57 protein-coding genes and 3 tRNA genes (2 of these 60 running past the window's edge) are annotated in these 55,008 nt (G+C 58.1%); 23 read left to right on the top strand and 37 right to left on the bottom strand.

Features of this window, described 5'->3' with window-relative positions; genetic code table 11:
- Positions 1-1,819 carry the 5' portion of a GcvT family protein gene (locus tag ACR1XU_RS05685; RefSeq protein WP_480909151.1) on the bottom strand. The gene continues 650 nt to the left of window position 1, outside the view, so the window shows 1,819 of its 2,469 coding nt (coding positions 1-1,819); the start codon lies at positions 1,817-1,819; the stop codon falls past the left edge of the window.
- Positions 1,820-1,953: 134 nt separating this feature from the next.
- Positions 1,954-3,474: a trimethylamine methyltransferase family protein gene (locus ACR1XU_RS05680; RefSeq protein ID WP_480909148.1), complete on the bottom strand. Its 1,521-nt coding sequence runs from the start codon at positions 3,472-3,474 to the stop codon at positions 1,954-1,956.
- Between the two features lie 94 nt (positions 3,475-3,568).
- On the opposite strand from ACR1XU_RS05680, the gene ACR1XU_RS05675 reads away from it, so the two are divergent.
- Both ACR1XU_RS05675 and ACR1XU_RS05670 read left to right on the top strand, forming a co-directional pair.
- Complete coding sequence (locus ACR1XU_RS05675; protein WP_480909145.1) at positions 3,569-4,477, top strand: LysR substrate-binding domain-containing protein; 909 nt, start codon at positions 3,569-3,571, stop codon at positions 4,475-4,477.
- 184 nt (positions 4,478-4,661) lie between these two features.
- Positions 4,662-6,065 (top strand): MATE family efflux transporter, encoded by a 1,404-nt coding sequence (locus ACR1XU_RS05670; protein WP_480909142.1) that lies wholly within the window; start codon positions 4,662-4,664, stop codon positions 6,063-6,065.
- Between the two features lie 9 nt (positions 6,066-6,074).
- On the opposite strand, the gene ACR1XU_RS05665 is transcribed toward ACR1XU_RS05670, so the two are convergent.
- From ACR1XU_RS05665 to ACR1XU_RS05600, 14 genes are all read right to left on the bottom strand, one after another.
- Positions 6,075-7,172 (bottom strand): M56 family metallopeptidase, encoded by a 1,098-nt coding sequence (locus ACR1XU_RS05665; protein ID WP_170806070.1) that lies wholly within the window; start codon positions 7,170-7,172, stop codon positions 6,075-6,077.
- The gene (locus tag ACR1XU_RS05660) at positions 7,159-7,554 is read right to left on the bottom strand and encodes a BlaI/MecI/CopY family transcriptional regulator (protein ID WP_480909138.1); all 396 of its coding nucleotides are present in this window, start codon (positions 7,552-7,554) and stop codon (positions 7,159-7,161) included. The genes ACR1XU_RS05665 and ACR1XU_RS05660 overlap by 14 nt, the downstream gene beginning before the upstream one ends.
- A 66-nt stretch (positions 7,555-7,620) precedes the next feature.
- Positions 7,621-7,890, bottom strand: a complete 270-nt coding sequence (locus tag ACR1XU_RS05655) for a DUF2160 domain-containing protein (protein WP_480491731.1) — start codon at positions 7,888-7,890, stop codon at positions 7,621-7,623.
- 143 nt (positions 7,891-8,033) lie between these two features.
- Positions 8,034-8,831 (bottom strand): carbohydrate ABC transporter permease, encoded by a 798-nt coding sequence (locus ACR1XU_RS05650; RefSeq protein WP_170616650.1) that lies wholly within the window; start codon positions 8,829-8,831, stop codon positions 8,034-8,036.
- Entirely contained in the window at positions 8,828-9,691 is an 864-nt protein-coding gene (locus tag ACR1XU_RS05645; RefSeq protein WP_170677640.1) for a carbohydrate ABC transporter permease, read from the bottom strand. The genes ACR1XU_RS05650 and ACR1XU_RS05645 overlap by 4 nt, the downstream gene beginning before the upstream one ends.
- The gene (locus tag ACR1XU_RS05640; RefSeq protein ID WP_480909136.1) at positions 9,688-10,764 is read right to left on the bottom strand and encodes an ABC transporter ATP-binding protein; all 1,077 of its coding nucleotides are present in this window, start codon (positions 10,762-10,764) and stop codon (positions 9,688-9,690) included. Before ACR1XU_RS05640 ends, ACR1XU_RS05645 begins: the two co-directional genes overlap by 4 nt.
- Position 10,765: 1 nt before the next feature.
- Positions 10,766-11,815 (bottom strand): ABC transporter ATP-binding protein, encoded by a 1,050-nt coding sequence (locus ACR1XU_RS05635; protein WP_480909133.1) that lies wholly within the window; start codon positions 11,813-11,815, stop codon positions 10,766-10,768.
- 62 nt (positions 11,816-11,877) lie between these two features.
- A complete protein-coding gene (locus ACR1XU_RS05630) occupies positions 11,878-13,617 on the bottom strand; it encodes an ABC transporter substrate-binding protein (RefSeq protein WP_480811331.1) in 1,740 nt (579 codons plus the stop codon).
- 296 nt (positions 13,618-13,913) lie between these two features.
- Positions 13,914-13,988: transfer RNA gene (locus tag ACR1XU_RS05625), tRNA-Glu, on the bottom strand.
- Positions 13,989-14,010: 22 nt separating this feature from the next.
- Positions 14,011-14,085: transfer RNA gene (locus ACR1XU_RS05620), tRNA-Glu, on the bottom strand.
- A 109-nt stretch (positions 14,086-14,194) separates the two neighbouring features.
- Entirely contained in the window at positions 14,195-15,937 is a 1,743-nt protein-coding gene (recJ, locus tag ACR1XU_RS05615; RefSeq protein ID WP_480909130.1) for a single-stranded-DNA-specific exonuclease RecJ, read from the bottom strand.
- Between the two features lie 93 nt (positions 15,938-16,030).
- Positions 16,031-17,014, bottom strand: coding sequence for a class II fructose-bisphosphatase (glpX, locus tag ACR1XU_RS05610; RefSeq protein ID WP_170616638.1), 984 nt, complete (start codon positions 17,012-17,014; stop codon positions 16,031-16,033).
- A gap of 70 nt (positions 17,015-17,084) precedes the next feature.
- Positions 17,085-18,371 carry a homoserine dehydrogenase gene (locus ACR1XU_RS05605; RefSeq protein ID WP_480907237.1) on the bottom strand — a complete coding sequence of 429 codons (1,287 nt, stop codon included), beginning with the start codon at positions 18,369-18,371 and terminating at the stop codon, positions 17,085-17,087.
- A gap of 124 nt (positions 18,372-18,495) precedes the next feature.
- Positions 18,496-18,744, bottom strand: coding sequence for a hypothetical protein (locus ACR1XU_RS05600; protein ID WP_170677628.1), 249 nt, complete (start codon positions 18,742-18,744; stop codon positions 18,496-18,498).
- A 100-nt stretch (positions 18,745-18,844) separates the two neighbouring features.
- Here ACR1XU_RS05600 and ACR1XU_RS05595 point away from each other — a divergent pair, with 100 nt between their 5' ends.
- Positions 18,845-19,432 carry a TetR/AcrR family transcriptional regulator gene (locus ACR1XU_RS05595; RefSeq protein ID WP_480907235.1) on the top strand — a complete coding sequence of 196 codons (588 nt, stop codon included), beginning with the start codon at positions 18,845-18,847 and terminating at the stop codon, positions 19,430-19,432.
- Positions 19,433-19,447: 15 nt separating this feature from the next.
- Here the strand turns inward: ACR1XU_RS05595 and ACR1XU_RS05590 are convergent, their stop codons facing one another.
- Positions 19,448-20,359 (bottom strand): pirin family protein, encoded by a 912-nt coding sequence (locus tag ACR1XU_RS05590; RefSeq protein ID WP_480907233.1) that lies wholly within the window; start codon positions 20,357-20,359, stop codon positions 19,448-19,450.
- A gap of 159 nt (positions 20,360-20,518) precedes the next feature.
- Here ACR1XU_RS05590 and ACR1XU_RS05585 point away from each other — a divergent pair, with 159 nt between their 5' ends.
- Positions 20,519-20,995, top strand: a complete 477-nt coding sequence (locus ACR1XU_RS05585; protein ID WP_480907232.1) for a hypothetical protein — start codon at positions 20,519-20,521, stop codon at positions 20,993-20,995.
- Here the strand turns inward: ACR1XU_RS05585 and ACR1XU_RS05580 are convergent.
- From ACR1XU_RS05580 to ACR1XU_RS05570, 3 genes are all read right to left on the bottom strand, one after another.
- Entirely contained in the window at positions 20,992-21,543 is a 552-nt protein-coding gene (locus ACR1XU_RS05580) for a hypothetical protein (RefSeq protein ID WP_170806080.1), read from the bottom strand. The two genes, ACR1XU_RS05585 and ACR1XU_RS05580, sit on opposite strands and share 4 nt — an antisense overlap.
- 82 nt (positions 21,544-21,625) lie before the next feature.
- Positions 21,626-22,204, bottom strand: coding sequence for a TadE family protein (locus ACR1XU_RS05575; protein ID WP_170806081.1), 579 nt, complete (start codon positions 22,202-22,204; stop codon positions 21,626-21,628).
- Positions 22,201-23,868: a pilus assembly protein TadG-related protein gene (locus tag ACR1XU_RS05570; protein ID WP_170806082.1), complete on the bottom strand. Its 1,668-nt coding sequence runs from the start codon at positions 23,866-23,868 to the stop codon at positions 22,201-22,203. Before ACR1XU_RS05570 ends, ACR1XU_RS05575 begins: the two co-directional genes overlap by 4 nt.
- A gap of 425 nt (positions 23,869-24,293) precedes the next feature.
- On the opposite strand from ACR1XU_RS05570, the gene ACR1XU_RS05565 reads away from it, so the two are divergent.
- The 4 genes from ACR1XU_RS05565 (at position 24,294) to rpoD (ending at position 30,288) form a co-directional block, all read left to right on the top strand.
- Positions 24,294-25,724 carry a Glu/Leu/Phe/Val family dehydrogenase gene (locus ACR1XU_RS05565; protein ID WP_170806083.1) on the top strand — a complete coding sequence of 477 codons (1,431 nt, stop codon included), beginning with the start codon at positions 24,294-24,296 and terminating at the stop codon, positions 25,722-25,724.
- Between the two features lie 136 nt (positions 25,725-25,860).
- The gene (locus tag ACR1XU_RS05560; protein WP_170616618.1) at positions 25,861-26,157 is read left to right on the top strand and encodes a hypothetical protein; all 297 of its coding nucleotides are present in this window, start codon (positions 25,861-25,863) and stop codon (positions 26,155-26,157) included.
- Between the two features lie 78 nt (positions 26,158-26,235).
- On the top strand, positions 26,236-28,185 hold the full coding sequence (gene dnaG, locus ACR1XU_RS05555) for a DNA primase (protein WP_480907229.1): 1,950 nt from the start codon (positions 26,236-26,238) through the stop codon (positions 28,183-28,185).
- A gap of 114 nt (positions 28,186-28,299) precedes the next feature.
- Positions 28,300-30,288, top strand: coding sequence for an RNA polymerase sigma factor RpoD (gene rpoD, locus ACR1XU_RS05550; protein ID WP_170616614.1), 1,989 nt, complete (start codon positions 28,300-28,302; stop codon positions 30,286-30,288).
- Between the two features lie 185 nt (positions 30,289-30,473).
- On the opposite strand, the gene ACR1XU_RS05545 is transcribed toward rpoD, so the two are convergent.
- Positions 30,474-31,496: a helix-turn-helix domain-containing protein gene (locus ACR1XU_RS05545; protein ID WP_480811337.1), complete on the bottom strand. Its 1,023-nt coding sequence runs from the start codon at positions 31,494-31,496 to the stop codon at positions 30,474-30,476.
- Positions 31,497-32,360: 864 nt separating this feature from the next.
- Here ACR1XU_RS05545 and ACR1XU_RS05540 point away from each other — a divergent pair.
- The 3 genes from ACR1XU_RS05540 to ribD all read left to right on the top strand — a co-directional run bounded on the left by ACR1XU_RS05540 (position 32,361) and on the right by ribD (position 34,463).
- Positions 32,361-32,774 (top strand): secondary thiamine-phosphate synthase enzyme YjbQ, encoded by a 414-nt coding sequence (locus tag ACR1XU_RS05540; protein ID WP_170806381.1) that lies wholly within the window; start codon positions 32,361-32,363, stop codon positions 32,772-32,774.
- Positions 32,775-32,895: 121 nt separating this feature from the next.
- Positions 32,896-33,366, top strand: a complete 471-nt coding sequence (gene nrdR, locus ACR1XU_RS05535; RefSeq protein WP_039525240.1) for a transcriptional regulator NrdR — start codon at positions 32,896-32,898, stop codon at positions 33,364-33,366.
- Positions 33,363-34,463, top strand: coding sequence for a bifunctional diaminohydroxyphosphoribosylaminopyrimidine deaminase/5-amino-6-(5-phosphoribosylamino)uracil reductase RibD (gene ribD / locus ACR1XU_RS05530; RefSeq protein WP_480907226.1), 1,101 nt, complete (start codon positions 33,363-33,365; stop codon positions 34,461-34,463). The genes nrdR and ribD overlap by 4 nt, the downstream gene beginning before the upstream one ends.
- Here ribD and ACR1XU_RS05525 read toward each other — a convergent pair.
- From ACR1XU_RS05525 to ACR1XU_RS05515, 3 genes are all read right to left on the bottom strand, one after another.
- A complete protein-coding gene (locus ACR1XU_RS05525; protein WP_480907224.1) occupies positions 34,460-36,466 on the bottom strand; it encodes a capsular polysaccharide biosynthesis protein in 2,007 nt (668 codons plus the stop codon). The two genes, ribD and ACR1XU_RS05525, sit on opposite strands and share 4 nt — an antisense overlap.
- A gap of 3 nt (positions 36,467-36,469) precedes the next feature.
- On the bottom strand, positions 36,470-37,603 hold the full coding sequence (locus ACR1XU_RS05520) for a polysaccharide biosynthesis/export family protein (RefSeq protein WP_170616605.1): 1,134 nt from the start codon (positions 37,601-37,603) through the stop codon (positions 36,470-36,472).
- An 80-nt stretch (positions 37,604-37,683) separates the two neighbouring features.
- Positions 37,684-38,979, bottom strand: coding sequence for a capsule biosynthesis protein (locus tag ACR1XU_RS05515; RefSeq protein WP_480907223.1), 1,296 nt, complete (start codon positions 38,977-38,979; stop codon positions 37,684-37,686).
- 141 nt (positions 38,980-39,120) lie between these two features.
- Here ACR1XU_RS05515 and ACR1XU_RS05510 point away from each other — a divergent pair, with 141 nt between their 5' ends.
- From ACR1XU_RS05510 to ACR1XU_RS05490, 5 genes are all read left to right on the top strand, one after another.
- Positions 39,121-39,708, top strand: coding sequence for a riboflavin synthase (locus ACR1XU_RS05510; protein WP_480907221.1), 588 nt, complete (start codon positions 39,121-39,123; stop codon positions 39,706-39,708).
- A 115-nt stretch (positions 39,709-39,823) separates the two neighbouring features.
- On the top strand, positions 39,824-40,945 hold the full coding sequence (gene ribB / locus ACR1XU_RS05505; RefSeq protein WP_480907220.1) for a 3,4-dihydroxy-2-butanone-4-phosphate synthase: 1,122 nt from the start codon (positions 39,824-39,826) through the stop codon (positions 40,943-40,945).
- Positions 40,946-40,947: 2 nt separating this feature from the next.
- Entirely contained in the window at positions 40,948-41,499 is a 552-nt protein-coding gene (locus tag ACR1XU_RS05500; protein WP_480907218.1) for a 6,7-dimethyl-8-ribityllumazine synthase, read from the top strand.
- Positions 41,496-41,978, top strand: a complete 483-nt coding sequence (gene nusB, locus ACR1XU_RS05495; RefSeq protein WP_480907216.1) for a transcription antitermination factor NusB — start codon at positions 41,496-41,498, stop codon at positions 41,976-41,978. Before ACR1XU_RS05500 ends, nusB begins: the two co-directional genes overlap by 4 nt.
- 59 nt (positions 41,979-42,037) lie before the next feature.
- Positions 42,038-42,343 carry a hypothetical protein gene (locus ACR1XU_RS05490; protein WP_480907214.1) on the top strand — a complete coding sequence of 102 codons (306 nt, stop codon included), beginning with the start codon at positions 42,038-42,040 and terminating at the stop codon, positions 42,341-42,343.
- Positions 42,344-42,558: 215 nt separating this feature from the next.
- On the opposite strand, the gene ACR1XU_RS05485 is transcribed toward ACR1XU_RS05490, so the two are convergent.
- Together ACR1XU_RS05485 and ACR1XU_RS05480 are read right to left on the bottom strand one after the other, a co-directional pair.
- Positions 42,559-42,984 carry an SRPBCC family protein gene (locus ACR1XU_RS05485; RefSeq protein ID WP_480907212.1) on the bottom strand — a complete coding sequence of 142 codons (426 nt, stop codon included), beginning with the start codon at positions 42,982-42,984 and terminating at the stop codon, positions 42,559-42,561.
- Positions 42,981-43,301: a metalloregulator ArsR/SmtB family transcription factor gene (locus tag ACR1XU_RS05480; protein WP_170616585.1), complete on the bottom strand. Its 321-nt coding sequence runs from the start codon at positions 43,299-43,301 to the stop codon at positions 42,981-42,983. The genes ACR1XU_RS05485 and ACR1XU_RS05480 overlap by 4 nt, the downstream gene beginning before the upstream one ends.
- 113 nt (positions 43,302-43,414) lie before the next feature.
- Here ACR1XU_RS05480 and ACR1XU_RS05475 point away from each other — a divergent pair, with 113 nt between their 5' ends.
- The gene (locus ACR1XU_RS05475) at positions 43,415-43,846 is read left to right on the top strand and encodes an MmcB family DNA repair protein (RefSeq protein WP_170619748.1); all 432 of its coding nucleotides are present in this window, start codon (positions 43,415-43,417) and stop codon (positions 43,844-43,846) included.
- A gap of 4 nt (positions 43,847-43,850) precedes the next feature.
- Here the strand turns inward: ACR1XU_RS05475 and ACR1XU_RS05470 are convergent, their stop codons facing one another.
- A complete protein-coding gene (locus tag ACR1XU_RS05470; protein ID WP_170616580.1) occupies positions 43,851-44,039 on the bottom strand; it encodes a DUF6324 family protein in 189 nt (62 codons plus the stop codon).
- A gap of 77 nt (positions 44,040-44,116) precedes the next feature.
- On the opposite strand from ACR1XU_RS05470, the gene ACR1XU_RS05465 reads away from it, so the two are divergent.
- Positions 44,117-44,599, top strand: coding sequence for an N-acetyltransferase family protein (locus ACR1XU_RS05465; protein WP_480907210.1), 483 nt, complete (start codon positions 44,117-44,119; stop codon positions 44,597-44,599).
- A 47-nt stretch (positions 44,600-44,646) separates the two neighbouring features.
- Positions 44,647-44,723 (top strand) — tRNA-His (locus ACR1XU_RS05460).
- Positions 44,724-44,836: 113 nt separating this feature from the next.
- Here ACR1XU_RS05460 and ACR1XU_RS05455 read toward each other — a convergent pair.
- The 8 genes from ACR1XU_RS05455 to ACR1XU_RS05420 form a co-directional block, all read right to left on the bottom strand.
- Positions 44,837-45,643 (bottom strand): ABC transporter permease subunit, encoded by an 807-nt coding sequence (locus ACR1XU_RS05455; RefSeq protein WP_170616575.1) that lies wholly within the window; start codon positions 45,641-45,643, stop codon positions 44,837-44,839.
- On the bottom strand, positions 45,640-46,527 hold the full coding sequence (locus ACR1XU_RS05450) for an ABC transporter permease (RefSeq protein ID WP_170677586.1): 888 nt from the start codon (positions 46,525-46,527) through the stop codon (positions 45,640-45,642). Before ACR1XU_RS05450 ends, ACR1XU_RS05455 begins: the two co-directional genes overlap by 4 nt.
- Positions 46,528-46,609: 82 nt before the next feature.
- Positions 46,610-47,359: a transporter substrate-binding domain-containing protein gene (locus ACR1XU_RS05445; protein ID WP_170616571.1), complete on the bottom strand. Its 750-nt coding sequence runs from the start codon at positions 47,357-47,359 to the stop codon at positions 46,610-46,612.
- 33 nt (positions 47,360-47,392) lie between these two features.
- Entirely contained in the window at positions 47,393-48,169 is a 777-nt protein-coding gene (locus ACR1XU_RS05440) for an ABC transporter ATP-binding protein (RefSeq protein WP_170677584.1), read from the bottom strand.
- A 125-nt stretch (positions 48,170-48,294) separates the two neighbouring features.
- Complete coding sequence (locus ACR1XU_RS05435) at positions 48,295-49,047, bottom strand: phosphate/phosphite/phosphonate ABC transporter substrate-binding protein (protein ID WP_480907208.1); 753 nt, start codon at positions 49,045-49,047, stop codon at positions 48,295-48,297.
- Entirely contained in the window at positions 49,044-49,481 is a 438-nt protein-coding gene (locus ACR1XU_RS05430; RefSeq protein WP_170616564.1) for a tellurite resistance TerB family protein, read from the bottom strand. Before ACR1XU_RS05430 ends, ACR1XU_RS05435 begins: the two co-directional genes overlap by 4 nt.
- A gap of 20 nt (positions 49,482-49,501) precedes the next feature.
- Positions 49,502-49,951 (bottom strand): tellurite resistance TerB family protein, encoded by a 450-nt coding sequence (locus tag ACR1XU_RS05425; protein WP_170616560.1) that lies wholly within the window; start codon positions 49,949-49,951, stop codon positions 49,502-49,504.
- Between the two features lie 42 nt (positions 49,952-49,993).
- Complete coding sequence (locus tag ACR1XU_RS05420) at positions 49,994-50,287, bottom strand: DUF1330 domain-containing protein (protein ID WP_170677578.1); 294 nt, start codon at positions 50,285-50,287, stop codon at positions 49,994-49,996.
- A gap of 264 nt (positions 50,288-50,551) precedes the next feature.
- On the opposite strand from ACR1XU_RS05420, the gene ACR1XU_RS05415 reads away from it, so the two are divergent.
- Positions 50,552-51,349, top strand: coding sequence for a peptidoglycan-binding protein (locus tag ACR1XU_RS05415; RefSeq protein WP_170616555.1), 798 nt, complete (start codon positions 50,552-50,554; stop codon positions 51,347-51,349).
- Between the two features lie 47 nt (positions 51,350-51,396).
- Here the strand turns inward: ACR1XU_RS05415 and ACR1XU_RS05410 are convergent, their stop codons facing one another.
- Together ACR1XU_RS05410 and secG are read right to left on the bottom strand one after the other, a co-directional pair.
- A complete protein-coding gene (locus tag ACR1XU_RS05410; protein WP_170616552.1) occupies positions 51,397-53,040 on the bottom strand; it encodes a CTP synthase in 1,644 nt (547 codons plus the stop codon).
- 160 nt (positions 53,041-53,200) lie between these two features.
- Complete coding sequence (secG, locus tag ACR1XU_RS05405) at positions 53,201-53,566, bottom strand: preprotein translocase subunit SecG (protein WP_170616550.1); 366 nt, start codon at positions 53,564-53,566, stop codon at positions 53,201-53,203.
- A gap of 150 nt (positions 53,567-53,716) precedes the next feature.
- Between secG and nthA the strand changes: the two genes are divergently transcribed.
- The 3 genes in view from nthA to ACR1XU_RS05390 are tightly spaced (each overlapping or abutting the next) and all read left to right on the top strand, a layout consistent with a single transcriptional unit that may run on beyond the window.
- Complete coding sequence (gene nthA, locus ACR1XU_RS05400) at positions 53,717-54,331, top strand: nitrile hydratase subunit alpha (RefSeq protein WP_480907205.1); 615 nt, start codon at positions 53,717-53,719, stop codon at positions 54,329-54,331.
- Complete coding sequence (nthB, locus tag ACR1XU_RS05395; protein ID WP_480907204.1) at positions 54,328-55,005, top strand: nitrile hydratase subunit beta; 678 nt, start codon at positions 54,328-54,330, stop codon at positions 55,003-55,005. Before nthA ends, nthB begins: the two co-directional genes overlap by 4 nt.
- Positions 55,002-55,008, top strand: partial view of a nitrile hydratase accessory protein gene (locus ACR1XU_RS05390; RefSeq protein ID WP_170616543.1) — the start only. 323 nt of this gene lie beyond the right edge of the window; only the first 7 of its 330 coding nucleotides appear in the window; its start codon is at positions 55,002-55,004; its stop codon lies beyond the right edge, outside the window. Before nthB ends, ACR1XU_RS05390 begins: the two co-directional genes overlap by 4 nt.

Raw genomic sequence — 55,008 nt, 5'->3', positions numbered from 1 at the left:
GCTCTCGTGACTTGGGACCGGACAGCGCTATCCCGTGCCAGTCGTCTGAAACATTGGCATAAGCGACATCGTCCGGCAGATCCTTCTCGAACCAGCGGCGGTGCGCTTCCTGCATCGCGCCCGACCCAAACAGCATAAAGTGATCCTCGGCCAGGCAGGCAACGGTCAGGTCACCGTACAGCTTGCCTTTTGGGGTCAGCATCGGTGTCAGGGTCAGGCGGCCGGGTTTTGGAACATAGCCTGCGAGAATACGGTCCAAATATGCGCGCACGCCTTTGCCCTTGAACTCGTGCTTGGCGAAGTTGGCAATCTCGATGCCGCCGACGGCATTCTGCACGGCGTTCACCTCGCGTTTGACATAATCGAACGAGCGGTTGCGCTCGAAAGTCGGATCCTCGTGGGCGTCCTCGGGACCGTCCGCAAACCACTGGGCGTTTTCAAGTCCAAAGCCCTGATCCATCAAGGCACCCTTCGCGACCAAACGATCGTAAAGCGCGGTGGTTTTCTGCATCCGGCCCTTGGGAAGGGTCTCGTTGGGGAAGGTCATGACAAAGCGGCGTTCGTAGTTTTCAGCCGATTTGACGGTTCCCCAATCCGGCGTCGCAAACTCGCCAAACCGCGCGACGTCCATGGCCCAGACATCGATCGAGGGTTCTCCGTCGATCATCCATTCCGCCATGGTCAGACCAACGCCGCCGCCCTGACAGAACCCCGCCATGACACCCACCGCGACCCAATAGTTCTTCATCCCCGGAACCGGGCCGATCATCGGGTTGCCGTCCGGGCCGAAAGTGAATGGCCCGTTAATCATGTCCTTGATGCCAGCCTCGCCGATTGCCGGTATCCGTTCGAACGACATTTCGAGTCGTTCGGCGATGCGGTCGAGATCGGGCTGCAGCAACTCGTGGCCGAAATCCCACGGGGTCCCGTCGACTTTCCAGGGGGTCGACTTTGGCTCATAGGTGCCCAGCAACATGCCCTGCCGTTCCTGCCGGAAATAGATGTTGGCCTCATAATCGATACCCGCGGGCAGGCGACCGGCTTCGCCCATGCTTTCCATGCGCTCGGCGATCATCGGGATCTTGTCGGTGATCAGGTAGTGATGCTCCATCGGCTGTACCGGAAGGTGAATGCCGGACATCTGGCCGACTTCGCGGGCCCAGAGGCCACCGCAATTGACCACCTGTTCCGCATTGATCGTGCCTTTCGGTGTCGTCAGATCCCAGCTTCCGTCCGGGCGCTGGCTCATCGCGGTCACACCGCAATGGGTAAAGTACTGCGCGCCGTGTACACGGGCCGATTTGGCAAAGGCATAGGTCGCGCCCGAAGGGTCAAGATCACCGTCCTGATCGTCCCAAAGGGCTGCGTGGTAATGCTTGGGGTCGATCAGCGGATGACGCTCGGCCAGTTCCCTTGGACTTATGAATTCCTGATTGAGCCCCATGTACCGCGCCTTTGAACGTTCGCGTTTGAGGTAATCGTACCATTCCTTGGTCGACGCGGCGTAGAAGCCCCCAGTGATATGCAGGCCAACCGAGTGGCCCGATGTCTCTTCGATTTCTTTGTACAGATCAATCGTATAGCTTTGCAGGCGGCTTATGTTGGGGTCCGAACTGATCGTGTGTATCTGCCCGGCGGCGTGCCAGCTGGACCCGGATGTCAGTTCATCGCGTTCCAGCAGTACGACATCCTTCCACCCGAACTTGGCAAGGTGAAAAAGGATCGAACATCCGACGACGCCGCCGCCAATGACGACAACCTTGGCGTGGGAAGGAAGCGGTTTGCCTGTGGCTGTATCGTCTTTTTGAATTTCGGGCATTGAAGGTGTCCTTGGTTAAGCTTTAAGCGTTTCAAGAAAGGCCGGGTCAGGCCCGCAATGTTTATTGCGCTGCCCACGCGATCATTGCGGTTTCGGTCGCGACGTTGGCAGGCGGCGTCGCGTTGGCTGTTTTCCTAGTACCAGGCATCGGGCAGTTCCTCTTTGCGTCTGGCGACAAATGCCTCCAGTTCTTCGCGCAGCGCGGTGTCGATCGGAGGTTCCTCATATTCTTTCAGCATCTGCTTCCAGCGACCGTGGGCGCGCTGGCGCATGTCTTCCGAACCGTTTTCTTCCCAGCTTTCGACATTCTCGCTGTCGCTGAGCCTGGGTTCGTAGAATGCTGTCTGGTAGTGGCGCATCGTGTGACCGCATCCCAGAAAGTGCCCGCCTGGGGCGACTTCGTCGTATGCGTCCCGGGCCAGCGCGTCGTCTGAAGTGTCCAGCCCCTGGCACAAGACTTTCTGATAGGATCCAAGCCGGTCCGCATCCATGATCAGCTTCTCGAAACCGGTGCACAGTCCGCCTTCCAGCCAACCAGCCGAGTGCAGGACAAAATTTGCCCCTGCCAGCATGGTAGAATGCATGGAATCCGCGCTTTCGTATGCCGCTTGGGCGTCCTCGATCTTCGATGCTGTCAGGGACCCGCCACACCGCAACGGCAACCCGGCGCGGCGCGCCAGTTGACCTATTGCATAGTTCGACATGACAGGTTCGGGCATTCCAAAAGTGGGTGCGCCCGATTTCAACGACATCGACGACAGGAAGTTGCCCAGCACGAATGGCGCGCCCGGGCGGATTAGCTGAATATACGCACAGACCATCATCGCTTCGGCCATGGCCTGTGCCACGGACGCCGCGGTTGAGACCGGCCCCATTGCCCCCGAAAGGATAAAGGGCACCACGACCATGCCTTGCCCGCGGGTTGAATACACCCGTGCCGCTTCGGTCACCACACGGTCCACCAAAAGTGGAGAGTTCGTGTTCACGTTCCCCATGATGACGCAGTTATCGGCCATTACGTCGGCACCGAACACGATTTCGGCCATGTCGACGCTGTCCTGCGCGCGACTCATTTCCGTAATCGCGCCCAGATGCGGTTTGTCGCTGAGGGTCATGTGCGCGAACAGCATGTCGAGATGCCGTTTGCTGACCGGAACGTCACAAGGCTCACAGGTGACGAAGCCACCGTGATGCAGGTTCGGGTGCAGATAAGTTAGTCGTACAAGATCCCGGAAGGCGGCCATATCGCCATATCGGCGCCCACCTTCGAGATCGCGTACAAAAGGGGCGCCGTAAATCGGCGCGAATACCTGATGCTTGCCGCCAATAATGACTGATCGGTCCGGGTTTCGGGCCAGTTGTGTGAACTCGGCCGGAGCCTGAGAGCACAGGTTGCGAATCCAATCGGCCGGCGCGCGCACGATGTCGCCGTCAACCTTTGCACCTTCGCGCTTCCAAAGTGCAAGCGCCTCGGGGTCGTCGCGAAAGGCGATGCCCACGTCTTGCAGGATCCAGTCGACCTGTTCCTCAAGCCGAACGATCTGATCCTCATCAAGCACATCGAAATGCGGGATGATGCGGCGAATATAGGGTGAGGGCGGTGCGCCAGTCTGCGCATTTCCCCGTGTTCTTGAACTGCGTGCCCGGCGCGCCATGAATGCCCTCTCTGAATCTGTCTATCCTGAAATTATCGTCTGGGTGGGCCTTTGTGACGTTTGAAAATTTCGATGAATTAGATAAACACAGCTTATGCAAAAGCTTTGGTCACATCTGTCCTCACCGCGCCACCTCGTCTTTTTCGAGGCCGCAGCAAGGACCGGATCGTTCACACGTGCGGCGCAGGAATTGAACGTTCAACAACCAGCGGTCAGTATGGCGATCAAGCAACTCGAAAGCTCGCTTGGTGTTCTTCTGTTCCAGCGTAGTCACCGTAAGATCAGCCTGACAAATGCTGGAAGCAAGTTGTTCGCCGACGTGACACGCGCGTTTGAACAGCTTGCGCAGTCCGCCGAATCCATCCGGCAATTTGCCAGCAATGATCACGTGACACTCAGCGCGTCTTCGGCATTCAACAACTATTGGCTTTTGCCGCGCATCGGGTCCTTTCAGCGCATCCATCCGGATATCGACCTGCGCCTGCAATCCAGCGATCGAGAGCCTGATCTGAATGTGGAAACGATCAGCCTGGCCATTCGACTTGGGGCCGGAGACTGGCCGGATTGCGAATGTGCGTTGATCGCCGAGGAAGTGATCTATCCCGTCGCGTCGCCCCGGGTGATGGCGGCAGCGGTAAATCTCAGAAATGTGCCGGGGCTTCTCAGCCAGCGCTTGATCCATCTTGAGGAACCAATTCGCGAACGCCCCTCGTGGCGGCAGTGGTTCTGGGAGTTCGGAGTGACGGAAATACCTCCGCGCAGCGGTCTGCGCCTGAATGACTACGCGCTGGTGCTTCAGGCCGCGATTGCGGGCGAGGGGTTCGCCTTTGGGTGGGACCATCTTGTTGCCCCATTGGTTCAGCAGGGCCTGCTTGCTGCGCGGTCGGAGTGGACCTGGAAAACAGGGAAGGGGATCTACCTGGTCTGGTCGAAGTCCCGGGAGCTGACACCCAAGGCCGAAATCGTGCGGGATTGGATATTGTCAGTAAAACAAGGTGCCTGAAGCGAGGGTCGCTGGCGGCCATGCAGAGCGTTTTCCGCCACCGGCGACGGGCTGCGGAAAAGCTGCCGTCTGAAATCTATCGCAACCGTTCCTGATCTGCGCCGCCCGGGTGAATTGGGGTTGCCGCCTCTTCCCAAACGGCTGCAAGGTGACACAAAGCGCCTGAACAGGAGCAACGAACAACATGGCAGGTCAGTCCGGCAACGACGCCGTTTTTCTGAGCGGCAGCCTGATGCGGCACGTGACGCGCATGTCCTTGACCACCAGCATTGGTCTGATGGCAATTTTCGCGGTCGACTTTGTGGACATGATATTCATCTCGATGCTGGGCAATGACGCTCTGGCTGCGGCGGTCGGCTATGCGGGGACATTGTTGTTCTTTACCAACGCCATCAACATCGGGCTGTCGATCTCCGCCGGGGCGCTCGTTGCACGTGAACTGGGCGCGGGCAGGCCAGAGCAGGCGCGCCACTATGCATCCAGCGTCGCGGTTCTGGGGCTGATTGGTGGTATCCTGATTTCGGCTTTGGTTCTGATGAACCTGACCTTTCTACTGTCGCTTCTGGGCGCCGAGGGCGAGGTGCTGAGGCTTTCGGTCCGCTATGTTTCGATCATCCTGCCGACAATGTGCGTCATGTCCATTGCCATGACGGCGATGGCTGTATTGCGCGCGCATGGTGATGCGCGACGTTCGATGATGGCAACGATCTACGGCGGTGTGGTGAATGCCGTCCTTGATCCCGTGCTGATCTTCGCGGTGGGGCTTGGACTGGATGGCGCCGCAATTGCATCGGTTTTGGCAAGGCTTTGTATGCTGGCAGCCGCGATACTGCCTGCGTTGCGCGTGCACCGGGGCTTTATGCGGCCATCGCTGTCTCAGGTTGCGCACGATCTGCACCCTGTGCGAACCATCGCAATTCCAGCGGTTCTGACCAATGTCGCAACGCCGATTGGAAATGCCATCGTAGTTCGGGAAATTGCTCAATATGGAACTGACGCGGTGGCGGGGATGGCCGTGATCGGCCGCCTGATGCCGGTGGCGTTTTCTGTGGTGTTTGCTTTGTCAGGCTCGATCGGTCCGATCATCGGGCAGAACTTCGGGGCCGAACGATATGATCGTGTGCGGGCCGCCTTTTGGGCCGGTATCCGGTTTACCGGGATATACGTCGTGGCAATGGCGGCTATCCTGTTTCTTCTGCGTGCACCAATCGCGGATTTGTTTGCAGCGCAAGGCGAAACACGGACACTGATCTACCTGTTTTGCGGACCGCTGGCGCTGGCTTCGTTTTTTAACGGAGTGATTTTTGTCGCAAACGCCAGTTTCAACAATCTTGGGCACCCGGTTTATTCAACCTGGATCAACTGGGGGCGACATACCGTTGGAACTTGGGTCTTTGTCGTTATCGGATCCAAGCTGGCGGGCGCTTCTGGCGTGCTGCTGGGACAGGCCTTTGGTGGGGTAATCTTTGCCCTAGTAGGATGGGTTCTGGTCGAGAGCGTCGTCGCAGGGCTGGCACACCCGCAGAAGATCGACCCGTTTACAGGGCAAAACCGTATCCACTCGCTGTTCGGGCGTCGCGGTTGGTGATCTGAGGGATCAGTTACCCTGGTTACGGGCCTCCAGCCGTTCCAGATTGACAACCGTCGACAGCATCAGCCGATCATGGCTCCAGTCATGTGTCTGGCGAAGCGAGGCTGATCCAAGCGCAAGCAAGGTTGCAAAAGTCAGCGTCAGACCCAAAAACAGAACCGGCAGCGGAGCCGTAGCCACCTGCGTGTCGGTCAGCGCGATCACACGCTGCTGCAATACCCGCTTGGCCTTTCCACCGGAAACCAGCGCTACATTCAGAACCTTCGGGTTCCGCATCGCGACTGTGCGGGCGCAATAATCCAGCAGGCAGGACGTATAGTCGCGCGCGTCGATCCCTTTGCGGGCAACAACCGACTGATCACAGGCCAGTTCCCGTAACCGGTCGAACTGATATTTCAGAAGCTGATAGGCCGGGTTCCAGAAAAGAACGGGGCGCAACAGTTCGAACCCAAGTTCCCATTCCACGTCGCCTGCGCGGATGTGCTGAAACTCATGGGCCAGAGCAAACCGCATTTCACGCGGCGTATTCAGCAAGTGACTGGGTAAAACCACGTGACGGCGGCGCAGACCGCGCACCGCGAAGGGCACCGTGATGCGGTCCGACAGACGAATGTCCACTTTGCGAGAGCGGCGCCACAGAAAACTTGTCCCGATCGTGGTGCGAATGGAAATCGCATCACGCACAGCGCGGACAAGATACAGCGCCGAGATCATCGCCAGAGCTATCAGGACAATAATCAAAGCCAGAGACTCACCCGAAACGATATGATCGATCCAGCGTTCGCGGGTGTTGAGCAATGCCTCGAACTGGACCGCTGGCATCGCGATTTCGCCGCGCAGATAAGCGGCAACCGCAATGTCACCCAGCGCCACTGCGCGACCGGGCCATGCCAGCCCCGCCAATGCCGAAGCGCCAAGCGCCAGCAGAGGACTGAGTACCACGCAAACGCACAGCGTTTTGAGCGCGCGCAACTGCGCGACAAAGCTGTTTCGCATCGGAGTCTTCGCCAACGTCGCGCGGGCCAGCAGCCAGATAAGGGCGGACAGGCCAAGCACGATGTTCAATTCGAGATATGTATCGAGAACCGGTTTAACCGCTGTCATTTTGCAGTCTCCTCTCTACCAGTGCCCGAATTTCCTCCAGATCGGCTTCGCTCAGCTCCGCGTCATCGACCAGACGCGCCACCAGCGTGGCGGGTGTGTCGTCGAACAATGTGCGGGACAGGTTCTGAAGCGAACGCGCCTGATACCTGTCTTTTTCCAGAAGCGGTCTGTAGATCAGCGTTTTTCCGTCCTTGCGGCTTTCGACGAAACCTTTCTCGTCGAGAATGCGCAGGATGGTCGCGCCGGACGTATAGGCCAGATTGCGTTCTGGTGGCAGACAATCAAGCACGTCACGGACCGAGCCCTGACCCAGCGCCCAGAGTTCGTTCATGAACTCGAGTTCTACTTCGGTCAGGAGGTTTGTTGTTTTTTTCTTTCGCATCGGTCTTTCGTGTCGCATTTTTTAGTATGCCTGACAGACAAGCATCCTTTCGCTGTTTCGCAAAGCTTAAACTTTCCAGAAGACGAAAATGCCCCATCCGACGGACAGGAAAAGTGGTGTCCAGACGGGCTGACCCACCAGGCCCAGCCAGGCAAGGAAGATATAGGCCGAGCCCAGCAGGGTAATAAACAGCCTGTCGCCCAGCGTGGTGGTCAGCCCCAGCACGCCGCGCCGTTCGATGCCGTCGCGGAATTTGAACCCTTCCAGCAGGCCAATCAGTGCAATGGCCGAGAAGATGCCGACGAACACGGCCAGCGTGGCAGGGGTCCAGGCCATCCAGAAGTCGGGCCACAAGGGGTCAGTCCACGAGAACCCTTTTTCCTCTTGCTGGCCGACATTGCCCCAACCGGCTTGCGCCTGTGCAAGGGCCGAAGACGGCAGGAAGGGAAGGGTGAGAAGGAGTTTGCGCATATCGAACCTCACACACGACCCATCGCGAAACCGCGCGCGATGTAGTTGCGGACAAACCAGATGACGATGGCACCGGGGATGATTGTAAGCGTCCCGGCTGCCGCCAGCAGGCCCAGTTCATACCCGGCACTTGAGGCGGTGCGCGTCATCACGGCGGCGATGGGTTTGGCCTCGACAGCAGTCAGGGTCTTGGCCAGCAGCATTTCAACCCACGAGAACATGAAGCAGAAGAACGCAGCAACGCCCACGCCTGCCTTGATGTTGGGCAGAAAGATCGTGACGAAAAAGCGCGGGAAGGAATAGCCGTCGACATAAGCGGTCTCATCCAGCTCTTTCGGGATGCCGCGCATGAACCCTTCCAGAATCCACACGGCCAGAGGCACGTTGAACAGCGTATGCGCCAGCGCCACGGCCAGGTGCGTATCGAACAGACCGATCGAGGAGTAGAGCTGGAAGAACGGCAGCGCAAAGACCGCAGCCGGTGCCATCCGGTTGGTCAGCAGCCAGAAAAACAACTGCTTGTCGCCCAGAAAGCGATAGCGCGAAAAAGCATAAGCGGCTGGCAGGGCAACGCAGACAGAAAGTACTGTGTTCAGAGTCACATAAGTGATCGAGTTGATGTAGCCCCAGTACCATGTCGGATCGGTGAAGATGGTGATGTAGTTCTCCAGCGTAAAGGTCTGGGGAAACAGGGAAAAGCCCGACAGGATCTCGTTCGTGGTCTTGAAGGACATTGCCACCAGCCAGTAGATCGGCAGCATCAGGAACGCGATATAAAGGATCGGGATGATGGACCGCTTCTTCATTGCGCGTCATCCTTTGTCATCAGAGTGTAGAAGACCCAAGAGACCAGTAACGTGATGGCGAAATAGATCAGGCTCATCGCGGCCGCAGGGCCAAGGTCGAACTGTCCCAGCGCGATTTTCACAAGGTCGATCGACAGCAGGGTGGTTGAGTTGCCGGGGCCGCCACCAGTCAGAACGAACGGTTCGGTGTAGATGTTGAAACTGTCCATGAAGCGCAGCAGCACGGCGATGGTCAGGACGGTTTTCATCTTGGGCAGCTGGATATAACGGAACACAGACCAGGGGCTGGCGCCGTCGATCTTCGCAGCTTGATAGTAGGCGTCCGGGATCGACACCAAACCCGCATAGCACAGCAGAACCACAAGCGAGGTCCAGTGCCAGACATCCATAACGATGACAGTGATCCAGGCCGATAGCGGCTGTTGCGTCATGTCATAGTTGATGCCCAGAACGTCATTCAGAAAATACCCCAGCAGACCGATCTTTGGCAGGGTGAAGATGTTCCACATCGACCCGACCACGTTCCAAGGGATCAGCATCGGAAGGGCCATCAGCACCAGGCAGACCGGCACCCAGAACCCCTTGCGCGGCATCGACAGGGCAACGATGATGCCCAGCGGGACTTCAATCAGCAGGATCAGCGCGGTGAACAGGAATTGCCGTCCAAGCGCGGCCTGAAACCGGTCGGACCGCAGGATTTGTTCAAACCAGCCAAGGCCTTCCCAGAAGAACTGGTTGTTGCCGAATGTTTCCTGCACCGAGTAGTTGACCACCGTCATCATTGGCACCAGCGCGTTGAACGCGACCAGAGCCAGCACAGGTAGGACAAAGAACCAAGCCTTTTGATTTTCCGTTCTCATTGCGCCCGCTCCTGAGTTGCGATCCAGCCGTCGCGATAGACGCGGGATTGTTCGGGTTTGAATTGCAGGAAAACCTGTGACCCGGGTTCGGGCACACTATGTTCGGTCACAGCCTTTAGGGCAGTATTGCCGACCATCGCACTGATCACATAGTGACGGCCGATGTCGGCGACTTTGGTCACGTGTGCGGGAATGCCGGTGTCGCCAAATCCAACATACTCGGGCCGGATACCCAGATCAGTGCGGCCCCCTTCACCATGAGTTGGGCCTTCCAGCATAACCTCATGGCCTTCAAAGATAGCTCGGTCGCCTTTCGCCTCGCAGGGCAGGACATTCATGCCGGGTGAGCCAATGAAGTGGCCGACAAACGTGTGCTGAGGGCGTTCGAACAGTTCGACGGGCGTGCCAATCTGAACCACTTCGCCTTCCTGCATCACCACCACCTCGTCCGCGAAAGTCAGAGCCTCGGTCTGGTCGTGGGTTACGTAGATCATTGTCGCTTTGACGCGCTGGTGCAGTTCTTTCAGCTTGGACCGAAGCTTCCATTTCAGATGCGGGTCGATCACGGTCAAGGGTTCATCGAACATCACCGCGTTCACGTCGTCGCGCACCAATCCGCGGCCCATCGAAATCTTCTGCTTGTTGTCCGGGCTCAGACCCGAGGCGCGGGTGCCCAGCATATCCGTGACGTCCAGCATCTCGGCAATTTCATCGACACGTCGCTTGATCGTGGCAGCATCCACGCCCCGGTTCTTCAGCGGAAAAGCCAGGTTCTCGCCCACGGTCATTGTGTCGTAGATCACCGGGAACTGGAACACCTGCGCGATGTTACGCTGGTCGGGGGGCAGGGCTGTTACGTCGCGGTCGTCGAACAGAATCTGTCCCTCGGACGGCGTCAGAAGGCCCGAGATAATGTTCAGCAAAGTGGACTTGCCGCAGCCGGACGGGCCCAGCAGCGCGTAGGCTCCGCCATCGCGCCATGTCACATCGATTTCCTTCAGCGCATAGTCTTCCGGGCCTTTCGGCGCGGGCATATAGCTGTGTCGAAGGTTTGAAAGCTTGATCTGTGCCATGTCAGGCTACCCTTTTGCCGTCTTGGCCGAAATACCGGCAATGGGCCGGGTTCATGTAGAAACTGTGATCCTCGCCCACCCGATAAGGGTGCACACCGGCGGCCAGCGAAACCCAAGCGTCGTTCCCATGTTGGAAATGCGCGCTGGAATCCGAGCCCGACAACTCTGTCACGATCACGCGCCCGGTCAGTTCCACATCCGCGTCTGTGGTGCGGAACGGGGTCACACGGTGCGGGCGCACGGCGACCATGTAATCTCCGTCGGCCATGTCAGTGACCGGCCAGCCGCCGCCGCCCGCCAGATGTGCCCGGGCACCGGAAACCGTAATGCGCGCCACATTGATCGGCGGGTCCGAGAAGACACGCGCCGCCGCGATGTTTTCCGGGTTGCGATAGATGTCGGCGGTCGGTCCGAACTGGGTCACGCGGCCGTCTTCCATCAGGGCGGTGTAGCCGCCCAGCAGCAACGCCTCTTCGGGTTCCGAGGTGGCATAGACCACGACCGCGCCACGCCCTGCAAACAGGTCGGGCAGTTGCTCGCGCAGTTCTTCGCGCAACTTGTAGTCCAGGTTGGCCAACGGTTCGTCGAGGAAGACGGCGCGGCTTTCTTTTGCAATGGCACGCGCCAGAGCGGTACGTTGCTGTTGTCCACCCGACAATTCATGTGGGCGGCGGTGCAGCATCGGGCGCAGTTGCAGCAGGTCGGCCGCTTCTTCAACGCGGCCTTCGATTTCGCTTTTCGCCATACCCGCCACGCGCAGCGGCGAGGCGATGTTTTCGAAAACGGTCATATGCGGATAGTTCACGAAGAACTGGTGCACCAGGCTGATCTGACGCTTCTGCGTGTTCAGTCGCGTGACATCCTGCCCATCCATCAGGACCTTGCCCGAGCCGATCGGGTCCAGCCCGGCCATCATCTTGATCAGAGAGGTCTTGCCCGAGCCGGTTGCACCCAACAATACATTGAAGTGGCCTGTATGAAGGGTCAGGTTTGTGGATTTGATATGGATGACGTTGCCGACCCGTTTGGTGGCATCTTGAAGTTCGATCATCTGGGAAACTCGCGGGGCATTTTAGGGTAGGCCGGGCTTGAGCCCGGCCTACGATGTTGCTGTTACTGGGACTGCCAGCGCTTAACCAGTTCGTCATAGTTGACGGTCTGGCCCTGCGGCTTTTCGTTCTCCAGCTTGGCTTTGGGCGAACCCGCTTTTTCCAGCCAGAAGGCAGGATCCTGCGGCTCGTTCAGGCGCGGGCCGCAGCCACCGTAGACACCGGCGCTTTCATCCGCGGCCTGCATACGGGCCATGGTGATGTCCATCTCTTCAGCCAGACGGTCCATCGCCTCTTGCGGGGTGAAGGCGCCCGAGTTCACGTCACCGATTTGCTGCCACCAGATCTGGGCCAGCTTCGGATAATCCGGAACGTTGATGCCGGTCGGCGACCATGCCACACGGTCAGGCGAGCGGTAGAACTCGACCAGACCACCCAGCTTGGGTGCGCGCTCGGTGAAGGACTCGTGGTTAACCGAGCTGTCGCGGATGAAAGTCAGACCCACATGGGACTTCTTCACATCGACGGTCTTGGACGTCACGAACTGGGCATAGAGCCACGCTGCCTGAGCACGATCCTCGGGGGTCGACTTCAGGAAAGTCCAGGAACCCACGTCCTGATACCCAACCTTCTGGCCTTCTTCCCAGTAGGGGCCGTGCGGGCTGGGCGCCATCCGCCACAGCGGTGTGCCTTCGTCATCCACGGTGTTGTTGCCTTCGGACTTCGGCTTCACCATGTCGGCGGTGAAGGCGGTGTACCAGAAGATCTGCTGGGCCACGTTGCCCTGGCTCAGCGCCGGCAGCGACTGGTAGAAGTCGTAGGACGCCGCACCCGGAGGCGCATAGTTGCGCAGCCATTCGTCCCATTTGCGGATCGCGTAGACCGCAGCCGGACCGTTGGCAGCACCACCGCGCGACACCGAAGCGCCAACTGGGTTACAGGTGCCCGCTTCCATGCGGATGCCCCATTCGTCGACCGGAATACCGTTAGGCTCACCGACGTCACCTGCGCCCGCCATAGACAGCCATGCGTCTGTCATACGCCAGCCCAAGTCAGGCGCGCGTTTGCCGTAGTCCATGTGGCCGTAGATCGCGACGCCATCGACTTCCTTCACGTCGTTGGTGAAGAATTCGGCGATGTCTTCGTAGGCCGACCAGTTGACCGGAACACCAAGGTCATAGCCGTACTTTTCCTTGAACGCGGCCTTGTTGGCTTCATCGTCGAACCAGTCCTTGCGGAACCAATAAAGGTTCGCGAACTGCTGGTCGGGCAGCTGATACAACTTGCCATCCGGACCGGTGGTGAACTGAATGCCCATGAAGTCATCCAGATCCAGCGTCGGCGAGGTTGTCGCCGCCCAGTCGCCGCCCATCATGTCGGTCAGCGGATAGGCCAGTTGCAGGCGGGAATGGGTACCGATCAGGTCACTGTCGTTGACGTAACCGTCATACAGATTCCGGCCGGTCTGCATCTGAGTCTGAACGGCCTGAACCACTTCGCCTTCACCAAGGATCTGGTGATTGACCTTGATGCCGGTGATCTCTTCGAATGCCTTGGTCAGAACCTCGGATTCATACGAGTGAGTGGGGATGCCTTCAGACAGGACGTTGATTTCCATGCCCGCGTAAGGCTGTGCAGCTTCGATGAACCACTGCATTTCAGCCATCTGTTCGTCTTTCGACAGGGTCGATGGCTGGAATTCGTCGTCGATCCAGCGTTGTGCTGCGGCTTCGTCGGCCCAAGCAGGACCGTGCCCCGCAATGACGGCAGCCGCCGCCACTGCGGAAAGTAGATGTCTCCGCATCTGTCTCCTCCCAAAAATTTATGGTTCTCCGGTGGGAACCGGATGTCAGATACCATCAGCGATTTTTCGCGCGCCTGTCAAACTAATTTTTTAGTAAATGAAAATGCAGATGCGTAACTATTTGTTTTTATTATATTGAAAGAGGAATTCGGGAGAGGTCACGGCAAGGATTGCTGACTGCGCCGGAATCGGGAAAGAGCACTCAAAGTCCGGAGAACAACTGACCTAACCTCAAGTGAACCAGCGACCAGGCGCCAGATATTTGGTTCTGAAACTTTGATTTAGGAAAGTGCAAATGGCAGCCCGTAGGGGAATCGAACCCCTCTTTCCAGGTTGAAAACCTGGCGTCCTAACCGATAGACGAACGGGCCACTTGGTCCAGTCAAGCACAAGTGGCAGCCCGTAGGGGAATCGAACCCCTCTTTCCAGGTTGAAAACCTGGCGTCCTAACCGATAGACGAACGGGCCACGCTGGCTTGTGGAGGGCCTTTTACGGTTTACCTCCCACCCCCGCAAGCCGAAAAACGCAGGGATGTGAAACTTTTTTGGCGGTGCTTTCAGGGTCAGGAAACAGCCTTCAACTTACCTCGGCAGCATCCTCAAGCCGAAGCTGAACGTTTTGGCGTCCGCCCCATGTGTTGACCTCAAGTCGGCCCGCGAAATGAAAGCGGGCTCCTCCGTGATTCAACAGCTTCTCGCCCATGGGGCCGTCGAACGCACCAAATGCGATGGCGTCCAGACCGCCGTTCAGCCCATCGGACAATGATAGCTTGAGGTGCGTCTCGCCGACGCGTTTGGCAAACCGCACCTGAAGCTCAGGCAGGGCATAACGCGGGGCAGGGGCGCTGGCGCCGAACGGACCGGCCTTTTCGATCTGTTCGATCAGCTCGACCGAGGCCGCGCCGGGCATCAAAGCACCGTCCAGCTTCAGATCCGCCGGGCCGCCCTGACCGGCCCCCTGTTTGGCCAGCAATTCACTCAGCCGTTCCATCGCCGCGTCCAGTTTATCGCGCATGACCGTCAGACCCGCCGCCATCTTGTGGCCACCGCCCTTGACCAGCAGACCCTCGGCGGCAAGTTTCTGGATCGAAGCACCCAGATCGATGCCCGATATGGATCGACCAGACCCCTTGCCCTCATCCCAGTCAAAGCCGATGACAACGGCCGGGCGGTTCGCCATTTCCTTAAGGCGAGAGGCAACGATGCCCACGACGCCGGGGTGCCAGCCTTCACCCGCTGCCCAGACCAGCGGCGCATCCAGTCCGCGTTCTTCCGCCTGATCAAGCGCAGCGGCACGCACCGCGTTTTCAATATCACGCCGTTCGGTGTTCAACTCATCCAACCGCTGCGCCAAAGCCTCGGCTTCAGCTGTCGATTCCGTGCTCAGCAGGCGGGCACCCAGATCGGCCTGACCAATGCGACCACCGGCGTTGACACGAGGCCCCAGCAGAAAACCAAGATGATAGGAATTGGGCGCCGCGTCCATGCGGGACACATCCGACAGTGCAACAAGCCCGGGGCGTTGACGTCTGGCCATGACCTTGAGCCCCTGACGAACAAGGGCCCGGTTGGCGCCGATCAAAGGTGCGACATCCGCAACCGTCGCCAGGGCGACCAGATCCAGCATCGACATCAGGTCCGGACCTTTGATACCGGCGTCGCGCAATTGCCGCCCGGCCTCGACCAGCATCAGGAAAACGACACCCGCCGCGCAAAGATACCCCAGATCGCCACTTTCATCCTGCCGGTTCGGGTTCACGATCGCGACGCAGTCGGGCAGGGTCTCTCCGCCAAGGTGGTGGTCCAGAACGATCACATCCGCGCCGTTGGCTGCCGTGATGGGCTCATGGCTCAGCGTTCCGCAATCGACACAAATGATCAGGTCGTGTTCAGCAGCCAGCGTCTGCATGGCAGGAACATTTGGCCCATAGCCTTCGTCGATGCGGTCCGGGACATAAAGCGTGGCGCTGATCCCCATCTGTCGCAACCAGACCAGCAACAATGCGGCCGAGCTTCCGCCGTCCACATCGTAATCCGCGAACACGGCGATCCGTTGCCGCGCCCTGACGGCCTGTAAGAACCGCGTTGCTGCCTTCTCCATATCCAGCATCGAACGCGGGTCCGGCAGCAGTTCTTTCAGCTTGGGCTCAAGAAATCCTGCTGCTTCCATCGCTGGCACGCCGCGCCGCGCCAGCACCTGACAGACAGCACGGGGCAACCCGGCCTGCTGCACCAGCATTTCTGTTGCCCGCTCGATGTCCGGCGTAGGTCCGATCCAGCGGCGTCCGGTCAATGACTGCTCGACCCCAAGAAAGCTCATCCCATGCCCCTTATGCGCCAAGGCCGGACCCTCGCGGATCCGGCCTCTTCATCTTTTTACAAATACTCCCGCCGGAGGCAGCGGCGCAAGCCGCTATGCGTCGCTATGTGGCCACATCGGTGTGCGATAGGACATACGCCGCACCGAACCGGTTTTCGACCGCATCAGCAAAGTGGTCGTTTCAACCCAGCCCGGCTCGCGTTTGATACGCGGTAGCAGTGAGCCGCCGGTTACGCCGGTCGCAGCAAAAATCACGTCCGCCGTCACCATCTCGTCCCGCGCATAGACCCGATCCAGATCGGTAATGCCCGCCTTGGCGGCGCGGCCGCGCTCGTCATCGTTGCGAAACAGCAGGCGGCCAAAGATCTGCCCGCCCATGCATTTCAGCGCAGCTGCTGCCAGAACGCCCTCGGGTGCGCCGCCCTGGCCCATATACATATCGATGCCGGTTTCTTCGCTTTCTGCGCAGTGCATGACACCGGCCACATCACCGTCAGTGATCAGTCGGATCGAGGCTCCGGTGTCACGAACTTCGGCAATCATGGCCTCATGACGCGGGCGCTCCAGAATGCAGACGGTGATGTCCGCCGGATCACAGCCTTTGGCCTTTGCCAGCGCTTCGACGCGTTCCCGCGGGCTCATGTCCAGATTGACGACGCCTTCCGGGAACCCAGGGCCAATGGCCAGCTTATCCATGTATACGTCCGGGGCATGAAGCATCGACCCGCGCGGGCCCATTGCGATCACGGTCAGCGCGTTGGGCATGTCCTTGGCGGTCAGGGTCGTGCCCTCAAGCGGGTCCAGCGCAATGTCGACGCCGGGGCCGTTTCCGGTACCGACCTCTTCGCCGATAAAAAGCATCGGCGCTTCGTCACGCTCACCTTCGCCGATCACGACGACACCTGCGATGTCCAACAGATTCAACTGCTCACGCATTGCGTTGACGGCGGCCTGATCGGCGGCTTTCTCGTCGCCCCGTCCGACAAGCGAGGCGGATGCAAGCGCGGCCTGTTCAGCCACACGGGCAAGGCCCAAAGAAAGCATTCGGTCGTTGAAATCGGTCTTGGCAGCGTTCATGTGTCGGTATCCTTGGGTCAATAAAGGCGTTCTGTCCGGCATAGCCTGCGTCTGGCACAGGCCGCAAGGGTCAAACCTCTTCGATGCGCAGCGCGACAGGTTCCCCCGAAACCACATCAGTGGACCTGAACCCCTCCAGCGCCACATCAAGTGTCGCGCGCGTGGTTTTATGAGTTACAATCAGGACGGGTGCCGTGTTTTCCGAATGGGCATACTGGCGCATCCGGTCGATGGAAACTCCGGCGTCACCCAGAATGGCCGCAACTTTCGCCAGCGCACCGGGTTTGTCCAACAGGGCAAGGCGAAGGTAATAGGGCGCGGGCAATCCGGTTCGCGCAGGCGTAGCCTCTTGCAGCGTCGAGGCCGGTCGGCCGAATGTCGGAATATGCAATCCACGGGCCAGATCACAAACGTCACCCATGACAGCGCTGGCAGTTGGGCCTTCACCGGCACCGGGACCGCGCAATACGACCTGCTCGATCGAGTCTCCCTCGATCACCACCATATTGGTGCCGCCTTCCAGTTGCCCCAGAGGTGAGCCGCTTGGCACCAGGCAGGGCTGCATGCGCTGTTCCAGCCCGCGCCGGGTACGCTGTGCCACGCCCAGCAGCTTGATCCGGTATCCCATGTCGTCCGCCTGATGAATGTCATCCAGGCTGATATGCTGAATACCCTCGATCTCGATCCCGTCGAAATTCGGCTTGGTTCCAAAGGCAATCGAGGACAGAAGCGCCAGTTTATGGGCCGCGTCAATGCCACCCACATCCAGGTTCGGGTCAGCTTCCAGATACCCAAGTTGGGCGCATTCTTCGAACAGCGCATTGTATCCCAATTCCTGGGACTGCATCCGGGTCAGAATGTAATTGCAGGTTCCGTTCATCACGCCCATGACACGGGTGATGTCGTTCCCGGCAAGCCCTTCGGTCAGGGACTTGATCACAGGAATGCCACCCGCGACCGCCGCCTCGAACCGGATGACACGGCCTGCAGCTTCGGCCTGCTCCGCCAGTTTCTGACCATGGACGGCCAGCAGCGCCTTGTTGGCGGTTACAACGTCTTTACCGGTCTCCAGCGCCGCTTCGACCGAGGCCAGAGCCGGGCCGTTTTCGCCCCCCATAAGCTCGACATAAACGTCAATGTCGTCTCTGCGGGCCAGCGCAACAGGATCGCTTTCCCAGGCGTAGTCGGACAGGTTGACACCGCGATCCTTGCCGGAATCCCGGGCAGAAACGGCCGCGATTTCAATTGGTCTGCCGGTCCGGGCCTGCAACAGATCCGCATGCTTGCGGACGATCCGGATCACACCCACGCCGACGGTCCCCAAGCCAGCAATTCCCAGCCGCAGCGCCTGTGTCATTCGGTGGATTCCTTTCCGCTCGTATTCGCCAGTCTGGATTTTTCATCCGTCAGGCGCTGCCTTAGCGGGTTCATGGGGTCGGTGCAATGCGTCAGAGGACAGCGCGGCCAATGAAATCCGGCAATCAGTCGATTTCTGCGTTCTGAAGAGCCTGAGCTTTGTTCGCCAGCGCTTCGGCACGCGCATTCAGGTCCTCTTCGACCTCGGCCGCTTCGCTTACGGGATCAACCGGTGGGCCCAACGCTTCGCTCAGCGGGATCAAGCGGGGAAACGTGGACTTGCGCACGGTTGGCGACTCGCTGCCTTCCAGTTCAGGAATGTCCGCGCATGCGGCGCAGACAAGCATCAAAAACAGCAGGGGCAGGGGTTTCATGACAAGCCGGTTGTTGTTGCAGTCGCCATTGTGATGCACCTTTTGCCCGTTCGGTTCAAGCGGGGTTCTATTTGAACAAACGTTCAGATACTGTCGGCCTATGGCTCGTACCCAAGGTTCACATTCTGACATAACCGGCCCGCGGATCCGCAAGGCAGCGTTGGCATTGTTCGCCCGACATGGGTATGCGGCGGTTTCAATGCGCCAGATCGCGTCCGAGGTGGGTGTGCAGGCCGGTGCTTTGTATAACTACACCCCAGACAAGCAAAGTCTGCTTTTCCGTCTGATGCGTGATCACATGCAGGAGCTTCTGTCGGCCTATGAGGCACAGGACAAATCCGATGATCCACACGATGCCTTGCGCCGCTTTGTCGGATTTCACATTCGCTTTCACCTGGAACGACCGGACGAAGTGTTCATAGCCTATATGGAGTTGCGAAACCTGACGCCCGAGAATTTCACGGAAATCGAAGATCTGCGACGCAGGTACGAGGATTCACTGGAAGGTATTTTGCGTGACGGTCAAGTCGCCGGCCTGTTCAAAGTACCTGACACCAGGATCGCAAGCTTTGCTGTGATCGCAATGCTGAATGGTGTGATGACCTGGTATCGGGCAGGCGGGAGGTTGTCACTGGATCAGGTCGAGCAGATCTATTGGGACATGGTCTGTCGCGCCGTTGCGACGTGATCTGCCCGCCCGTCCTTAGTGTGCTGGCCGGATGAAGGTTCCGTTTCGAAGCTCTTCAAAGGCTTGTTTCAGCTCGGCCCGGGTGTTCATGACGATTGGCCCATGCCAGGCGACTGGTTCGTTGATCGGCGCACCGGAGATCAGCAGGAACCGAACTCCTTGCGGCCCCGCCTGAACCGTAATTTCGTCGCCAGACCCAAAGCGGACCAGCGTCCGGTTGCCTGACATGTCGCGAATGTTGACCTCTTGCCCCGCCACCTCTTTCTCGAGCAGAACGCCGGTGGGTTGTGACGCGTCGGCAAACGCGGCCTGGCCATCAAAAACATAGGCGAAGGCACGGCGATAAGTGTCGATGGGAAAAGTCTTTTTGACGCCTGCCGGGATGCGGATATCCAGGTATTGCGGATCAGCCGCAATGCCGTCGACAGGGCCGGTTTTCCCCCAGAACGTACCCATGATCACACGAACCGTGGTGCCGTCATCATCCGTGATCTCGGGGATTTCCCGGCTTTGAACGTCCTGATACCGGGGTGCAGTCATCTTCTGTTCAGAGGGCAGGTTCCCCCACAACTGAAACCCATGCATCTGACCGCTGGCGTTTCCATGTGGCATTTCCTGATGCAATATCCCCGAACCTGCCGTCATCCATTGCACGTCACCGGCGCCAAGCGTTCCGGTGTTGCCCAGTGAATCCGAGTGTTCAACGGTCCCGGACAGAACATAAGTAATGGTCTCAATTCCACGATGCGGATGCCACGGAAACCCTGCTTCATAGTCTTGCGGGTTCTCATTCCTGAAATCGTCGAAAAGAAGAAATGGGTCGAGTTCGGACGGGTCCTGAAACCCGAAGGCACGATGCAAATGCACACCGGCGCCTTCCCGTGTTGGAACGGATTGTCTGGTTTCCAAAGTAGGCCTGAGGGACATTTTTGCCTCCTGATTTACATGACAATCATGTAATGTGTGCGCCTGCGCGGTCAATTGTTAAAAACGCGCGCGGATTGTGCGACTCCGCGCAGGTCGGGACCCCCTGTCCATTATTTCGCAAAGCGGGTAAGGGAAGTCGAGGCAAAGAAAGAGGGCCCCATGCAGGACGAAGTGCTGGCAACAGTTCAGGCATCATCACCCAGACGATGGGCAGGCGTAGGAATGCTGGGCACAGTTGGCGCGATGGTACTTTACGTCGCCTTAGCGGCACCACCTGCTTTGGGATGGCAGATATTCCTTTTTGTGATCGCGGGCGGGGCGTTCTGGCTGGCACATCGCATGTGGAACGCGATGACAGACCGGATCGAACTGACTCGAGCCGAGTTGCGCACCGGAGCAGGGCAGGTCATTGCCAATGTCGAAGATATCGAAACTGTTGATCGCGGCGTGTTTGCCTTCAAACCATCAAATGGATTTCTTGTTCGCACGACCGGCAAGGGAAAAAACACTTGGGCGCCAGGCCTTTGGTGGCGATTGGGTCATCGTGTGGGGGTCGGCGGCATGACTGCCGCCGCCGAGACCAAGTTCATGTCCGAAATGTTGTCCGCGCTTCTAGCTGAAAGGGCAGCGCCTTAGGCGTCGGGCATGTCGGGGTTCGAGGTCGGAGGTGGCAAGTCGGCTGTTGTCCAGCATTCATTGTCGTTCTGCGGGCCTTGGATATTATGATATCCGCGCGGCTGCGTGAACACGAAGTTGTCCATCGGAAACTCATTGTCGCCAAATCCGATGTAGAATGGCCGGGTATAGAGATCCTCGGTTTCTACGATGATCATGTTCGCATTGTCCGCCATGACGGGAATACGATTCCAAATTTCACTGATGTTGGCATCCGTCCATGCGTCATAGGTGTCACCACGGGTGCAGGACCAGCTAACATAGTGGCGGTCATCGGGTTCGTCGTATCGGATAAATGAAATCCGGATCGATACGTCCGAGCGGTCCGCAATCATGAATTTCTGCAACTCGTACAGGTTTGTAATGTACTGCTCGGTCACTGCATTGCGTTCGCGCGACAGGATATCCGCAATGGCATACGCGGACTTCAGGTTTCTGGCGCTCTGCCGGTAGCCATCAAAGTAGGAATATGCCGTCCATGTCGACCACATAAGGAGAGGGAAGACCATGATGCCTTCGATGGTCGCGACACCGTGCTCCCTCCGAAGGAATTTCCGGAGAAACCGTGATGCAGTTCTGATCGGGGGAAACTCAAGCCGGTTCATGGACAAACACCGTTGTTGCATGCAGTTCGTATTGACCATCCGGGTCTTTGGCCGCGAGCCGACCCAGTGTTGTTCCGACGAACAGCGGGGTGATTTCAATGCAGGCGCGGATAACCATCAACTGGTTTGATGCGCCCGGAGTGAACATCTGATCGTCCTTGCCGCGAATGTCCTCGGGCGTGTCGACACAGAAGGGCGATGTGAATTGCGCTGTTTGCATCGGGTTGCCCACATAAGGATCAATGGGCGTCATTTCGATGGCGAGGTTTTCAAAGCAATCCGGCAACGCCATGGCGCGATCACAAATGATCTGCTTCAGCAGGGTATGCGTCCACTGAGCATTCGGGCTCTGGTCGTATTTCCAGATGTGGTTCATACGGACATCCTGAATGGTTTCATCCAGGGCGCGTTCAAGGTTCGAGTGGTTGTAAGCCACAATTCCATATTCAATGCCGGAGTAGGTGGTCATCAGGAAAAGCGGAAACAGGATGATGAACTCGATCGTCGCCATGCCGTCTTCTTCGCGGCGGAACTGACGATATTTTCTGCGCAGACTTTTTATCATTGTGTCAGCCTCAGGTTGCGGATGCTTGACCCGATTGATGCAAAGACGTCAGGCAGGTTGCCCGGAGAAGCGTTATAGTAGGTGTTCTCGTCCGTTTTGCAGTACCACAGAATATCCCGACCGGCCTGGGGCGCTTCGAGGGCGATGGTAAAGACGAATATGTCGTTTGCCTTGGCCTGATCGCACAGTGCCTTGGTCCGGGGGTCTTTCTGGCTTGATCCGTTCAAAGTGACGGCATTGTTGTACCAATTGTCGCCGTTGGTTCTCCCCAGCGCTTCGCGAAACAGGTCGCGGATGGCGCGGCGGGACGTGCGTTCCCAAACGTGGTGCCAGTCAAGTTGCACCGAGAAGGAGGGGTCTCCGTTGTTGTCTGTGACAGTTCTCGTTTCCGAGTAACGCCGGTCGAACTGATAGCAAACGCCGTTGGAGCGATAGGTGCAGCGATAGACGTTGTAAGTATCGTTTCCATAGGGTTTGTCCTGCCAGATATCACGACCCCAGTACCAACCCCGGCTACTATCCCAATCCGTGTAGTTTACGTTGTGCCAGTAGTACTGTTCACGCACGTGATCGTAGGTCGAGTAGTTATTGTGATCCGAGTTCCACCACAGGATGGAAGGTCCGCTTCTGTAGGGATCGTTGACCTCGTATTGCGTCGTATTCGCCCCGTCGGTCATCAGAACGATAACCTTCATTGCATCGTTCGACGCGTAGTTGGACGGACGTGAGGCGAACTCCGCGGGAACCTGGTTGCCCGCCAAAGCGGCAACCACCGGCCGGAAGCTTTGGTCAAGCAGGGTCAGGCCCCATTTCATCCCCAGATCGATGGATGTGTTTCCGCCAGCCTGAAAGCTGTCGATGTGGTTTTTCAGGACAGTCGCATCCTTTTGCAGGATCGAAATTTGACGCCCGGCCCGCCGATCGCATATTTCGTTTGAAACCAGACCGTTAGTTGGCCTCCGGTCATAAGTATACCACGGCGTGAAATGCAGGGTTTTTGGGCGAACCAGACCAAAATCGAAGGTGTTCGTGGCAAATTCAGCGGTGGTGAAATTGACGCAGTTGGCGTGGTCATTTTGCCCCGATGTCTGCAGAAACGGCATGACATAGTCAGGCAAAGCAACCTGCGTGGCATAGGGAATAATGGAAATGGACAGTTTGCCATCTTCCGTCTTGTCGACCATTTCCTGAACAAAGTTCTTTGCAGCAGCCTTCAGCGTCGGCAGGCGGTTGTTGTTGTTCATGGACCCGGAGACGTCCAGAACAAGGGAAATCTCAACATCCCCGATCGCCTCTTCGGCGACGCTTGTGACAGTCGTATTGATGGAGTCGACGTCCCACCACTGCATGAAATGCATGGCGACGTCCATTTCGGCATGCGCCTCAACGCGGCGATACCCTTCGACGGTCACTGCGTTCGATCCGCAAAGGTCCGGCGTCACCACCGGCTCGCCGACCAGATACTGTTCAAGTCCTTCCTTGTTCAGGTAGTCCTTGATCACATCTTTGGGACACAGGTTCTGTTCAAGGTCCGCTGCGGCCAGCACAGCGCGGTCCAGCGCGTATTGCAGTCTGGCGCGCTCGCGATCGAACCGCATGATGTCGACGGCAAATCCACCGACCGCAAAGACGATCATTATGAAGGTCAGGGCTAGAATCGTCATCAGCCCACTTTCGGACTGAACAAACGATTCCGGGTTTTTCAGGCTGGTGTCTGCCTGCGTCGTTTTGTTAGATCTTGGCTTCCAAAAAATCTTTTGCATAACGAATCCCTCTGCCGGCCAGACATACTGAGACCAGAATTTCGCAAGTATTATTATTTAGCGCCGGATCATGGCGAGAATTGGGCGGTAACGCGGTCGCAAGTCCTATTTTCCGGGGGTTTTGGCTGCAATCACGCCGGTTTAGCGCGCTTTGTTTCGGCGCGAGGGACAATACTTCAGCGGCGCGTTAATCTTCTAGGTGGCCGGAGAATCGAAATCGGGTTTTTACAAAGTGATGAAAAAAAGTGCGGTTGGGCGTTGCGGCTTTTCATTAAGGGTGCGACAAAAAGTCGTGACATATGTCAGTTTCCGGTACGGAGGAATTTATGACCGGCATTATTGAACCCAGCTTTCGTAAAAGTGTTGACCTGATGTTCAACAGGGCCGCGTCCCTGATGGATCTGCCGCCGGGACTTGAAGAGAAGATCCGGGTGTGCAACGCCACTTATACCGTCCGTTTCGGTGTGCGCCTGCGCGGTGATATCCATACATTTACCGGATACAGGTCGGTCCATTCCGAACACATGGAGCCGGTCAAAGGCGGTATTCGCTATGCCATGGAAGTCAATCAGGACGAGGTCGAGGCGCTGGCTGCCTTGATGACGTACAAGTGCGCGCTGGTAGAGACGCCGTTCGGGGGCTCCAAAGGCGGCTTGTGTATTGACCCGCGTCAGTATGAAGAACACGAACTGGAACAGATCACCCGACGGTTTGCCTATGAACTGGCAAAACGCGACCTGATCAACCCATCGCAGAACGTGCCCGCCCCGGACATGGGAACCGGCGAGCGTGAGATGGCTTGGATGGCCGACCAATACGCGCGCATGAATACGACGGATATCAATGCGCGTGCTTGTGTGACTGGCAAGCCTCTCAACGCGGGTGGTATCGCGGGGCGCGTAGAGGCAACTGGTCGCGGAATTCAGTATGCGCTGCGTGAATTCTTCCGGCACCCGGACGACATCGAGAAGGCCGGCTTGTCCGGAAGTCTGGATGGCAAGCGCGTGATTGTTCAGGGGCTTGGAAACGTGGGCTATCACGCCGCAAAGTTCCTGAGCGAGGAAGATGGCGCGCGCGTTATCGGGATCATTGAGCGGGACGGTGCCCTGCACAATCCGGATGGCATCGACGTTGAATCGGTGCGGAACTGGATTGTGAAACATGGCGGCGTCAGCGGCTATCCGGATGCGGCGCATACCGCAGAGGGCGCTGCCGTCCTTGAGGCCGAATGTGACATTCTGATCCCGGCGGCACTGGAAGGTGTCATCAACCTTTCCAACGCAGAAAGGATCAAGGCGCCGTTGATTATTGAGGCCGCGAATGGTCCGGTGACTGCCGGTGCGGACGATATCCTTCGGAAAAAGGGCGTCGTTATCATTCCGGACATGTATGCCAACGCGGGCGGTGTGACCGTTTCGTATTTCGAATGGGTCAAGAACCTGAGCCATATCCGGTTTGGGCGGATGCAGCGCCGTCAGGAGGAAGCCCGCCACGAACTGATTGTCAGCGAACTTGAGCGGCTGGACAGATATCTGGGCGACGCGTGGTCAATGTCCCCGAACTTCAAGTCCAAGTACCTCAGAGGCGCGGACGAACTGGAACTGGTTCGCTCGGGGTTGGATGACACGATGCGTATCGCCTATCAGTCGATGCGCGAGGTCTGGCACAGCCGCGATGATGTCGAAGACCTGCGGACTGCGGCATATATCGTCGCCATCGACAGAGTTGCCAAAAGCTATCGGGCCAAGGGCCTTTGATGCAGTAAGGCGATCCGGGTGCAAGGTAACCCGGGTCGCCTCCGATCAATTCAAGGAATTCGGGAAATCGGTTGTGGCGGGCGCTTTGGCGCACAGGTAAGTTGCCGCGAGTGAAACGAATCCCGGGGGACTTCTAATGTTGCGTATCGCCATCGCCGCCATTCTTTTGGCAACGCCTCTGGCCGCGGCTGAGACCAAAGAACAAAGCTGCAAGTATCAGGCCGACGTGGTGGCCGCTATTCAGAACGCCCGCCTGGACCGCGTCAAGGAACGCGATGTCGCGAAGGCGGTCGCTGACAGCGGCCCGACCTGGCCCGAAAACTACAATGCCGCGATTCCGTTGATCACCCCTTGGGTGTATGAGCAAAAGATGCGCGACGTTCGCAAAAAGGATCTAGGCGCGGCCTGGCTGGAGCTATGTCTTCAGCAATAATCCACAGCTGGTTATATTCCTTGTGGATAAGCGCGCCATCCCCTTGGCGCGCGTTTTCATTTCTGGCAGGTTCGACACATGTCATTGCCCCCCGGTTTCCTGGATGAATTGCGCACCCGGCTAAGCCTGTCTCAGGTCGTCGGACGCAAAGTCATGTGGGATCAGCGCAAGTCCAATCAGGGCAAGGGCGACATGTGGGCGCCATGCCCGTTTCACCATGAAAAGACGGCGTCGTTCCATGTCGATGACCAGAAGGGGTTCTACTACTGCTTCGGATGCCACGCCAAGGGCGACGCGATCAGTTTTGTGAAAGAGACCGAGAATGTCTCGTTCATCGAAGCAGTCGAGATTCTGGCACGCGAGGCGGGTATGCCCATGCCGCAACGCGACCCGAAAGCACAGGAAAAACAGGACCGCCGCGCGCAACTGGCTGATGTGATGGAGCAGGCCGCCCAGTTCTTTCGCCTGCAACTCAAGACCGGGGCAGGTGGGGCTGCGCGGGAGTATCTGGCGCGTCGCGGGCTTAACGAACAGGCGTTGGACCGGTGGGAAATCGGCTTTGCCACGGATGGCTGGCAAGCGCTGTGGGATCATCTGCGGGGCAAGAACGTGGCCGAGGATCTGATCCTCGGGGCCGGGCTGGCCAAACCCTCGAACAAGGGCAAGAAGCCCTATGACACATTCCGCAACCGGATCATGTACCCGATCCGTGATCCGCGCGGGCGCTGCATTGCGTTTGGTGGCCGCGCGATGGACCCCAATGACAACGCCAAGTACCTGAACTCGCCCGAAACGGAGTTGTTCGACAAGGGCCGAAGCCTTTACAATCAAGGCCCCGCACGACAGGCGGCCGGGAAGGGTCAGCCGCTGATCGTGGCCGAAGGCTACATGGATGTGATCGCCCTGGCCGAGGCTGGTTTTGAGGCGGCGGTTGCGCCGCTGGGAACCGCGATTACCGAACACCAGCTGCAGCTGCTGTGGCGCATCTCGGATGAACCGATCATTGCGCTGGATGGCGACACGGCCGGCCTGCGGGCGGCGATGCGGGCCGTCGATCTGGCTTTGCCGCTTCTGGAAGCCGGAAAATCCCTGCGCTTTGCACTGATGCCCGAAGGCAAAGACCCCGACGATCTTTTGCGTGGCGAAGGACCTGCGGCTGTGCAGGCCGTGTTGGAAGGTGCCATGCCCATGGTCAAGCTACTGTGGCAGCGTGAGACCGAGGGAATAGTTTTCGACAGCCCGGAGCGTAGAGCGGCTTTGGAGCGTGCTCTGAAGGACAAGACGGCGTTGATCCGAGATGCATCAATACGCTCTCATTATGAACGGGAAGTCAAAGACCTGTGCTGGCAGCTTTTCCGTCCGCAACGCCAACCGCAAAACCGCCAATGGCAGCCGGGCGGCAAATGGAAGCCACAAAAACAGCCCGCTTCGCCAGGCGCGCGCGCCTCGTTTCTGGCCTCGTCCGAAAATGCAGATATCCAGATGCGCGAAGCGGTCATTCTGGCCATCGCCATTCTGAACCCCAAGGTTGTCGTGCAGTTCGAACACCAGTTGGAGGAGATGGACTGCCACGATCCAGACCACTCGGCGCTGCGCGAGGTCATCCTGCGCCACGCAATTGATGACCCGGACAATCTGAAAGATCACATAGTGGGAACTTTGGGGCTCGAACCCCTTGAAAACCTTCTGGCCCTTCGCCATGTCGCAGTCATCCCCTGCGTGCACAAACCGGGCGACGTGGAAAAGGCCGAGATGACGCTGGCCGAGGAACTCGCAAAAATCAAAGCGCTCCGGGGGTTGGATGCTGAGATTGCCGAAGCTGCGGAGGAACTGTCCGAACTGGCAGATGAGGCGCTGACCTATCGGCTGGCGCAAGCCGCCGAAGAGCGCAACCGTACAAGCCGCAGCCAGAATGAGGACAGGGCCGTTTTTGACATCGCCGACAACGGCGCGCGGATCAACCGCGACGAGAAAGACGCGTTCGAGGCCATCATGTCCGGCATCAAATTCGAACGGAAACGCCGCTAAAGTGATGTTTTCGTAAGGCACTGGAAAAGAAAAACGGGTAAACGGGTGGCCGAATCACTTCTACGCGCTAATGATTCGGTTCAAACGAATCACCCATCCCTGCAGGAGCATTGAATGGCCGCCAAAGACACGTCCGAAGATCGCAAATCAGACGAGCAGGAACAGGAAATCTCGCTGGACATGAGCCAGGCCCAGGTCAAGAAGATGATCGCCGAGGCCCGCGAGAAGGGCTACATCACCTACGACCAGCTCAATCAGGTTCTGCCGCCTGATCAGGTCAGTTCGGAACAGATCGAAGACGTTATGTCGATGCTGTCCGAGATGGGCATCAACATCATCGAAGATGAAGAGGCCGAAGAGGAAGAGAACAAAGGCTCGACCGAACTGACCACAACGGAAAGCAACCGTGAGGTTGCGTTGTCGGGTGCCGCCACCGAGAAACTGGATCGCACCGACGACCCCGTGCGCATGTATCTGCGCGAGATGGGCAGCGTCGAGCTGCTGAGCCGGGAAGGTGAAATTGCAATCGCTAAACGGATCGAAGCTGGCCGCAACACGATGATCGCCGGTCTGTGCGAAAGCCCGTTGACCTTCCAGGCCATCACCATCTGGCATGACGAACTTTTGTCCGAAGATATTCTGCTGCGCGACGTCATCGATCTGGAAACCACGTTCGGTAACCAGATGGACGAGGATGGCGATGTCGAGGAGCCGGTGGTGGACACGTCAGCGGTTCAGGCTGCCAAACCCGCCAAAGACACCGGGCCAGAGCTGGACGCGGATGGCAACCCAATTGCCACCGACGACGACGACGATGAAGACGAACAGGCCAACATGTCGCTGGCTGCGATGGAGACAGCGCTGAAAGAGCAGGTTCTGACCACGCTCGAGCGGATTTCGTCTGATTTCGCGATGCTGTCCGAAATGCAGGACAGCCGTATTTCGGCAACGTTGAATGAAGATGGATCTTTCACCGCCAAGGATGAAGAGACCTACCAGAAGTTACGGGCCGAGATCGTTGTGCTTGTGAATGGTCTGCACCTGCACAACAACCGGATCGATGCACTGATCGACCAGCTTTACGGCATCAACCGCCGCGTCATGTCGCTGGACAGCTCGATGGTGAAACTGGCGGATCAGGCGCGTATCAACCGCCGCGAGTTTATTGATGAGTATCGTGGTCGCGAACTGGATCCGAATTGGCTGGCCGAGATGGCTGAAAAGCCGGGCCGGGGCTGGCAGATGTTCATCGAACGCTCGACCGACAAGGTCGAGGAACTGCGCAACGATATGGCTCAGGTCGGGCAATATGTCGGTCTGGACATCAGCGAATTCCGCCGCATCGTTCAGCAGGTTCAAAAGGGTGAGAAAGAGGCACGTCAGGCCAAGAAGGAAATGGTCGAGGCCAACCTGCGCCTGGTGATCTCGATTGCCAAGAAGTACACGAACCGTGGCCTGCAATTCCTTGATCTTATTCAGGAAGGGAATATCGGCCTGATGAAGGCGGTCGACAAGTTCGAATACCGTCGCGGCTACAAGTTCTCGACCTATGCAACCTGGTGGATCCGTCAGGCGATCACGCGCTCGATCGCGGATCAGGCGCGCACCATCCGTATTCCGGTCCACATGATCGAAACGATCAACAAGCTGGTTCGGACCGGTCGTCAGATGCTGCACGAAATCGGTCGCGAGCCGACGCCGGAAGAATTGGCCGAAAAGCTGCAGATGCCGCTGGAAAAGGTTCGCAAGGTGATGAAGATCGCCAAGGAACCGATCAGCCTCGAAACGCCGATCGGCGACGAGGAAGACAGCCAACTGGGCGATTTCATCGAGGACAAGAATGCCGTGCTGCCGCTGGACAGCGCCATTCAGGAAAACCTCAAGGAAACGACCACCCGGGTCCTGGCTTCGCTTACCCCGCGTGAGGAACGCGTTCTGCGGATGCGCTTTGGCATCGGTATGAACACTGATCACACGCTGGAAGAAGTCGGCCAGCAGTTCAGTGTGACGCGCGAACGGATCCGACAGATCGAGGCGAAAGCGCTGCGCAAACTGAAGCATCCCAGCCGGTCAAGAAAACTGCGGTCCTTCCTGGATCAGTAAATACAAAGGCGCCCCGATCGAGGCGCCTTTTTCTTTTCCCGGGGCGTTCACATCTTGTTGTCCTGTCTGAAAGTCAAATTGGCGAGAACTCACAAGAAGAGGGACAGCGGGATTTCTATATCCGTCTGGTCCACTCATGGGACGGGCCGGGGCGAGATGGTCTCATCGATGACCCCCGGCTACGCTCAAACGCGGTTCAGCGGGCGATCGACGCGGCCGCGAAATGTGGTCGGAGGCTGGCCGGTCCAACGTTTGAACGCCGTCGAAAACGCGGCCTGATCGGCATACCCCAGAGAATAAGAAATCTCGGACAGGTTCATCCCGTTTCGCAGAAAGGTCTGCGCAAGATCACATCGCAGGTCTTCAACGATGTTGCGATAGCTGGTCCCTTCATCGGCCAGCCTGCGGGCCAGTGTGCGAGGGCTAAGACCCAAATCGGCAGCTGCCTGATCTGCCTGGATAATGTTTCCGGGCAGGGACCGGGTGATCAGTCCTTCAACCCTTGCGCGTGTCTTCTGCCTTTGGGATTGCCGGTCGGCCAGCAGACGCTCGGCATAATCAAGCAGATGGGCGCGCAGTGTAGGGTCGTAAGTTGGAATTGGAAGATCAAGCGAGGACAGAGACAGGACGATGCACATCCGTTCGGCGCCGAAAACTACTGGAAACCCTCCTATTTTCTCATATTCCGGCGCGCGTTGACCGATTTCGTGCTGAAAGCGCATCTCGACGGGGTGAAAATCTGACTGGGTCAGGGCGCGCAGTCGGGCTATGGCCGCAAATAGCAGGAATTCGGTGCGTCTGTGATAGCGGGAATAACTGGCGTCCTTCCAGTCGATTTCAAACACTGCCGAGTCGTCTGAAAGGCGCAGATTGAAAATCAGCGCAGGATCAATCATCCAGTGAAAGTAACACGTGTTCTCAATGGCTTGGCGCAAGTTCCTGGAGTATTTACTGATATAGGCTGTAAGAGTAGATGACTCATCAAATCGGATGCCTGCCCGGGCGGCGAAAGTGATGTCATTGACCGCATCGCAGGCATACCGGACAAACTGGGCTTCTTTTTTGGCATGGTAAGTGGTTGCCGGCGGGGCAATTCCAGCCCGACTGAGTCCGCTTTGCCGCAGGACGTGATCCGTGAGCGCAGTTTGTCCGGTTTCTTCGTCCAGCGTCTTTGCCAATCGCTGAATGCGGCAAATATCAACTTCCATGGCTCGGCGTAATCCATTCTCAAATCTGAAGCTGATCTTAATACCAAAGATCCGGCGCGCACCAACTTTTGTGGCGGAAGCCGAGTGCTGAGGGGCGGCTTTCGGTGCGATTGGCAAATTCACACAAGGATTTGACTGGTGTGCACATGACCGAGTTTTGACAATTCTTATGTACATATTGCTGTCGGGTCCGCGCCTTTTGGGGAAGAGGCCAGAGCCCAGAGGGCCGGACTACCACCCCGGTTCAAAGGGTTCCCCGACACGCTGCTCCCACAAGATCGTTTTCATTTTATTGAGTTTTTTGGCTTGGCCGGAATATGCTTGGGCAGGTCCGGGGGCACCGGTTCACAGATTTTGGCTGAGCGTCTGAATAGATCGTGAGGACCACTGTTCCGCCGATGCTGGCATACTAGTCTATGCGGCAGTCAGAAACAGGAAAGGTCGAAAATGATGAAACGGGTCATGACTTCAATGGTACTTGCCACTGTGGCGATCTCCGCTCCGATGACAGCCGGGGCCGCGCCCAACGGGTTTCAGACGGTTGCCGTCAACAATTCGGTTTTTGAGGTGATCCCAAGAGCACGCCAAGATGTAGACGGTTATTGGTGCGCCGCGGCCGATTTCGCGCGTCGGACGCTCGGGGCCGGTTGGCAGCAACGGGTGTATGTTGTCCGGGGTTATGGCCCAAGCGAGGCGACAGGTCGCCGAACGGCTGTTCAGTTTTCCCTGACACCACCGAAAAACGCACCTCAGCAAAGCAGTGTGTCACTTGGCTTTCAGGTTGGTGAAAGTATGTCGGTACAGGGCGCAAATGGACGGTGTAACCGCCGGCAGTTCATAAACTAGGTAATGGTAAGCAGAGCTTTGCAGATCGAATTCACCATCTCAACACGCGGCGCCGGTCTATATGAATTTACCGGCGACGTTTGTCGATGGATGAGTTCGGTTGCAGGCGACGGCTTGCTTACGCTGTTCGTCAGGCATACATCCTGCTCTCTGCTTATTCAGGAAAACGCGGATCCCGAGGTTCAGACTGATCTGCATGCGTTCTTTGAACGGCTCGTGCCTCCGTCAGATCATCCTTCGATGGCATATTTGAGGCACACTTACGAAGGCCCTGACGACATGCCCGCACATATCAAAGCGGCCCTTATGCCGGTTTCACTTTCCATACCTGTTGCGGCGGGGCGGCCTGTGCTTGGGACGTGGCAGGGGATCTATCTGTTCGAACACCGTACTGCACCGCATGAACGTCGGGTCGCTGCACATTTTGCATGACCCCTTTATATTGCGGTGAAAAATTCCGACTACCCAAATCCTAGCGGCTGCCCTATAGTTGTGGATAAGTAAGCCGCAGCGCTTACAAAAAGAGGCGGAACAAGGGACGAGGAGACGGCGGATGCGCTGCCCGTTTTGCGGAAATATCGATACTCAGGTCAAGGATTCACGCCCGGCAGAGGATCACGTCGCGATCCGCAGGCGGCGGTTCTGTCCGGCCTGTGGCGGACGCTTTACCACCTATGAACGGGTGCAGTTGCGCGATCTTGTTGTGATCAAGACCAACGGCAAGCGCGAGGATTTTGACCGGGATAAACTGGAGCGTTCGATCCGGATCTCGATGCAGAAACGCCCCATCGATCCGGACCGGATCGATCAGATGATCTCGGGTATCGTGCGGCGCCTGGAAAGCATGGGCGACACGGATATCCCGTCCAACAAAATTGGTGAAATCGTCATGGAAGCGCTGGCCCGGATTGATACGGTGGCGTATGTTCGCTTTGCGAGCGTTTACAAGAATTTCCAGGCGGCCGATGATTTCGAGGAGTTTGTCCACGAACTGCGTCCGCCGCAGCCTTCGACGGACGAGTGAGCGAAACAGATAAGCGATATATGGCGCTGGCTTTATCCTTGGGTCAGCGCGGGCAAGGCACGTGTTGGCCCAACCCTTCCGTAGGGTGTGTCATCGTGCGTGATGGCCGGATCGTCGGTCGCGGGTGGACGCAGCCGGGCGGGCGCCCTCATGCCGAGACCGAAGCCCTGAAACAGGCCGGAGATGCCGCGCAGGGCGCAACCGCCTATGTCTCACTGGAGCCTTGTGCACATCATGGCAAAACACCCCCTTGCGCGCAGGCCCTGATTGACGCCGATGTGGCGCGGGTCGTTTCAGCTATCGAAGACAGCGACCCGCGTGTAGCCGGGCAGGGCCTGGCCATGCTGCGTGAGGCCGGTATCAAAGTGACTACCGGTGTGCTGGATGAACAGGCTGCCAAGGCCCATGCGGGTTTTTTTCTGAAGAGCGAACAGGGTCGCCCATTTGTAACTTTGAAACTGGCCAGCAGTTTTGACGGGCGGATTGCAACGTCCAGCGGTCATAGCCAGTGGATTACCGGACCCGAAGCGCGGCGTCTGGTCCACGCCATGCGGGCGCATCACGACGCGGTACTGATCGGCGCAGGCACCGCGCGTGCGGATGACCCATCCCTGACAGTGCGTGATCTGGGCATTGCGTCACAGCCGGTTCGGGTCGTTGTATCGCGCCATCTGGACCTGCCGCTGATGGGGCAGCTTGCGCGCACGGCCTCTGACGTTCCTGTCTGGATATGTCACGGCCCGCATCCGGATCCGGATCGTGCCAATGCCTGGCAGGGCATGGGCGCGCGCCTGATCCCGTGTGCATTGCAGGAACACCACATTGATCCGGCGGACCTGTTGCAGCAGCTTGGAAATGCCGGCCTGACACGTATCTTTTGCGAAGGCGGTTCCGCTCTGGCCGCATCGTTACTGGCGGCGGATCTGGTCGATGAACTGGTCGGGTTCAGTGCCGGGCTGACCATCGGTGCGGAAGGCCTGTCCGCGATTGGGGCGCTGGGGCTGGACAAGCTGAACGAAGCGCCCCGGTTCGACCTGATCGAAACACGCGCTGTTGGCGGTGATATTTTGCATCGCTGGTCGCGGGCCTTGCGCTAGCGCCCGCGCCACAGGTGAGCATGGGTTGCGAATGCACCCTGAAGCTTTGACAGCAGACGATTCAAAGGCCCGTGTGGAGCATCATACCCCTCGGCCAGTCGTTGCAGTACGACCTCAACCGGGCAGGGCAGGCCTGTTTTCGGATCCAGATAGCGGGGGTAGTCGATAAGGACGGCATGAACCAGACCCGACAGACTGGGTCGCGCGCCTCGCCGGGCGGGAACTGTACCCAGATCCTGCGTCAAACCCCATCCAGCATAGAATGGCGCGCCAAGCGTTGTCACCGGGACACCACGCAAAAGGGCCTCGAACCCAATGAGTGACGTCATGGTCCAGACCTCATGTACCTGTGGCAACAGAATGCCCGGGTTTGTGTGCGGAACAATGATATCTGCCAGACCTTCGGCTTCGATTGCGCCTTCCCGAAGACCCGCCTCGACATCTGGATGAGGTTTGTAAATCAGGATCGCGTCCGGGTTTGCTTCACGCGCAGCCCTTAGCAGGTCCATGTTCGTGCGCACCGCTCCACAGCCCAGCAGGATGGAGGCGTCGTCCTCGACCTGACCCGGGATCAGGATGCGATGCCCGTCCGGCAATTCCGGCGGGCAGGTACCGGTATTGTATTTGCTCAGACTGTTCGAGATGATTTGGGCAACCAGCCGCTCGACCCGTAGAGCCTGATCGGGTCGCAGGTTTTCCCGGGCCGTGATCAGGTTTTCCAGTTGGCTGGGGCGCGTCGGGTCATAGTAAATTCCCAGATCGTCCGTCACCAGCGACAGCGGAGGCACAAGATTGGCGCCCAGCCCCCGTGATCGCAAAAACCCGTCTTCAACCCTGGTAACGCCGTCCAGATCCCGCGCCTGATTGGCCCACACCATATGAGGCCGTTGCGAAGCGCCAGGAGGATCGGCAGTGAAACGGATTTTGTGTTGTCGGCCGAACATGCGCTGCAGGTGCGGTCGTTTCCACAGCCGCATGCCCGATGCGGTCCAGCCCGCATGATCCTGCCGCCAGGCGCGAGACTGCGCCTCGAGCGTGTTTAACAGGGTCTCAAGCTCGCACAACTGGTCGCGGTACGGATCGTACCATGTTGGATAAAGCAGCATCGCAGCGGCGAACAATTGCGCGCGGGTCAGGTTTCTCTGGCGTCTTGCAAGAGGTGCTTCATCCTGAGTGAGCCCCCATCCGGCGTAGAAGGGCTGCCCGAACACCCGGGGCTTGTGGCCGGCGAGAATGGCTTCGAACCCCAATTGTGAAGACAGCGTGTAGACCCCAATCGCGCCTTCCAGCAGGGTCCATGGGCTGACCGGATCATTGAAAAACCGCACCCTGTCAGACAGGTCCTGATCGGTAAAGTGGCCGGGCCGGTGCCCTGACTGCGTTTCCGGATGTGTCTTTATCAGGATTTCGGCGCCCGGGTTTTCCTCTTGCGCGATGACCAGCATCTCGCGGAAGCGGGCCGTGTCCCCCTTGCTGGCAGTGACGGCGGCGTCGCCCTTGGTCTGGTCGACAACCAGAACATAGCCGGGGTCCGGGGCTTGGATGTTTGGATCAAAGGCTGAATACTTGCTCAGGTGCAGTTCCTGTATTCGCGCCATCGCGCCGCGCGCACGGTCCAGCAGGGCCGTGTCGTCCAGCGGATGTCTGGCCAGCAGGGTTTCCAGATCCGAGGGTTGATCAGGGTCGAAGTGCAGACCTGAACGGTCCAGCAGCAAACCCAGCGGCGGTTCGCCTGAGCGCCCCGGGTGCAAGGACCGAAGAAAGGCATCCTCGACCCGCAATGCCGGTGTCTGGTGCTTCGACGCGATCTTCAGCCCGCGATGCGCGGTTGGGCTGTTGCCCCAGACACCAACCAGATCACCGGGCTTCGGAAGGCCCAGACGAATATCAAACCCGGCCAGAGACAGTATCCGCCAGATGCGCCGTGATGTGAGAAACCCGCCGTTGTAGACAAACAGCCGGGTGCGTTCAGCCCCGGCTGCGGTGTCCTCTTGCGGCAACATGCATCAGTAGCCGGTCAGTGTTGCGACATTGGCGATCGGGGTCAGGCCACCCGCAATCAACGAAATAGACTTACTCCATTGCGCATAGGGCGCTTCGGTCACGTAAATCGTGTCATCGTCGCGGATCACGAAGTCCCGCGCAATGAACAGGCCATTCGGAGCCGTCAGGTTAAGCAGATAGATCAACCTTTGATCCCCTTGCAGATCTGCCCGGCCCATGACATTGCGCGCCACATCCTGGCGTTCTTTGCGGAGAACAAAGATGCCGGTCGGGTCCGACGACAGCGACTGAAGACCGCCAACTTGCGCCAAGGCTTCCAGCGCGGACAGGTCCTGACTGTCAAATGCAACGCGGGATTGCCCTCCGGTTGCACCCAGCGCGATGTACGAGCGGCTGTCTTCTTCAACCAGAATGCGGTCGCCACCGCGCAGGGCGACATCCAGCTTGGGGTTGCGGAACAGATCATCGTACCAGATGGTCCCGCGCTGATCGCCACGGATCAACGTGACCAGCGCAATGTCGGACGAGACAGTGACGCCTCCGGCCTGCGCCAGCATCCCGGACAATGAGCGGGTCGGACGCTGGATCGCGTAAATCCCCGGTGCGCCAATGGTTCCGGTCAGGGACACGGTCGAGCCGTCACCGGCAGCACGACGAACTTCGACCTGCGGATCCGGGGTCTGGTCCTGCAGTTTGCTGGTGATCAGGGTGCGCAGCTCTTCCGGTGTGTTGCCGGCAGCCCGCAAACGACCGGCGTAGGGAACAAAGATGAAGCCTTCGCTGTCGACCTGAACTTCGTCGAGTGTCGTGGCCGGTCCCGTCTCGCTGGCCAACAAGCCGTCATCCACGTTTTCCCAGATTGTCAGCCCAAGAACATCGCCGGGGCGAACGGTGTCTGCGGTCAGGTTCGGGGCAGTGCTGAAGGCGGCCGAGAAGCCGTATTGGGGCACGGCAGATGTTGCCTTGGCAACGCGGTCATCCACTTCCACGACAAATGCATTCCCGCCATTCTGCACAGAACCTGCAAGGATTTCAGATTTGTTCGGGCCGGATTTGGGAAGCTGGCACGCAGCCAGAAAGCCGCAAGCCGCCACGAGAGTTACCCCCCGTATCCACCGGATTGGAAAGCGCTTCACTGCCGATATACCTCAATTATCTTTCTTTCTGTGCAGGCTACCCGCAATGTGGTGTGACTTCCAGAAACAACCGTCCAGATTCACTGAACGATTCTCAACTGTGGCGTCAGCGCCGCTTTGCCTGACAGAACTGTTTGATATGGATCTTGCGGCCGCAACATCATGTCGACAGCCCGTCGCAACAATTGCCGCCGCCCCCGGCGTGAATAGAACCCACCGGGCACCTGGCTGGTTTCCAGAAGAAACCGGCGATAGATTCGATAGGCGCCGCTGTCAGGGGCAATCGGGTTGGCGAAGAAAGCAGTCAGGGCCTGCCCGGACACGAATTCGGGTTTGTCATAGACGGACTTGCCGAAAATTCGCAGGGGAATGCCGCGCCATAACACTTGCTGGCCGGCGGTCGAATTGATCGTGACTGCAGAATTCGCATCATCCAGAAGTCCGGCAAGCTTGCCACCGGGAACATAGTAGACGCGATCGTCAATCCCGTACCGGGCCGACAGTTCACGCACGCGTCGTCGCAATGGTTCGCGATGATTTTCCAGCGGATGTTCCTTGATCACCAGCCGATGATGTCTTGGCGCGCCCTTTGCGAAACCTTCGAGAATTTGATCCAGAAAATCGCTCATGCAGGAATACCCGGAATGCGCCTGTACCGAGCTGTCATGACCCAGTTGCAGCAGGACCATGTGATAGGGGTGACCGCCCAGCCGAACGCGGGTCGTTGCCCAGATCCGCTGTAGCCGGTGAAATGGCATAAGGGACAAACGCTTGAAGTACAGACGAAACTCCTTCGATACCGGCAGGTCCCGATGAGGTCTGAAATTGCGATAGCGGCGGTTCAGGAACAGTACAAACCAGTGATACAGGGCACCGTAAAAGATATGTTGCCTCATATCGCCCCAATGGGACGGTGGTGGTGATTGCGTATCTGACTGGGCCAGGGCCTGCTGCATCTGGTCAACGTTCAGGTCCATCAGCCGGGAATTTCCGTTCGAGCCCGTGCGTTCATATGTGACCCACCAGGGGCGCAGATAGCCTTCTTCAAACACGTGGACGGTGATGCCCCTTTCCCTTGCGATTTCAACCGCCTGAGCATGGATCGGACGCGTGTCGCCATACAGCACAATGTCTGTGACATCCCGGTCGTTGATCAGCCCGGTCAGGGTTTCCGGCCACTGCTCTGGCGTGTCAAGGAACGGAATGTAGGTTGAGCGATCGAACCAGAACGCGTGGTCGCCGGCATTGAAGCCGACGCGCCAGACCTGCGCGCCGGATGCGCGCAACATGCGCCCAAGGGCGTTGAAAAACGGGCCATGAGGTCCCTGTAGAAACAGGAACACGCGGCGAGCCGGGGCATGGGGCAGGTTGGTCATCGGGACTGCTGTATTCGTATTAATTGTCAAAACTATGCCCGTTTGGCGATTTCCCGGCAAGCCGGGGCTTGCCCGGGAAGCCGCTTGGGCTTACCTCGGCTGTGGAAGCGAGACACAGGTTAGGAACTGAGGGTTAACAGAATGTTCACAGGGATCGTCACCGATGTTGGCACTGTCACGGAGCTGGAACAGCAAGGCGATCTGCGGGCCCGGATCAGCACCGGCTATGATACTGCGAGCATCGATCTTGGCGCTTCGATTGCCAGCGACGGGGTCTGCCTGACTGTTATCGCGCTGGGCGACGACTGGTACGATGTGCAGATCAGTGCTGAAACCGTGTCAAAAACCAACCTCGACGCCTGGCAGGTTGGCAAGCGGGTCAACCTTGAACGCGCCTTGAAGGTTGGAGACGAACTGGGCGGGCATATCGTCTCGGGCCACGTGGACGGGGTCGCTGAGGTGGTTGGCATTGAAGACGAGGGCGACAGCACCCGTGTCACACTGCGCGCACCCGAACATCTGGCCAGGTTCATTGCGCCCAAGGGATCGGTCGCTCTGAACGGCACCTCACTGACTGTCAACGCGGTGGAAGGTTGCGACTTTGGGATCAATTTCATCCCGCACACCAAAGAGGTCACGACCTGGGGTGATGTTCAAATGGGCGACCGCGTCAATCTTGAGATCGACACGTTGGCCAGATATGTTGCGCGGCTGGCGGAAATGTCCTGAACTTTAAGGCCGAACAACGCCGCGTTCTTGTCCGCTGACGCCGCATGTGGTCTGGCCTTTGGGCGAATGGTGGTCTATCCAGCCGCTCATACATGCTCTTGCGAAAGGCTGCCCCATGAGCTTTGAAACCCCCGGCCCGGTCGAGGCCCAGTTGCGTGACGCGATAAGTCCGATCGAAGAAATCATCGATGAGGCGCGCAAAGGCCGGATGTATATCCTGGTCGACCACGAAGATCGCGAGAACGAGGGCGATCTGGTCATCGCCGCCGAATTCGCGGATGCCGAGGCAATCAATTTCATGGCCACCCACGGGCGCGGCCTGATCTGCCTGCCGATGACCGCCGAACGGGTCGACGCGCTGGGCCTGCCGATGATGGCGGTGAACAACTCGTCCCGGCATGAAACCGCCTTCACCGTGTCGATCGAGGCGCGTGAAGGTGTATCAACCGGTATTTCCGCAGCTGACCGCGCACTAACTGTGTCGACCGCAATCAATGAGCAGAACACGATGGCGCAAATCGCCACCCCCGGTCACATCTTCCCGCTGCGGGCCAAGCGGGGCGGGGTGCTGGTGCGTGCAGGTCATACCGAGGCCGCCGTGGACATTTCGCGTCTGGCGGGGCTGAACCCCTCGGGCGTGATCTGCGAGATCATGAAACCGGACGGCACCATGGCGCGCCTGCCTGATCTGGTCGCCTTTGCTAAAGAGCACAACATGAAGATCGGTACGATCAGCGATCTGATCGCGTACCGGTCACGCAATGACAACCTGGTGGTCGAAACCTCACGCGAAACGGTGATGTCGGAATATGGCGGCGAGTGGGAGATGCGTCTGTTCACGGACCAGACCCACGGCATTGAACATGTGGTCATGACCAAGGGCGACATTACCACGCCCGAGCCTGTCCTGACCCGAACCCACGCCCTGCACGAAGCGCCGGACATCCTGGGCCTAGGTCCGAAATCGTCGCGGGAACTGCCCCGTGCGATGGAAAAAATCGCCGAGGAAGGGCGTGGCGTCGTCTGCCTGTTCCGCCAGCCGCGCAACTCGCTGTATGCGGCCGAGGACGAAGGCCCGCGCACCATCAAGCAAACCGGTCTGGGCGCTCAAATCCTGTCCAAAATGGGCGTTCAGCAACTGGTGTTGCTGACGGACTCGCCGGAAACCGTTTATCTGGGGCTCGATGCGTTTGGCCTGTCCATCGTCGGCACCCGCTCCATACTCAAGGATGACTGATCGTGGCTGAACAAGACAAACATGGCGTTCTGCCGACGCCGACATTCGATGAACCGGTGAAACTGCTGATCGTGGCCGCGCCTTTCTATCGCGCGATTGCTGACAACCTGATCGCCGGAGCCAAGGCCGAGATCAAAGCGGCAGGTTGCACTTGCGAGGTTGTCGAGGTGCCCGGTGCGCTGGAAATCCCAACCGCCATCGCCATGGCCGATCGTCAGTGCAACTTTGATGGCTATGTCGCGCTGGGCTGCGTTATCCGCGGTGAGACCACGCATTACGAAACGGTATGCAACGATTCCAGCCGGGCCATTCAGCTCATGGGCTTGCAGGGCCTGTGCATCGGTAACGGTATCCTAACTGTCGAGAATGACGATCAGGCAGAAGTCCGCGCAAACCCTGAAAAGATGAATAAAGGTGGCGGAGCGGCCGCTGCGGCCTTGCATCTGATCGCGCTCAGCCGTAAGTGGGGCTCTTCCAAAAAGGGCGTCGGCTTCAAGCCTCCGTCCGAGTCCATCCTTGTGGCGGGCGACAGCAACGGACCCACGACAGCATGACCCAGACAGACGCGCCGAAACCGGCCAACCAGAAACGCTTGATGAAATCCGCAGCCCGGCTTTACGCCGTGCAGGCGTTGTTCCAGATGGAGCAGTCGGGACAAACGACCGAACAGGTTGTTAATGAGTTTCTGGATCACCGGTTTGGCGCAGTTTACGAGGGCGAAGAAATGCTGGATGGCGACATCAGCGTTTTTCGCAAACTCGTGGATGATGCCGTGAACTATCAGGCGCCGATCGACCAGATGACCGATCGCGCATTGGTCGCGAAATGGCCCATCGCGCGCATCGACCCAACTTTGCGAGCAACCTTCCGCGCCGCAGGGGCCGAACTGACCCAAAGCGATACGCCGCCCAAAGTGGTCATCACCGAATTCGTCGATGTCGCTTGGGCTTTTTTCCCGGAAGGTAAGGAGCCGAAATTCGTCAACGCCGTTCTGGATCACATGGCGCGCGAGGCCAGGCCCGAGGCGTTCTGACGCCTTTACCGCCGACCGACAAGCGCTAGACTGAATGTCAGAGCGCAAGGAGGCCCGCCATGCCCAAACTGATACGGTTGTACATCACTCAGGTTGCCTGGGGATTTGTCATCTCGGCGGCTTTCGTTGCGGTGCTTTTGGTTTTCAACGTCGCCAATCTGCGCAATCTGATCACCGGGTCGGAACTTGGCCTGATTGCATTGCTGATGATCTGGTTCATGAATGGAATCGTTTTTGCCGGGGTGCAATTTGCCTATGCCGTCATGAGCATGGCGGAAAAGCCGCAGGGGCCACGCCGGGGAACCCCGGTTGTCCACAAATTTGAACCCGCCTTGGTGAAGCAGGAAACTGGCGCAGAGCGCTGATTTTTTAGCGGAAAATGTGGCGGGACCACCAGTCAACCGTGCGGTGTGATTCCCGAGGACCTGTATGTACAGGTGGGCGCCGGGTAATCAGGCCAGGACCTGAACAGAGCCAGCCCCCTCGGAATTGCTTAAGGCCACCAGAATGCTACCAGTCACAAGAAGGGCAGAACCCGCCACGCGCCTAAGTAGGGGTTGCAGCGGGTTTGCACAAGGGGTCAGGCATCAACTGTTTCGTGCAATGCGGTGCGCATCTTGCCGAAATGTTCATCCCAACCGTTATCCAGCGCCAGGATCAGGCCGAAGGCCTCGGCGCACTGTGGCAGGCCTTCGTGCAGCAGGCCAAGCTTCGTGCCCCCGGCAACGGGTTCCAGGGTCCATTTTACTATACTGACGGCGTCTCCCATCGGCTTCACGGTGAACGTGTATTCAAGGTATTCGAAAGGGCGTGCCTTTTTGACTTCACCCCAGATCAGCAGATCGCCGCTGGTGGTTCCAAACATCTCCAGCTTGCCGCCCTCGGTCAGGGGGTGTTTGGGTTTGTGAAACCACTCTGCCAAGCGGTCAGGATCTGTCAGATAGGCCCAAACCGTTTCAGGTTCGGCACGCAGGAAGATTGTCTTTTGCAAAACAGCATTGGTCATTTCTTTTTCCCTTCAATAGCTTCCTTCAGATTGTTCAGACGGTCATCCCAGAACTGATCAAAATAGCTGAACCAGTCCAGAACGGGTGCCATGCCTTGGGGTTCCAGGCGGTTGATGCGCTCTCGCCCGCGCGCCTCGACCGTAATCAGACCGCCATCGGACAGAACGGTCAGGTGTTTCTTGACGGCAGCTCGGGTCATGTCGAACCGGTCCGTCAACTGGCCTATCGTCAGATCCTCCGATGCCAGCATTCTTACAATGTCTCTGCGGGTAGGGTCGGCCAGCGCCCGGAATGCAAATTGTGTTTGTGTGTTCATTGGTCACCTCAAAGAGATACCGATTGGTATCACGTTTTTATGATACTGAATGGTATCATGTCAACATGTTTGAGGGGCTTGATATTTGTTCATGAATTGTTCACATATTTTGAATGACACTGGAAATGCAGCCCGGCCAGAAACTGGCCCGCGGGGTTTCACGCCACCTTCTGACCCACGGGTATGTTTCAATTGAAGAATTTGTTCCCGCGCGTGGATTGCGTGTGGACGTGATGGGGCTTGGCCCCAAGGGCGAGCTTTGGGTTGTTGAATGCAAATCCAGTTGGGTGGACTATCAGTCAGATTCCAAGTGGCACGGCTATCTGGAGTGGTGCGACCGCTTCTTTTGGGCCGTCGATACCGAATTCCCGACCGAGATGCTGCCGCCGGAAACCGGTCTGATCATTGCCGATGCCTATGATGCAGAAATCGTCCGAATGGCGCCAGAGGACAAGGTTGCCCCGGCGCGGAGAAAAAAGATGATCCAGAAATTTGCCATGGACAGCGCCCGCAGGCTGCACGCTTTTCGCGACCCCAGGCTGTAAAGGCTCAGCCCTGAACCGCGCGGGCAGCCTGTGCTGCGGCCAGAATTTCTTCCGCGATTTCTTCAGCTTCTTCCGGGTCAAAGTCCATCGGAATCTCGACGCCATCGGCTTCGATGAACAGGCGGACCATGCCGTGATCGGTCGGACCGATCTGCAGGTTAGCCTGAATGTCGCGTTCGGTATTGATGCCCATAAGTGCCTCCGGGACTGAGCATTCGTGCTAGCGCGCAAAGGGTTGAGAATCAAGTCGCCTTTGCGGTCAGATGGCTTATGGAAGATGCGCTTCTCAGACCGTTTCGTTCCGACGATGCATCGTGGCTGGTTGACCAACACGACCGTCTCTACACGCGCGACGAAGGCTTTGACCACACATTTGCGCCGCTTGTTGCCGGTATTCTGGACGCATTTACCGCATCGCATGATCCGGCCAGGGAACGCGGCTGGATTGTTGAACAGGCGGGCGAAAGGCTGGGAAGTATTTTCTGCGTCTCGCTGGACCGTGACACGGCAAAGCTGCGGTTGTTTCTGCTTGTGCCGCAAGCAAGAGGGCAGGGGCTGGGCAAACGGCTACTGGACACCTGCACGAGCTTTGCGCGCACTGCCGGATACAAGGAAATGGTCTTATGGACGCATGAAAGCCACAAGGCCGCGTGCGCGCTCTACAAGGCGAACGGTTGGCAGCTGACGGGCAGCAAACCGGTGCATTCATTCGGCGTCGATCTGGTTGAACAAAGCTGGAGAATTCAGCTTTAATCCTCTTGCAATCCCGCTGCGCGTTCGGTACATCGCCCCTCACGAGTGCCGCCTTAGCTCAGTTGGTTAGAGCGCTGGATTGTGGATCCAGAGGTCCCCTGTTCAAGCCAGGGAGGCGGTACCACTTCTCCCTATCGTCTCAGGTACGGATTTTCGCAACCTAACCCGCATTGGGCTAGGGCAAAAAGACGTTCGGGCCTGGTTGTCCAGACCCGGTCATTGACAAAAAAGCGTTTGTTAACGCGCCAGATTCAGGCGAAGCCGCATTTTGGACCGTTTGGCCTGCGGCAGGTGCCGGTTCAGGTGCTTGTTCACCCTGCCGAACCCCCAGACGATCACCAGTGTCAGCAGGATGAAATAAAAGGCCAGAATTGGATAGGGGACAAATGGGTTGAACGTTTTGTCAGCAAAATAGCTGGCGTAGTACAACGCGTCTCCGCGTTGTTGCCAGGCCGGAAAGGCCGAGAAAAACACCAGCGTGGTTGCGTGAAACAAAAAGATCGCCTCGTTTGTGTAGGCAGGCCATGCTAGGCGCAGCATCGTAGGCCAGACAACGCGGCGGAAACGGGACCACCCGGTCAGACCGTAGGCGTCGGCCGCCTCGATATCGCCCTTTGGGATCGAGCGCAGGGCGCCATAGAAGATTTCGCCCGTGTAGGCGGCCGTGTTCAGGAACAGAACGATCAGCGCCCCAAGCCATGCCGAGGTCAAGGCGTCGAACATCGGGTAGGATTTCTTCAGCGACAGGAAGAAGAAATAGGCAAAGAAGAACTGGATGAACAGCGGCGATCCCCGGAAGATGAAGATGAACCACTCTGACGGTTTGCGCAGCCATTTGTTGGCGGACGACTTGCCGACGGCCAGCGCGGTGGCCAGAAAGAACCCGGTCGCCAGCGCCATCAGGCCGAAATAGACGTTCCAGATCATCCCCGATCCGATCAGGGTGAACTGTTCGCACAAGGTAAAATCGTTTCGCGGCAGCAGGCGCTCGCCGAAGCCGATCGAACGCAGGGCATAGTCCTGGATGGTTTGCAGGCAGCTCATGCGGTGGTCTCCTTGCGCAGCAATTCTCCACCAGATGTCGCCTGACCGTGCGACAGTCGCCGCATCAGACGTTCAAGCCCGATTTCGGATACTCGGGTCATGCCCAGATAGAAAAGCAGGAGGAACAGGAAATACCACATGCGCCAGTCACCATGCGGGTATTGGGTGAATTTCGACGTCTTGGTGCCACCCAGTTCGCGCGCCCAGTAGACGATGTCCTCAATCCCCAGCAGGAACAGCAGGGGCGTGGCCTTGATCAGCACCATCCACAGGTTCGACAAGCCGGGCAAGGCATAGACCCACATTTGCGGAACAAGGACGCGCCAGAAGGTTTGGCGACGGGTCATGCCATAGGCCTCGGCTGTCTCAAGCTGGGCGTGCGGTACGGCGCGCATGCCGCCAAACAGGACGTTTGCGGCGAATGCACCGAATACGATCGAGAATGTGATGATGGCTAGAAAGAACCCATAGGTTTCATGCACCCACTCCGGCGAAGTGCCCAACGGCAGCTTGGCAGCCTGACAGACGATGAAATCATTGCCCTGTCGAATCGGATCGGTCCAGTCGGGGCAGAGGACCTTGTGGCGGGTCCATTCGAACGCCTGATCCAGTGCAATCACGAAGAACAGGAAAAACGCGATGTCGGGTACGCCTCGAACGATGGCGATATACCCCTTGCCCAGCCAGCTGAGCGGTGGGAAATGTGACCGGGCGGCCATGGCTCCTGCGAAACCAAAGCTCAGCGCGACAGGGGCGGTGACAGCCAGAAGGGCCAGTACCTTGACGAACGAAAGATAAAACGACCAATGCACGCCATTGGTCAGATAGCAGGAAAACCAGCGGAAAGTGCCGAGCGTGTCGGGATCGGTACAGTAGGAGAACATAAGGCGTCTTTCGAACGTCGGATCCGGCGCGGGGCCAAGACAGGTTCGGCGCCAAGAGGCGCCGAACCATCAGACAGAGTTTTTAGTTGGTAACGACCGAGCCGTCAGCGTTGTATGTCGGAACGCCTTCGCCGAACCACTTGATGATCAACTCGTTCAGGCTGCCATCCGCCTTCATCGAAGTAATGGCTTCGTCGAACTTGCCGCGCAGCTCGCCGTCGGATTCACGGATACCGAGACCGATGCCGCCGCCAAGCGGAACATCGTCGCCGACAAATACCAGTTCACCGCTGGATTCTTCGACGATCGGCACCAGGAAGTCCTTGTCTGCAAATACCGCATCAGCCTCGCCGTTGCGAACCGCAGCGATGGTTTCTTCAGGGGTTGCAAACTCGACGAGGGTTGCGCCGGACTCGGCCACGTGGCCGGCCTGGATCGTTGCGGTTTGCGCCGCGACGATGCCGCTGCTTACGTCAACACCTTCGGATGCCCCGACATAAGCCGATGCCGCCGGAGGGAAGTAGTTCTGGGTGAAGTCGATAACCTCATCACGCTCATCAGTGATCGACATGCCCGCGATGATGGTGTCGTAGTTGCCCGAAACCAGGTTCGGAATGATCGAATCCCAGTCGTTCTTGACCCATTCGCATTCCAGACCGGCGCGCTTGCACAACTCGTCGCCGACTTCGCGCTCGAATCCGTCGATCTCGCCTGAGTCATTGATGAAGTTATACGGAGGGTAGGCGCCCTCGGTCCCCATGCGGACGGTGTCGGCCATTGCCATGCCAGCGGTCAACGCCAGTGCTGCAGTGGTCAGAATCAGGTTTTTCATTGGTTACTCCCCATTAGTGATTCTGTGGATCAGTTAAGCCGCCTTGGTGGCGGAGAGAAAGCCCCGAAGCCGTTCGGATTCCGGGGTGGTAAAGATATCTTCGGGCAGGCCTTCTTCTTCGATAAGGCCCTGATGAAGAAAGACAACGTGGCTGGAGATGTCAGCAGCCATCTTCATGTCGTGGGTTACGATGATCATGGTGCGGCCCTCGGCGGCCAGATCCTTGATCACCTTGATGACTTCCTGCTCCAACTCGGGGTCCAGTGCCGAAGTGGGTTCGTCAAACAGCAGCGCCTCGGGTTCCATGCACAGTCCGCGCGCGATAGCTGCGCGCTGTTGCTGACCGCCCGACAGTTGCGCCGGATAGACGTCACATTTGTCGCCGATACCCACTTTTTCCAGGTATTTGCGCGCGCTGTCTTCAACCTCGGCCTTGTCGCGGCCCAGAACGGTTACGGGTGCTTCCATCACGTTTTGCAGAATGGTCATGTGGGACCAAAGGTTGAATTGCTGGAATACCATCGACAGGTTGGTCCGGATGCGCAGGACCTGTTTGGGGTCTGCAGGCCGGCGATGATGGCTGTCGCCACTCCAGCGAACCGGCTCACCCTTGAACAGGATTTCGCCCTCCTGACTGTCTTCCAGGAGGTTGCAGCACCGCAGCAGGGTCGACTTTCCGGAACCGGAGGATCCGATGAGCGATACAACGTCCCCGCGCCTGGCTGTAATATCCACCCCCTTCAGCACCTCCAGATGACCGAAGCTTTTGTGAAGGTTCTTGATCTCGATAACGGGAGTGGAATCTGTCACGGGTCGTCCAGTTGTTGTGAGTGTTAGTGCGGTAATAGGGCGCAAAATGTTGAGCAATGCAATGCGCAAATAACATGTTCCCATCGGGAAACGACCAAATTGAACAATTCAGCTGTTCAATTTGTTCAGTCGTGCGACCCGAACGCTTGCGGGGCCGGGGGCATGGAAACCGCCAGGTAGCGCTCGGCCGGGATGTCGACCAAACCGTTGATGTGCAGTGCCTGGCGGTCGGCATCCGACAAACGGTTAATGGCCCTTCTGACAGCCCCGGCGATGCGGCCGGCGTCTTGCCCAAGGGCAGTTATGTAGGGCAGCGTCGGTGTCGGTTCCGTTCTTGCAACCTCGCGCAGTTGCGATCCCAGGTCTGTATGTTCCCTGAGCAGCGTCCAGGTCAGCAGGTCGAGAGAAGCATAGTCGGCCCGTCCGTCCGCGACCGCGTTTGCGGAGCGCGCGTGGCCGCCGGTTTCAAGCAACTTACCCGGGCGCAGGCCCAAAGCGGATAGATGAGTAACAGGTGCGGACCACCCAGATTGGGACAACGCCTCGTTATAGGCGAAGATGCCGGTCGCCAATTCGGACAAGGGGCGTGTGTCATCGGTGCGGGCCACAAACACGGAGCAGTAATAGCCGGTTGGGCAGTCGGGCAGGCCATAATCGGGCGTGCCGACCAGTTGCACTTTTCCGTGCAGGCTTGTGCGGTAGGGCATTCCGCAGGTTTGCGACAAAACCAGATCGGGGTCTTGCCAGACCTCCCAGAAATCCTGGTCTCGGGTCAGGTGCGTCGGGCCGAACCCAAGTTCCGCACGAATCAAGCTCCAGAACCGGTCATTGGCCGCGTGAAGCGCGGGCATGTCGTACATGCCCAGCATCGCCGTCACGATTTGGCAGCCTTTTGTCTGGCTAGCGCGGAGTCCACGTCGCTGACACCCAGAAGACTGACCACTAATCGCAGAAGCGAATCCTCTTCTCCCGAGCGCTGCCCATCGGCAAGAGCCACAGACCACATTGCCTGAACGACGGCCAGCCGGTCGTCATAGGCGACGGCTTCCTTGATGGCGCGGGTAAAGCGCACGGTGTCGGGTGCCTCGCTTTCAAGGTCTTCCGCGCGGGCACGAAGACCGGCGGCCTCGAAAGGGGACAGGCCGTAGCGTTCCGCCGAAATCCGGTCGATCCGGGCCATTTCAGAGTCTGCATAGTCGTTGTCGGACCGCGCGATACGAACCAGCAAGGCGGTCAGCGCCAATCGGGCATCGTCTTCGGCAAGCGGGTCGGGCTGAGGCTGGGAAAGCCGTGACAGAAAATCCTTGAACATGAGAGAGATATAGATCCGGTTTATTCAGCTTCCAAGCGTGACAGCACCCGTTCGCGGGCAATCTGGCTGTCCTTGAAGCTAAGGCCCATGGCAATCCGGGCCTCTTCCACGATTTTCATTTCACCTTCGTCAGAGTTGCCATCGGCCAGCACGATCTCCCACAAGGCATCCAAAGCCGCCAACCGTTCTTTCAGGTCTGTTGTTTCGCGGATCAGCTTGCCGAATGTGTCGGTGTCGGGGGCTGCGGCATGCAGCTTTTCGCAAGTTGCCCGCACTTTTGCAGCCTCGATCGCGTTGTGCTGGTAGAGGCGGGCCAAAATCCTGTCGATCAGGCTGATTTCTTCAAGCTTATAATCCCGATCCGCCTGTGCCACCCGCACCATCAGGGCCCCAAGAGCCAGTTCGGCATCCGGGTCGGGCAGGGTCGTCTGCTGGGGTGGGCGAAAGGCCTGAAAAAGCTTTTTTAGCATGAGCGCAGCTTATCCCATATTTTGTAGGTCGCCAAGCGTGGACTACCCGTCATAGCCCTGAACAATCACCAGATCGCTGGTCGCGACCGGGTCACGCAAAGCCTTGGCACGTTGATAGGCGTCGCTATCATAACAGGCCAGCGCGTCCTCATAACTTGGAAATTCAATCACGACAGTACGCGACCGCGAGGTGCCTTCCTTGATTTCGTATTCACCACCGCGGACCATGAACTTTGCCCCATAGGCGTGAAAAGGTTCGGCGTTTGCCGCAATGTAGTTTTTGTAGGTTTCAATGTCGTCCACATCGACGTGAGCGATCCAGTATCCTTTGGTCATAACTTGCCCTCTGATTCACGCTAAACGTGGCCTGATTGTGTGGCACATGGCAATCCCGCAAATGACGAAAACCACCCTTCGGAGTTTATTTGCCGGATTTGCCCGATTTGCGGAAATCGTGTATGCATAATGATGCATTAGACAAAGCAATTTTCGCCTCACGTATTCAGCGGAGCGTTGCTACGATTAAGTCTCTTTTTGAGAAACTGGCGCGGGCCGGACACGCTTTGATGTTGTGAGATGCGGTATTTCAGGAGGTCAGAAATGGTTAAGCCCAAGAAAGTTGTCGACATACCGAAAAAGATCAACAAAGGGCTAAGCTCTGCCAAGCGGTCCACGATGTTGGCTATCCTTGGCATGCCGCGGCCTGTGCTGGACAACAAGTGCCGAGGGATTGCAGGAAACGACAAGCTCAAATCGCTGATGGTCACAGACGACGTGGGGCCGTTCAAAGCGACCGGCCTGAAACCCGCTATTGCTTCGCTGCGCGGCGTTATGGCGGATGTGAAAGATGCTCATCCAGAAGTGTTCAAAACCCTCGGGAGTTCGGGGATGCTGTGTGTCCGAAAAATCAAGAACAGCAACAATCCGTCCAATCATTCATGGGGTTGCGCAATCGACATCAATATCGAAGGTGCATTGGATGGTATCGGTGTCAAAGGGGGAACCGCTGGTAAGGACGGCAAGACACTGGCGGGCCTTGCCGCGATGGCACCGTTTTTCAACGCGGCTGGCTGGTTCTGGGGCGTGGGTTTCAGCAGTTTCGAAGATGGAATGCACTTCGAGATTGCGGACGAGACCATACGCAAGTGGCACAAGGACGGAGTTTTGGGAGAGGCGATTTCAAACCGGACCGTCCCCAACGCAAACCTTTCCATTGGCGACATCGGGGCCGAAGTTCAGGAACTGCAAAAGCGGCTGGCTGAGTTGGGTTACGACATTATTGCGGATGGTGAATTCGGCCAGATCACGCATGCAATTGTGATTGATTTCCAGGCAGAAAACGGTCTGGAACCGGACGGGATCGTCGGGCCCAAGACTCGCAAAGCACTGAAGCTCTGAATGGTGCAGTAGCCGGGCGCTGTTCAGCGCCCGGTCAGTCTGTTGTGTCAGACCAGGCGCGACGTTTCCTTGGCCGCGCGCACGAAATCGCGGAACAGCGGATGCGGGTCAAACGGCTTAGATTTGAGTTCTGGGTGGTATTGCACCCCGATGAACCACGGGTGATCCGACCATTCGACAATTTCCGGAAGACGGCCGTCAGGTGACATGCCCGAGAAGTTCAGGCCCGCCTTTTCAAGCTTGTCCCGGTACTTGATGTCCACTTCATAGCGGTGACGGTGGCGTTCCTCGATATTGGTGTTGCCGTAGACCTCGGCCACTTTCGATCCTTCGGCCAGCACTGCGTTGTATGCGCCCAGACGCATGGTGCCGCCTTTGTCGTCACCGACTTTGCGTTCGATCTTGTGGTTGCCCTGCACCCACTCTTTCAGATGGTAAACCACGGGTTCAAAACGTTTCTTCCCGGCCTCGTGGTCGAACTCCTCAGAGCCCGCCTCGGTGATGCCGGCGGCGTTCCGCGCCGCTTCGATGACGGCCATCTGCATGCCCAGACAAATACCCAGATAGGGCACCTTGTGCTCGCGGGCATATTGCGCGGCCTTGATCTTGCCTTCTGTCCCGCGCTCTCCAAATCCGCCGGGGACAAGGATGGCATGGTAGCCTTCCAGATAGGGCGCGGCATCCTCGGTGTCGAAGATTTCCGCATCAACCCATTCAATCTTCACCTTCACCCGGTTCGCCATTCCGCCATGGGTTAATGCTTCGGCGATGGACTTATAGGCATCTTCCAACTGAGTGTACTTGCCGACGATGGCAACCTTCACTTCGCCTTCGGCGTTGTGGATGCGATCGCTGACATCTTCCCATTTCGCGAGATCCGGTTTGGGGGCCGGGCTGATCTGGAACGCATCCAAAACGGCCTGATCCAGCCCTTCATGGTGATAGGCCAATGGCGCGTCGTAGATCGTGGACAGGTCTTGCGCCGCGATCACGCTGTCCGGGCGCACGTTGCAGAACAGGGCGAGCTTCTCTCGCTCTTTCTGCGGAATCGGACCTTCGGAGCGGCAGACCAGAATGTCGGGGGCCAGCCCAATGGAACGCAGTTCTTTCACCGAGTGCTGGGTTGGCTTTGTTTTCAGCTCACCGGAGGCCTTTATATAGGGCAGCAGCGTCAGGTGCATGAAGATGCACTGGCCGCGTGGTTTGTCCTGGCTGAACTGGCGGATGGCTTCGAAAAAGGGCAGGCCTTCGATGTCACCAACAGTGCCGCCGATCTCGCACAGCATGAAATCGACCTCATCCTCGCCGATGGCGATGAAATCCTTGATTTCGTTGGTAACGTGCGGGATCACCTGAATGGTCTTGCCAAGGTAGTCGCCACGGCGCTCTCTCTCGAGTACATTGGAATAAATTCGCCCCGAACTGACCGAGTCGGTTTTTCGGGCGGCAACACCGGTGAAACGCTCATAGTGACCAAGATCCAGATCGGTTTCGGCCCCGTCATCGGTGACGAAAACTTCGCCATGTTCAAACGGCGACATCGTGCCGGGATCGACGTTCAGATAGGGATCCAGCTTGCGCAGACGCACCGAATATCCCCGGGCCTGCAACAGCGCGCCCAAGGCCGCCGACGCCAGTCCTTTGCCCAAGGACGAAACCACACCACCAGTGATGAAAATAAATCGCGCCATGTTTTTTCGGCTGCTCCCGTGAGACGTCAAAATCAGCTGCCCGGCGGTTCCGAAAAACCGCTGCATCACGGGACTTTACGTATAAAGGATTCGCGCCAATAGCGCAAGAGAACCGCAAGATGCTGTTGCAGTTCTCTTTCAGGTTTCTAGGTCTAGTGAATCAGTCGGCTTGCGGAATCAGCGGCGCGTTGTCGCCCTGCGCCGGTGGCAGAAGATCATCCGCCGACGGAACCGCTGGTGTGCTGTCTTCTGTCGCGGCCGGTGCCGGAACGCCCAGACGATCGATCACCGAACTGCCCGAGGATTTCTGAGCCGCCAGAATGGTCAGCGTGATCGAGGTTACGATAAAGCACGCCGCTAGGATCCATGTCAGTTTGCCCAGCGCCGTTGCGGCCGCACGACCGGTCATGGCGCCACCGCCACCCCCGCCCATGCCAAGGCCGCCGCCTTCGGACCGCTGCATCAGGACGACGGCGATCAGGCCCAGAGCCAAAAGAAGATGGATGATGAGAACGACGTTTTCCATGGTGGTCCTGTACAGCGTGGCGTGTATCGCGTGGTATCTATGCAAGTTTGACGCTGGGGGCAAGGGAGGAGTTGGCATCAAGAACCCTGATGCTTCAGATCACGTCAAAGGGACTGGACAGCAGGGCTTTTCCTCGCGCAGGCTGCGGCCATGCCACATGATGATCACGATCACCCGCACGCCCTTTTGCCGCCTGAACCCGCGCTTCGCGTCAAGGCACTTGAGACGATTCTGACACGCAAGGGTTTGATTGATCCAGCCGCGCTGGATGAGATCATAGATACGTATCAGAACAGGATCGGCCCTCAGAATGGTGCCCGCGTTGTCGCCAAGGCCTGGAGCGATCCGGCTTTCAAGGCCGCGTTGCTGGAAGATGCCACGCCGGTTGTGGCCGAACTGGGATACTACGGACGGCAGGGTGAACACATGGTGGTGGTGGAAAACACGCCCGATCAGCACAATATGGTCGTCTGTACATTGTGCAGCTGTTACCCTTGGCCGCTGCTTGGAATACCGCCGGGCTGGTACAAGTCGGATGCCTACCGGGCGCGTGCAGTGCGAGAACCTCGCAAGGTACTGGCGGATTTTGGCGTGACGCTGCCCGAAAATACATCGGTCCGGGTTTGGGATTCCACGGCCGAGGTTCGATACCTTGTACTGCCGATGCGTCCGCATGGAACGGAGGGGTTAGGCGAAGACGAACTCGCCACGCTTGTCACGCGGGACAGTATGATCGGGACCGGATTGCCGAAGGTGCCGGCATGACTCGCGTGCACGACATGGGTGGACGTTTCGGCGACGGACCGGTTCGCCCCGAGCCCGAGGACGGCCCTGTATTTCCCGAGGAGTGGCACGCCCGGGCGCTGGCGCTGACCCTGGCAGCCGGATCACTGGGACAGTGGAACATCGACATTTCCCGCCACGCACGGGAACGCCTGTCGCCCAAGGATTACACCCGGTTCTCGTACTATGAAAAGTGGATCTCCGCCCTTGCCGATTTGTTGGTGGAACGCGGCATCCTGACGCCTGATGACCTGCAGGGGAACCCGTCTGAAAGCCCACATCCGTTGGCAGGCAAGGCCATGAAGGCCGAAGCAGTGGCCCGTGTACTATCCAGTGGTGGTCCCGCCGATCGTCCGTCGGATATTCCGGCCAGGTTCGTGGCAGGCCAGGACGTCGTTACCTCGCATCTGGCGGCCAATCGTCTTGTGGACGGCGGTCACACGCGCCTGCCCATCTATGCCGCCGGTGCAAAGGGGCGCATTCTGAGACTGCACGGAACGCATGTTTTTCCCGATTCAAACGCACACGGTCTGGGAGAAGCCCCTGAACCGCTTTACGCAGTGGTCTTCCCCGCATCTGAACTCTGGGCCAACCCGGAACACCCGAGGGATGAGGTGGTTTTGGACGTCTGGCAGAGCCATCTGGAACCCGCATGAGCA

This window comes from Ruegeria sp. D1(2025) (genome assembly GCF_056536425.1).
The sequence above is the reverse complement of the archived record's forward strand: the minus strand, read 5'-3'. Positions and strand labels throughout refer to the sequence as shown.

Coding starts and splice junctions, on each gene's coding strand:
- ACR1XU_RS05525 (WP_480907224.1), bottom strand. CDS start 36,466: ATGTTGCCGCAAGAGGACACCGCAGCCGGGGCTGAACGCACCCGGCTG.
- ACR1XU_RS05670 (WP_480909142.1), top strand. CDS start 4,662: ATGGCAGGTCAGTCCGGCAACGACGCCGTTTTTCTGAGCGGCAGCCTG.
- ACR1XU_RS05590 (WP_480907233.1), bottom strand. CDS start 20,359: ATGTCCCTCAGGCCTACTTTGGAAACCAGACAATCCGTTCCAACACGG.
- ACR1XU_RS05480 (WP_170616585.1), bottom strand. CDS start 43,301: ATGAACACACAAACACAATTTGCATTCCGGGCGCTGGCCGACCCTACC.
- ACR1XU_RS05490 (WP_480907214.1), top strand. CDS start 42,038: ATGCCCAAACTGATACGGTTGTACATCACTCAGGTTGCCTGGGGATTT.
- ACR1XU_RS05485 (WP_480907212.1), bottom strand. CDS start 42,984: ATGACCAATGCTGTTTTGCAAAAGACAATCTTCCTGCGTGCCGAACCT.
- ribB (WP_480907220.1), top strand. CDS start 39,824: ATGAGCTTTGAAACCCCCGGCCCGGTCGAGGCCCAGTTGCGTGACGCG.
- ACR1XU_RS05455 (WP_170616575.1), bottom strand. CDS start 45,643: ATGAGCTGCCTGCAAACCATCCAGGACTATGCCCTGCGTTCGATCGGC.
- ACR1XU_RS05425 (WP_170616560.1), bottom strand. CDS start 49,951: ATGCTAAAAAAGCTTTTTCAGGCCTTTCGCCCACCCCAGCAGACGACC.
- ACR1XU_RS05675 (WP_480909145.1), top strand. CDS start 3,569: ATGCAAAAGCTTTGGTCACATCTGTCCTCACCGCGCCACCTCGTCTTT.
- ACR1XU_RS05515 (WP_480907223.1), bottom strand. CDS start 38,979: ATGACCAACCTGCCCCATGCCCCGGCTCGCCGCGTGTTCCTGTTTCTA.
- ACR1XU_RS05605 (WP_480907237.1), bottom strand. CDS start 18,371: ATGACACAGGCGCTGCGGCTGGGAATTGCTGGCTTGGGGACCGTCGGC.
- ACR1XU_RS05585 (WP_480907232.1), top strand. CDS start 20,519: ATGCAGGACGAAGTGCTGGCAACAGTTCAGGCATCATCACCCAGACGA.
- ACR1XU_RS05560 (WP_170616618.1), top strand. CDS start 25,861: ATGTTGCGTATCGCCATCGCCGCCATTCTTTTGGCAACGCCTCTGGCC.
- ACR1XU_RS05545 (WP_480811337.1), bottom strand. CDS start 31,496: ATGGAAGTTGATATTTGCCGCATTCAGCGATTGGCAAAGACGCTGGAC.
- ACR1XU_RS05580 (WP_170806080.1), bottom strand. CDS start 21,543: ATGGTCTTCCCTCTCCTTATGTGGTCGACATGGACGGCATATTCCTAC.
- dnaG (WP_480907229.1), top strand. CDS start 26,236: ATGTCATTGCCCCCCGGTTTCCTGGATGAATTGCGCACCCGGCTAAGC.
- nrdR (WP_039525240.1), top strand. CDS start 32,896: ATGCGCTGCCCGTTTTGCGGAAATATCGATACTCAGGTCAAGGATTCA.
- recJ (WP_480909130.1), bottom strand. CDS start 15,937: ATGAGCTTTCTTGGGGTCGAGCAGTCATTGACCGGACGCCGCTGGATC.
- ACR1XU_RS05410 (WP_170616552.1), bottom strand. CDS start 53,040: ATGGCGCGATTTATTTTCATCACTGGTGGTGTGGTTTCGTCCTTGGGC.
- ACR1XU_RS05600 (WP_170677628.1), bottom strand. CDS start 18,744: ATGAAACCCCTGCCCCTGCTGTTTTTGATGCTTGTCTGCGCCGCATGC.
- nthB (WP_480907204.1), top strand. CDS start 54,328: ATGACTCGCGTGCACGACATGGGTGGACGTTTCGGCGACGGACCGGTT.
- ACR1XU_RS05680 (WP_480909148.1), bottom strand. CDS start 3,474: ATGGCGCGCCGGGCACGCAGTTCAAGAACACGGGGAAATGCGCAGACT.
- ACR1XU_RS05640 (WP_480909136.1), bottom strand. CDS start 10,764: ATGGCACAGATCAAGCTTTCAAACCTTCGACACAGCTATATGCCCGCG.
- ACR1XU_RS05665 (WP_170806070.1), bottom strand. CDS start 7,172: ATGACAGCGGTTAAACCGGTTCTCGATACATATCTCGAATTGAACATC.
- ACR1XU_RS05655 (WP_480491731.1), bottom strand. CDS start 7,890: ATGGCCTGGACCCCTGCCACGCTGGCCGTGTTCGTCGGCATCTTCTCG.
- ACR1XU_RS05420 (WP_170677578.1), bottom strand. CDS start 50,287: ATGACCAAAGGATACTGGATCGCTCACGTCGATGTGGACGACATTGAA.
- secG (WP_170616550.1), bottom strand. CDS start 53,566: ATGGAAAACGTCGTTCTCATCATCCATCTTCTTTTGGCTCTGGGCCTG.
- rpoD (WP_170616614.1), top strand. CDS start 28,300: ATGGCCGCCAAAGACACGTCCGAAGATCGCAAATCAGACGAGCAGGAA.
- ACR1XU_RS05650 (WP_170616650.1), bottom strand. CDS start 8,831: ATGAAGAAGCGGTCCATCATCCCGATCCTTTATATCGCGTTCCTGATG.
- ACR1XU_RS05575 (WP_170806081.1), bottom strand. CDS start 22,204: ATGATAAAAAGTCTGCGCAGAAAATATCGTCAGTTCCGCCGCGAAGAA.
- ACR1XU_RS05450 (WP_170677586.1), bottom strand. CDS start 46,527: ATGTTCTCCTACTGTACCGATCCCGACACGCTCGGCACTTTCCGCTGG.
- ACR1XU_RS05510 (WP_480907221.1), top strand. CDS start 39,121: ATGTTCACAGGGATCGTCACCGATGTTGGCACTGTCACGGAGCTGGAA.
- ACR1XU_RS05570 (WP_170806082.1), bottom strand. CDS start 23,868: ATGACGATTCTAGCCCTGACCTTCATAATGATCGTCTTTGCGGTCGGT.
- ACR1XU_RS05565 (WP_170806083.1), top strand. CDS start 24,294: ATGACCGGCATTATTGAACCCAGCTTTCGTAAAAGTGTTGACCTGATG.
- glpX (WP_170616638.1), bottom strand. CDS start 17,014: ATGAACGCTGCCAAGACCGATTTCAACGACCGAATGCTTTCTTTGGGC.
- ACR1XU_RS05470 (WP_170616580.1), bottom strand. CDS start 44,039: ATGGGCATCAATACCGAACGCGACATTCAGGCTAACCTGCAGATCGGT.
- ACR1XU_RS05660 (WP_480909138.1), bottom strand. CDS start 7,554: ATGCGAAAGAAAAAAACAACAAACCTCCTGACCGAAGTAGAACTCGAG.
- ACR1XU_RS05475 (WP_170619748.1), top strand. CDS start 43,415: ATGACACTGGAAATGCAGCCCGGCCAGAAACTGGCCCGCGGGGTTTCA.
- ACR1XU_RS05445 (WP_170616571.1), bottom strand. CDS start 47,359: ATGAAAAACCTGATTCTGACCACTGCAGCACTGGCGTTGACCGCTGGC.
- ACR1XU_RS05635 (WP_480909133.1), bottom strand. CDS start 11,815: ATGATCGAACTTCAAGATGCCACCAAACGGGTCGGCAACGTCATCCAT.
- ACR1XU_RS05415 (WP_170616555.1), top strand. CDS start 50,552: ATGGTTAAGCCCAAGAAAGTTGTCGACATACCGAAAAAGATCAACAAA.
- ACR1XU_RS05430 (WP_170616564.1), bottom strand. CDS start 49,481: ATGTTCAAGGATTTTCTGTCACGGCTTTCCCAGCCTCAGCCCGACCCG.
- ACR1XU_RS05595 (WP_480907235.1), top strand. CDS start 18,845: ATGGCTCGTACCCAAGGTTCACATTCTGACATAACCGGCCCGCGGATC.
- nthA (WP_480907205.1), top strand. CDS start 53,717: ATGCCACATGATGATCACGATCACCCGCACGCCCTTTTGCCGCCTGAA.
- ACR1XU_RS05630 (WP_480811331.1), bottom strand. CDS start 13,617: ATGCGGAGACATCTACTTTCCGCAGTGGCGGCGGCTGCCGTCATTGCG.
- ACR1XU_RS05645 (WP_170677640.1), bottom strand. CDS start 9,691: ATGAGAACGGAAAATCAAAAGGCTTGGTTCTTTGTCCTACCTGTGCTG.
- nusB (WP_480907216.1), top strand. CDS start 41,496: ATGACCCAGACAGACGCGCCGAAACCGGCCAACCAGAAACGCTTGATG.
- ACR1XU_RS05465 (WP_480907210.1), top strand. CDS start 44,117: ATGGAAGATGCGCTTCTCAGACCGTTTCGTTCCGACGATGCATCGTGG.